This window comes from Limnohabitans sp. (genome assembly GCF_031538885.1).
GTDB lineage: Bacteria > Pseudomonadota > Gammaproteobacteria > Burkholderiales > Burkholderiaceae_C > Limnohabitans.
Genome location: NZ_JAVKLW010000060.1, coordinates 1 through 41,213, shown reverse-complemented (window position 1 = coordinate 41,213; position 41,213 = coordinate 1). Strand labels below are relative to the sequence as shown.

Sequence of the window (41,213 nt, the reverse complement as noted above, 5' to 3'; positions counted from 1 at the left end):
CTGCTTAGTACAGCTTCTTGGGCAGCTGCATGCTGCGGATGCGCTTGTAGTTACGCTTGACGGCAGCTGCTTTTTTGCGTTTACGTTCAGCGGTTGGCTTCTCGTAGAACTCGCGAGCGCGCAAGTCGGTCAACAGACCCAGTTTTTCAATGGTCCGCTTGAAGCGGCGCAGTGCGACGTCAAACGGTTCGTTTTCTTTTACACGGATGGTGGTCATTACCAAGGTTTCCAAATATTTGCAGTCAGAGGGTGCCTAGGAAGATCGGGCCTAAGCGCCTTGCCTGCGGTGTTCCCCAACATGAAATTGATCAGGCCGTTGGGGGTTTGCCAGCAAAGACAAAAATTATAGCCACTTATTCGACCGATTTCAGCCGCTCGCCCAAGGCTTTTGCGCAAGCATGGGCGCTGGACCACGCCCACTGGAAGTTGTAGCCCCCCAGCCAGCCGGTGATGTCCACCACTTCGCCAATGAAATACAGGCCCGGTTGTTTGGACTCCATGGTTTGCTGCGACAAGTCGCGCGTGTCCACGCCGCCCACCGTGACTTCGGCTTTTTTATAACCCTCGGTCCCCGTTGGCGTGAGCGGCCAAGCGCTCAAGCGTTGGGTCAGCAGATGCAAGGCTTTGTCGCTCGCCTCGATCACAGGGCGTTGCCAAGCTGAATCTTGGCCGGTCCACGTGTCGGCGAGGCGGGAGGGCACCCACGCACTCAACTCGTTAGCGATTCGTTTTTTCGAGTGTTGTTTGGCGCGCATCAGCGCCTCTTGCAGTGGCACCTCGGGGGCAAGGTTGATGCGTATGTCGGTGTCGGCCTGCCAATAACTGGAGATTTGTAGTACGCCTGGACCCGACAAGCCGCGATGGGTGAACAGCAAATCTTCGTCGAAACTTTGCCGCGTTTTCTTGGTGCCCGTTTCAATGCGAACGGGTAGCGACAAACCCGAAAGCTGGACGTAGGGTACCCAAGCTTGGCTGTCAAATGTGAGCGGCACCAAGCCCGGGCGGGTTGCGAGCACACGCAGATTGAACTGCTTAGCCAAGCGATAGCCGATGTCGGTGGCTCCGATTTTGGGGATGGACAAACCGCCCGTGGCCACCACCACCGCTGCGGCTTGCACAGTGCCTTGTGACGTGCCCACTTCGTAGCGGAGGGCCTTGGATGCCACATCTGAATAGCGAATCTCTGTGAGGCTGCATGGCTGCCAGCGTGTCACGTTGCCACCATTGGCTGAGCCGTTGCACTCGATTAAGAGCATTTGAATCAAGTCTTCCGCCGAGCGGTCGCAGAACAACTGGCCTTTGTGCTTTTCGTGAAACGCGATCTGGTGCGTTTGCATGAGCGCTACAAAGTCTTGCGGTGTGTAGCGTGACAGCGCACTGCGGCAAAACTGCGGGTTGTCGCCCAAGAAGTGTTTGTGCGGGGCGCGCACATCGAGCTCGCGGTTGGTGAAGTTGCTGCGGCCACCGCCTGAGATGCGGATTTTCTCGGCCACCTTCTCGCTGTGGTCGACGATCAGCACCTGCAACCCTTGTTGTGCCGCCACACCGGCACAAAACAAACCAGCGGCACCTGCGCCAACAATCACAACGTCAAAGCTTTTCATGCGCGGAGTTTAGTGGGGGCGCGTCAGCGCAAACAGAGAGCGCTTGCGCTTAAACCACAGAAACTTGCAGTTGAACGTCGTTTTGCAATGCCACCAAACCTTTGAACACATCGCCCACCACGATGACGGATGGGCTGACTAATTGATCGCGAACGATGGTGTCGTGCAGGTGCTGCAACTCACACAGGGCGTGGCGCTGCGTGGGCAGGCTCACCTGATGAATCACGGCCACGGGTGTGTCTGGGCGCATGTGTTGCAGCAACGCTTTTTGTAGCTGTGCGGCGCCATTCATGCCCATGTAAATCACCAAGGTAAGTTTGGCTTGCTGGGCGGTGCGCCCCAAGGCTGCCCAGTCCACGCTGTCGGCGTTGCCTTGCTTGGCATGGCCTGTGATGAACACCACGCCATGCGCGTGTTCGCGGTGGGTGAGTGGCACGCCCAGCGAGGTCACGCCCGCCAAACCGGAGGTAATGCCATTGATGACGGTGACGGCAATGCCTTGGGCTTGCAGGTGTTCGACTTCTTCACCACCACGGCCAAAAATAAAGGGATCGCCGCCTTTGAGGCGCACCACGGTTTCGCCAGCCAGTGCTTCTTGCACCATGAATTTTTCGATGAACGCCTGCGGGGTGGATGTGCAGCCGCCGCGTTTGCCAACGTAAATGATGCGCGCTGTGGGCGAGGCGTGTGCGGTGATGGCGTCGCTGACCAAGTCATCGACCAACAACACCGTAGCCGAGGCAATGGCTTTGACGGCTTTGAGGGTGAGCAGTTCTGGGTCACCCGGGCCTGCGCCGACCAAGGTGACGTGGCTGAGGTGGGGCGGTGTTGTGTGTGCCATGTCTTAGAGTTCCAAAGCTTGCAGCACGGCTTGCACTTGGGCCGCCAAGGGTGCCGGCACGGGCAGGGCACCTTGAAGGACTGCTTGGGTGTAGCGGGCGGTGCTGGCGGCGTCGATGTCGGTGGGTAGCTCGGGCAGCTTGATGAGTGAGCCAGCCTGGGCGGGAACCAAGGGGGTGCGTGTGCCGTGCACAAAGGCATCCATTTGTGGGGTGCGGCGGGCATCGGCGACCACTTCGCCTTCGGTGCCGCGCAGCAGCAGCGCCCGCGCATCTGTCAGTTCAAATGTGGCCGCCATGGAAAGTGCGTACTCGGGGTGGGTGTAGCTGCTGACCAGCAGCGCGTCTGCGGTGGTGGGGTTCATCAGTTTGACCAAGCTGTGTGCAGGGTTGCGCAGCCCCACCACACGACGCACATCCAGCAAGCGCTGCAAGCCGGGGCACAGCACCTCGGTGGGCACAAACACCACCTCACCGACGTTCACGGGCGTGGCTTGTGTCAGGGCTTGTTGGCCCATGGCGTGCAACACCGCTTGGCTGGTGATGCGGGTGGACTCGGTGGCTGTGCCGTGCATGACCACGGCCAAACCTTCGCGGGCCAGCAGATGGGCCAACAACGGTGTGAGTACCGGCAACTTGCGTGCACCGTTGTAGCTGGGCAGAACCACGACAGGGCTTTGCGTTTGGATTTTCTGTAGGCGTGTGTGTGTGGCGTCTAAGAACCCCGCCATTTCTTGCGGTGTTTCACTTTTGATGCGCATAGCGATGCAGAAAGCACCCAGCTCCAAATCGCTCACGGTGCCGTCCAGGATGTGCCCCATCAAGTCGGTGGCTTGCTCGCGGGTGAGGGCGCGGGCGCCATTGCGCCCACGTCCGATCTCTTTGATGTAGTGACTGATGCTCATACTGCGATTGTCTCGCAGGCCTGATAACTTATCGCTATAAGTTCAATTCACCAGCTGGCACAGCTGTGCAAGTTACGTCAAGTGCGTTGGTTGAGCAAAAGGCCGTTGAGTTTTTCGGGGCGATTCAATTTCACACATGCCGTAGATCCAAGTCAGCGTAACTAGCTGGCCTGAACACCATTCATGCAAACCTGAGTATTCATCGCTGGCGCATGCATCGGGCTGGCAAAAATCCGCGCCATGAACGCACACCCCAACAAAATCTGGCGCACGCCACTCGTTTTCTCTCGAATGACGCCACCGTCAAAGCCCAAGAAGGCCACCAAGGTGTGCCACTGGACATGGCCGAAACTGCCACCACGCTCTCTCGTTACCGAAGTGAAGTTATTACTTTCGCTCGACGGGGTTGGCCGTCAACAACTGAGCCGAGTAAGCGCGCATAAATTCGCGAGCTTTCTCAGGCTTGGTATGGAGCCATGCGCCATACGCACCTTCGCCCAAGATAACGGGCATGCGCTTTTCATTGCCGCTTTGTTGGTAGCGGTGCAGCAAGGCGTGGCTGTTGGCGTTGACGGTGAGTAGCGTGAAGCTGATGATTTCTGTGCCGTCTTTGGCCCAACGCTCCCAAATACCCGCCACGCCCATGGGCTTACCGTCCACACGGGTGATGCGCGTGGGCAAGGCTTTGCCACTGTGCCAGTCGTCTTCAAAAAACGCCGTCATGGGCACGATGCAGCGCTGGCCCGCCAGCCACGCATCACGAAAGTTGTTGGACGTGGTGACGGTTTCAGAGCGGGCATTCACCATCTTGGTGGCGCGCAGCTTGGCGTCGGATGCCGACTTGACCCAACGTGGCACAAAGCCAAACTGGCCCACAGCCAGTTCGCGCACGGGCGCTGTCAGCGCCTTGGCCTCAAGGCCTGCGTCAAGCTCGGCATCCAGCCCTATCGCAAGCGCGGCATCGGTTGCAGCGCCTTCAGCCGCAGACGCATTGCGCACAAACAAGCCCAGCTTGCGCGGCCACAGGTTGCGTTCAAAAGTAATTTCGGGGGCTGCCACATCAAAAGCATCGGGGTACATCGCGGCGTTTTGCACGCTTTCAAAATGGGCAGTCATGCGGCCATGGTAGCCGCGTGCGCCAAAGCCCTGCCAAGGGCTGATACGCTCTAGCCTTCGTTCGTTTCCCCTCACCCATGCTGATTCGTTTTAACAAGCCCTACGGCGTGCTGAGCCAGTTCACCCCCGAGGGGAAATGGCGCGGCCTGAAAGACTTCATTGCCCTGCCCAGCGTGTACGTGGCAGGCCGCCTAGACGCCGACAGCGAAGGCCTGCTGCTGCTCACTGACGATGGTCAGTTGCAAGCGCGCATTGCCGACCCGCGCTTCAAGATGGATAAGACCTACCTCGCGCAGGTTGAGGGTGTGGCGGATGAGGCTGCGCTGCAAGCCCTGTGCAGGGGCGTGATGCTCAACGACGGCCTGACGCTGCCCGCACGCGCACGCGCCGCAGAAGCCCCTGCCTACCTGTGGGAGCGCGACCCGCCTATACGCGTGCGGCGGACGTTGCCCACCTCGTGGATCGAGCTCACCATCCGCGAGGGCCGCAACCGCCAAGTGCGCCGCATGACCGCTGCCGTAGGCCTGCCCACGTTGCGCCTGATACGCACAGCCATTGGCCCCTACAGCGTGAGCGATTTAGCCAGTGGCACCTGGCAAGAAGAACCGATGTGAACCATCCAGATGGCGTGCAATGTGACTTACCATCCTAGGCATCTCAACCCGAGATGATCCTCAAGGAGGGCTTATGGCCAAAGGCGAACAACACAGCAACAAAATGACGAAGAAGCCTAAAAAGGACACGTCACCTCCTAAGACCGCCACCTCGGATCGTCCCAACCCTCCCACCACATTCGTCGCACCACGCGGTAAATTGAAGAACAAGTAATGTCTGCCGCCGTTGCTCTCGCCACCCTTCGTATGGCATTGGCCGATTTGCGCAACAACGCGCGGACCGACCGTGTGTTCATTCAAACGGCACGCTCACAAGAGGCGTTGTTCAAAGCTTTGCCGCCCAAGTTTGAACCGGTGTGGCTTGCGCTGGTAGACCGGTTGGAGTCGAGCGCATTATTTGTCGAAGAGAGCTGCTCGTTCAGCCAAACCGATTTGCTAGACAACCTCGCGCTGGTGCTGGACAAGGCCGAAGAGACATTGCCCGCCTCACCATGACTGCCTCCGAGAGTTTTGAAATCTTCACCGTGAAGGTGGAGCCCGCTGGCCTGCAATACGACGTGGAGGGCGACCTCACATTGCTGGAAGCGGCAGAGCTGTCACGCGTGGAGCTGCCCAGTTCTTGCCGCAACGGCACCTGCCGCACCTGCGTGTGCCGCATGCTGAGTGGCGAGGTGGCCTACACCATCGAGTGGCCTGGCCTGAGCGCCGAAGAAAAAGCCGAGGGCTATGTGCTGCCCTGCGTGGCGCGGCCCTCGACGAACGTGGTGCTGGAGCAAACACAGGCTCGCGCGACATAAAGTCACCTGCAGATGAAACCCATTTACGAAGACGAGCACCTGCTGGTGTTCGAAAAGCCCAGTGGCTTGCTCTCTGTGCCAGGCCGCGGGCCCGACAAGCAAGACTGCTTGTCCAAGCGCGTGCAAGACATTTACACCGACGCACTGGTGGTGCACCGCCTCGACCAAGACACCTCAGGCCTCATCGTGATGGCGCGTGGCATTGAAGCGCAGCGCCGCATCAGCCGTTTGTTTGAAACCCGTCAGGTCAGCAAGCGCTACGTGGCGGTGGTGGCAGGCAACCCACTGCTCACTCAAGCCCATGTGCCCACCAATGAGGAAGGTTGGCGAGCCATTGAGGGCCACATCCTGCTCGACTGGGAGCGTCGCCCCATCCACATCATTCATCCTGACGGCAAGCCCAGCCTGAGCTTGTGGCGCATGGTGCAAGCGGCTGACACTGCGAGCTTGATTGAGCTAGAGCCTTTCACAGGCCGCACCCACCAACTGCGCGTGCACATGCAAAGCTTGGGTCACCCCATGCTGGGCGATTCGCTGTATGCGCCGCCCGACATCTTGGCGCTCACGCCGCGCCTGATGCTGCACGCGCAAGACATCGGGTTTCCCCACCCTTTCAGTGAAGCGCCCATGTTTTTTACTGCGCCGGTCGCTTGGTCTGCGGCAAACCCCTGTGTTTCAGGGCCTGCGGCGTAAGACATCTGTAGCCCAAACGGCGCAAACTCATTTGGTTCTAACTTTTATAAATGGAGACAAAGATGCGTGAAGTAGTTATGGTCAGCGGTGTTCGTACCGCTATTGGTACCTACGGCGGTAGCCTGAAAGACATTCCCCCCAGCGAGTTGGCCGCCCAAGTGGTGCGCGAATCACTGGCTCGCGCCCATGTAGACGGCAAGGATGTCGGCCATGTGGTGTTTGGCCATGTGGTGAACACCGAGCCCAAAGACATGTACCTGTCGCGCTTGGCCGCCGTCAACGGCGGTTGCGCCGAAGGCACGCCCGCATTCAACGTGAACCGCTTGTGCGGCTCGGGCTTGCAAGCCATCGTGAGCGCCAGCCAGGCCATCGTGCTGGGCGACTGCGACATCGCCATTGGCGGCGGCGCTGAAAACATGAGCCGTGGTCCTTACGCATCCTTGAGCGCACGTTGGGGCGCACGCATGGGGGACACCAAGATGGTGGACATGGTGGTCGGCGCCTTGCACGACCCCTTCCACACCATCCACATGGGCGTGACCGCTGAAAACGTAGCGGCCAAATTTGGCATCACCCGCGAGATGCAAGATGCCTTGGCGGTGGAAAGCCACAACCGTGCGCAACGTGCCACTGAAGCGGGCTACTTCAAAGACCAAATCGTGCCCGTGATGCTCAAGAGTAAAAAAGGCGATGTGGCCTATACCACGGACGAGCACTTCCGCCCCAACTGCAAGCTCGAAGACATGACCAAGTTGAAGCCCGTGTTCGTCAAAGAAAACGGCACGGTCACTGCAGGCAACGCCTCAGGCATCAACGACGCGGCTGCCGCTGTGGTGTTGATGGAAGCCAAAGCAGCACAAGCGCGTGGCGCCAAGCCCTTGGCACGTTTGGTCTCTTATGCCCACACCGGCCTCGACCCGAAAATCATGGGCATGGGCCCTGTGTCGGCATCACGCCTTGCTTTGCAAAAAGCAGGCTTGACCACGAACGACATGGACGTGATTGAAGCCAACGAAGCCTTCGCTGCGCAAGCCTGTGCGGTGAGCAAAGAGTTAGGCCTAGACCCTGCCAAAGTCAACCCCAACGGTTCTGGCATTTCTTTGGGTCACCCCATTGGTGCGACCGGCGCTTTGATTACAGTCAAGGCCTTGTATGAACTGCAACGCATCAACGGCAAGTACGCTTTGGTCACCATGTGTATTGGTGGCGGCCAAGGCATCGCTGCTATTTTTGAGCGTCTTTGATCCTCTATGACGAGCCCAACCGACGACAGCTTGAACCAACGCGAAGCCAACCAGTTCGCACTGTTAAATCAACGTCGGTTTGGGCCGTTTTTCTGGACGCAGTTTTGCGGTGCAGCGAACGACAACCTGTTCAAGTTCGCCTTCACCGTGATGGTGACCTACCAGCTCAGCGTGAGTTGGTTGCCCGTGTCTTTGGCGGGTTTGGTGATTGGCGCATTGTTCATCCTTCCCTATTTGTTGTTCTCGGCTACCAGTGGACAGCTGGCCGAAAAACACGAACACACCGTGATCATGCGCTGGGTGAAGAACTGTGAAATTGGCATCATGGCACTCGCTGCCGTGGGCTTTATGACGCACGAAGTCATCATCTTGCTGATGTGCACCTTTTTGATGGGCTTGCACTCCACCGTGTTTGGCCCCGTGAAGTACTCGTACCTGCCACGCGTCTTAGGTGAGCACGAATTAACAGGTGGCAACGGCATGACGGAGATGGGTACCTTTGTGGCCATTTTGCTGGGCAATGTGGCGGGCGGTTTGTTGGTGGCCATGCCTGAGATTGGTCACGCATCGGTAGCAGTAGCTTGCGTAGGGGTCGCGGTGTTGGGCCGTTGGATGAGCGGACACATCCCGCCGCTCACAGCTACGCACCCTGAGCAAACCATGAACTGGAACCCAATTACCGAAACGCTGCACAACCTCCAGCTCGCGCGAACCAACGCCAAAGTGTTTCAAACCCTGTTGGGCATCAGTTGGATGTGGTTTTTTGGCGCGGTGTTTTTAAGTCAATTTCCCAGCTTTGCCAAAGAGGTGTTGCATGGCGATGCACAAGTCGCTTCTCTGTTATTGGTGCTGTTCTCGGTGGGCATTGGCGCGGGTTCCCTTTTGTGCGAATACCTCAGCCGCGGACGTGTGGAAATTGGCTTGGTGCCATTGGGTGCAGTCGGTATGACGCTGTTTGCGGTGGACTTGTATGTGGCCTCTGGCGACTTGGCCTTTTCTGAGTTAATGGACATCAACGCCTTCGTCGTGCAAACCAAACACTGGCGCATCATGGCCGACTTGCTGCTGTTGAGCTTGTTCACGGGCATTTACAGTGTCCCTATGTATGCCTTGATTCAAATCGAGAGCAAGGCACACGAAGTGGCACGGATCATTGCGGCCAACAACATCATCAACGCACTGTTCATGATTGCCAGCGCCCTCATGGCTGGCGCCCTGCTGAGCGCAGGCTTGTCCATCCCCGACATCTTCTTGTGGACTGGCGTGGCCAACGCGGTTGTGACGCTGGCCATCTTCTTGGCCGAGCCCAGTTATTTGCGCCGATTTGCTGCTTGGTTGCGCGGGGTTTGACCCAGCGCAAGCGCACGCCAGTTTCCTACAATTAAGCTTGCACACATAAAGCCAAAAAGTCTTGGCACTGGTCACCAGCAGCAAACCAGCACTCCGTTTTATTCGAAAGCTCTTATGCCCGACACACTCACCGCCACACGGCCCATCCGCGAAGTCACACTCGCTTGGTCTGATGCTTTGTCTCTAGAGCTGGACTTCATGGACGACACGCACCGTGAGTTTGTCGACTTGTTAGCTGCCACCGAACTGGCCGATGACGACGCCTTGGCCGAACGATTTGCTGCATTGATTGAACACACCGAAGACCACTTTGATGGCGAAGACAAGTGGATGAAAGACACCAAGTTTTCATCCAGCAACTGCCACACCATGCAGCACAACGTCATCCTCGAAGTGATGCGCGAAGGCTTGCGCCGTGGCCGCGACAAAGGCGACATGGCCGTCATGCGTCAAATGGCGCACGAACTCGGCATTTGGTTCCCCCAACACGCGCAAACCATGGATGCCGCTTTGGCCCTGCATCTGCGACGTGTGGGTTATGACGCAGAGACAGGCATCGTCTCAGCGACTGAGGCCTTGCCTGCAGACGAAGTTCACGGCAGCGGGCGCTGTGGTGACAGCGGCTGCGCTTCTAACTAGCGTCTTTTATTTCGTTGGCTGAGGTGGCCCATGCAACTTGGACGCCTTGTTACGTTCATGTCCCCCGAGAGGCGCGATGCGCCTCTCTCCTCCTTGACTTTGCTCCACAAGACACTCAAGCTGCATGAGCCTGTGGGTTTGCGCGCGAACGCTTGCGGGACAACAAAACGACCTCAGGCGTAACGCGTACGAGCCAACGCAGCCCCAGCCGCCAAAGCCTCCAGCTTCTTCACCGCCACCTCACGGCTCATCGGTGCCAAGCCACAGTTGGTACACGCAATCAGTCGGTTCTTAGGCACGTACTTCAAGGCGATGCCAATGGTGTCGGCAATTTGCTCTGGCGTTTCAATCACGTTACTGGCCACGTCAATCACGCCCACCATCACGTCTTTGCCTTCGAGCAAAGCCATCATCTCGGGGGGTACATGCGAGTGGTAGCACTCCAAGCTCACTTGCTGGATGCTGCTCTTGGCCAAGGCGGGCAGCACCTTTTCGTACTGACGCCACTCGTCGCCCAGGGTTTTCTTCCAGTTGTTGTTGGCCTCAATGCCATAGCCATAACAAATATGAACGGCGGTGGTGCAGGTCAAACCTTGTGCGGCGCGCTCTAGCGCTTTGACGCCCCAATCTGCGGCTTCTTCCAAGTAGACGTTGAACGCAGGCTCATCAAACTGGATGATGTCCACGCCATCGGCTTGCAAGGCCAAGGCTTCTTGGTTGAGTAATTCGGCAAAAGCAAACGCCATGTCGATACGACCTTGCACGGCGTCTTTGCCCTTGCCATAAAAACGGTCAGCCACCGTGTCCACGATGGTCATCGGGCCGGGCAAGGTGAACTTGAGTTTCTTGTTCGTGTGAGCGCGGGCGAGTTGCGCTTCAAACGCATGCACGCGGCCTTTGAGACGCAGGGGTGCAATGACTTGCGGCACTTGCGCGTCGTAGCGGTTGTTACGAATGCCCATGGTGACTTTGTTTTCAAAGTCGATGCCTTCCACCCGCTCTAAAAAACCATGCACAAAGTGTTGGCGCGATTGCTCGCCGTCACCAATCACATCGAGGCCTGCGTCTTCTTGGGCCTTGATCCACAACAGCGTGGCATCGGCCTTGGCTTGCAGCAGGGCATCGCCCTCGGCTTGCCACTTGGGCCAGAGTTTGTGGGTTTCGGCCAACCATTCGGGTTTGGGCAGGCTGCCAGCAATGGCGGTTGAAAACATAAGGTGCTCTCCAGTGGTGTTTGATGAAAAAAGCGAAATCAGACAGTCGATGTCAGGGCGGGCTCTTGGGGCAAGGTTTGACGAATGGCTGCGTCTTGGTTTCGGCGTTGAACTGAGCATAGGGGTATTTCAGCAGCCTGTTAGGGTTGGGTGGTCCGTTCTAGTTTTTGCACATCGAAGTGCTGTGCTTTGAGACGCTCTAGCAGGGCGTCATAGGCCTTGGCGGGGATGCGTGGTGTGCGAGACAGCACCCACAGGTATTCGCGTTGGGCGTCGCTCACGGCTGCCAGTTGGTAGTCGGCGTCAAGGTCAATCACCCAATAGTCGCCCCACACCTGGGGTAGCCAACTCAGCCATGCAGGTGCAAAGCGCACTTGCAGTTTGGCAGAGGTGGCAGGCCCGACTTGTTTAGCTAAGCCTAGTGCGTCTATGGCGTCACTCTCGGCAGTGGTGCAACTGTTGAGCACCTGCACCGAGCCATCGGTTTGTGCCAAATAGTGTGCTCGGGTGTTGGCCACACACTTGCGCTGAAAACGGTTGGGAAACTTCGCCACCTCATACCAAGTGCCCATGTACCGAGGCAAGTCCAGCGTGGCAATGGTTGTCACAGGCGGCAAAGCCGCAGGCGTGGTGACGGGGGCTTGCGCTGCCACGTTGACACCAAGACATGCCATGCACAGGGCGATCCAGTGAGTTTTGAGCGTCATCCTCATTTCTCCAACGACGCATCTAAAAAACAAATTGCGCTTGCAGGGTGTGCAGCACGATCTCTGCGATTTGAATCAACAGCAGCAGCGCGATGGGCGACAAGTCCACCCCACCCATCTGCGGCAACAAACGGCGCAGGGGGCGCAACAGCGGCTCGACCAACGGGGTTAAAAAATACCGTACATCGGTTGCCGCACTGAACCAAGACATGAGTGCATAAGCAATGATCAGCCACATCAGGCTAGTCAACATCATATGGGCCAGCTCAAACCCAGCGTGAGTCACCCAGCTCAACCAATGGGCGGTTGCGCCCGCCACCAACCACAGCAGCGAGTGTTTGGCCAACAACACCCCATAAGCCGCCACCAAGCTTGCGGCATCAAGACGACCGATGGCGGGCACAAAGCGACGCACGGGCAGCACGATCCAGTTGGTGAGGGCGAACACAAATGGCGCCATCGGGTTGCCGCCACTCACCGACAAGTTGACGCGCTGCAAATGCATGTACATGCGCAGCAAACAAGTGCCCGCCACCAAGCCCACGGCGAAGTGAAGGATCAAAGAGAAAATTTGTAACAACATGGCTTAAGTTTAGGCGGGCTCAGGCAAAATTTGCATCTTGACGAAAGATAGTTCTCCATGAAAAAAATTCCCCCTTTGCCTCGGTTCATTTTTGCCAGCCGTTGGCTGCAACTGCCTTTGTACTTGGGCCTCATTGCGGCGCAAACGGTCTATGTGTTCCATTTCTGGGTGGAGTTGGTGCATTTGATTGAAGCTGCGTTCGGCAGCCAAGCCGCCTTGGATGCCTTGGTCACCAGCATTGGCTACAAAAATGGGGTGACGGTGACGCACTTGAGTGAGTCAATCACCATGCTGGTGGTGCTGGGCTTGATTGACGTGGCGATGATCTCCAACCTGCTCATCATGGTCATCGTGGGCGGCTATGAGACGTTTGTCTCGCGCATGTACTTGGAAGACCACCCAGACCAGCCCGAGTGGTTGAACCACGTCAACGCCTCGGTGCTGAAAGTCAAACTCGGCATGGCCATCATTGGCATTTCCTCCATCCATTTGCTCAAGACCTTCATCAATGCCGCCAACTACGATGAGAAGGTGTTGATGTGGCAAACCATCATTCACATCACCTTCTTGCTCAGTGCGTTGGCCATTGCACTGACCGACAAAATTTCACATCCCAAAGAATCCTCGCACTGAGCCCCAAGCATGCAAGCACGTCACCCCATTCACCGCAACGCTCTGGTTTTATTCTCAGGCGGGCAAGACTCCACCACCTGCTTGGCCCATGCCCTTGCGCAATACGAGTGCGTCGAAACCTTGGCGTTTGACTACCGTCAACGACACTTGGTGGAGTTAGAAGCGCGCATGGAGGTGCTGTCACAAATTCGCCAGCAATTCCCACAGTGGTCGCCGAAGTTGGGCGAAGACCATTTGCTCGACCTTGGTGTGTTGGGGCAAGTCAGTGAAACCTCGCTGACCCGCGACATGGCCTTCAAGATGGAAGCCTCGGGCTTGCCCAACACCTTTGTGCCGGGCCGTAATTTGTTGTTCCTGACGCTGGCGGCGGCCTTGGCCTATCGTCGTGATTTGGATGTCATCGTCACTGGGGTGTGCGAAACCGATTTTTCGGGCTACCCCGATTGCCGTGACGACACCATGAAGGCCATGCAAATTGCCTTGTCACTGGGCATGGACCGGCGCTTGTTGATTGAGACGCCGTTGATGTGGATCGACAAAGCGCAGACGTGGCAACTCGCGCATGAGCTGGGTCAAAAGGCACAGGCCGATGGTGGGGATCAGTTGGTGGACCTCATTGTGGAGCACACCCACACCTGCTACATGGGCGACCGCACGCACCGCCACGCCTGGGGCTATGGCTGTGGCACCTGCCCCGCGTGTGATTTGCGCGCCAAGGGCTGGGCGCGCTGGAAGGCGTAAGCCGACGGTCGACTTCGCGCCATGACACAAAGCGTGTACTTCACGCACACGCTTTTTTATTCTGCGATCAACACAAACTTCGCCACACTGCCCACAGGCGCAGGCACAAACTGCCATAGCTTTTCGTGGTAGCTGGCCACACCTGGGCGGTGTGCGATGGACACCAAGCCGCCGCCTTCTTCACGCACCATGGCCAGCAGTTTTTCGTAAAGCACTTTTTCACCGGCTTCGTCCAACGCGCTGGTCGCCTCGTCGGCAAACACCCAACGTGGGCGCTTGAGCAGCACACGGGCTAAGGCCAAGCGTTGCTGTTCACCGCCGGAGAGCTGCTGCGTCCAGTGGCCTGCCGCGTCTAGCTCGGACGTCAAGTGTGGCAATAGCGCTTCGTACAGCGCGTGTTTCAAGGCCTCGTCGGTGTAATGCGTGGCGCTTTCTGGGTAGGCCAGTGCTTGGCGCAAGGTGCCTTCTGGAAAGTAAGGGCGCTGCGGCATGAACACGCTGCCTTCGGGCAACACCACAGGGCCGTAAGTGATGGGCTCGCCACGGCGGTCGTGGGCGGGGGAGGTCAAACCACCGCAGGGCCGTCCCAAGGTGGTTTGGTCCCCCTCGGGGGGCAGCGAGGACACGCCAGTGCCGAGCGTGGGGAAGGTGGCGTGCGGCCAAATGCCGGCCAGCACGCGCAGCAAGGTGGACTTGCCGCAGCCCGAGGGACCACGGATCAGCACCGTGTCGCCCGCCACCGCATTGAGTGAGGTGTCTGCCAGCAGCACCTCGCCATTGGGTAGCGATACCGTCAAAGGCGTGGTGTGCAAGGCGTTGATGCCTGTGTGCGTGACTGCTGTCGCACCCGTGAACGACAGAGGCGTCACTTCAGGCTCTGCCGCCACGGTGGTTTTGATGGCCAGCATTTGATCGTGAAAGCTCGTCAAACGCAGGGTGGTCGCTTGCCACGCGGCCAAGCGGCTGTAGTTGCTGATGAACCAACTCAGCGACTCTTGCACTTGGCCGAAGGCCGATGAAATTTGCATCAACTCACCCAGTTGAATCGCACCACTGAAATAGCGTGGGGACGCCACCAACATGGGAAACACCACCGCCGCTTGGCCATAGCCCGAGTTGAACCAGGTGTAACGTTTTTGCACACGCAACAAACTCATGAAGTTGTCCAGCACCAGCTTGAAGCGCTCTTGCAGTGACAGACGCTCTACCTTGCCGCCACGGTCTAAGGCAATGGCTTCGCTGTACTCGCGCACACGCATGAGGTGGTGACGAAAATCGGCTTCTAGGCGTTGTTGGGCAAAGTTGAGCGAGGCCATGGAGCGGCCAATCCAGTGCCCAATCAAGCTGCCAGCCAGCGCATAAGCCAAGGCCATCCACACCATGAAGCCGGGAAGGTTGTAGGTCGTGCCCGCCACCTCAAAACTAAAACCGCCGGAGAGCGACCACAAAATGCCCACAAAACTCAGCAGCGTCACAGTGGCATCGAGTAACCCCAAAGACAAACCCACAGTGTCTGCCGTGAACTGTTGCACGTCTTCTTGAATCCGTTGGTCCGGGTTGTCGGTGCCGTTTTTGCTTTGCAGCTCCAGTTGGTAAAACACATGACCCGTGAGCCAGCGTTGCAAGTAGTCACGCGTCATCCATGCACGCCAGCGCACTTCCAGCAACTGCGTGAGGTAGAAGCGGTACACCGCCACGATGATGAAGCAAGTCGCCAGCATGGCGAAGACGCCAAGTTGCTTCCAAAAAACTTCCGAATTGCGGTTTTGCAGGGCGTCATAGAACACGCGGTTCCAGTTGTTGAGCAGCACCATCATGTACACCATGCCGAGGTTCAAGCCCACGCAAGCGGCCAGCAGCATGCGGGCGCGCCATTTCTCTTCGGACTGAAAGTAGGGCAGGGACAAAGCCCAAACTCGACTGAGCTGCAAGCGGCTTTTTTGCCAGTTCGTCGCCACGTTGTTGGCGACTGTGCGAAATGCGTTCATGTTTTTCAGGTTGAAGTGTTGCGCACGCCACTGGCCACATGGCCGGCGGGGACGTGTCGGGCAGCAGATTCGATGTGACCGGTTTGGTCGTCAAAGAAAAAATCGGGTTCAAACTCGCGCAAGAACTCACCTTTTTCTAGCCCCCCTAAAAACATGGCTTCATCAACCTCAATGTTCCAGTTCATCAAGGTGCGAATCGCACGCTCGTGTGCGGGCGCACTGCGTGCGGTGACCAGCGCGGTGCGAATCCGCATGTGCGGCGTACCTGCTTGTTGCAACACCTGTAAGGCGGCCAGTAGCGGCTTGAACGGGCCTGCGGGCAAGGGCTGCGCGGCATTGGTTTTTTCGTGTTGCTGAAACGCATCCAAGCCTTGCGCTTGAAACACCCGCTCCGCCTCGTCGCTGAACAGTACCGCATCCCCGTCAAACGCAATGCGGACTTCGTGCGGGTTGGCCTCAGACGCGTGGGCTGAGTGTGGGTACACCTGTGCGGCGGGCACACCTGCATCGAGGGCCGAGCGCACATCCGACAAATGGGTGGACAAAAATAAGTTGGCATTGAGAGGACGCAAATAGCGCCACGGCGATTGCCCGCGTGTGAAGGTGCAACGGATGATGGGCAGCTTGTAATGCGCGGCTGACTTCATCACCCGCATGCCGCTGACGGGGTCGTTGCGCGAGAGGATCACCACTTCCACGCGTTGCGCATCAGTGGTGTTGAAGGCCAAGAGCTTTTGCACCAACGAAAATGCCACACCAGGTTTGGCCTGTGTCTCTAAGCGCGCAAGCTGCAAATTCATATAAGCACGGTCATCGCCTTGCTCAAAGACTTGGTTTTCTTCTTCGAAGTCGAACAGCGCCCTTGAAGAGATGGCGACGACTAACTTACCGGCGAGTGAAATGCTCATATTTACCTCACCCACTGATTGAGTTGAATGATGGGCAGCATCACGGCTAAAACGATGAGCATCACCATCGCGCCCATTGCCACGATGAGTAGTGGCTCCAGAATTGTTGCCAGTTGCAAAGCCCGGCGTTGCACCTCTTCGCTCAGTTGTGTGGCGGCGCGTTGTAGCATGGTCGGCAAGGTGCCGGTTTGCTCGCCGAGGCGCGCAAACATCACCAGTAAACGCGGGAAGCGTGGGTGTTGTGCTAAGGCCGAGGCCAGCGGTGCGCCTTCACGCACCAGCACCAGCGCATCTTGCGCGTCGCGCTTGAGGGCTGTGTTGCTGAGGGTGTCTGCCGCGGCTTGCAGGGATTTCAAAATAGGCACACCGGCCCCCGCCAGCATGGCCAGCGTGCTGGCAAAACGCGCAGCGTTGTAGCCTCGGGCCAAGCGCCCCATCAGGGGCAGCTGCAACCATGCGGCATCAAAGCGCAGGCGCATTTCAGTTTGTTTCAAGGCCGCACGCGCGCCAGCGGCAAAGGCTGCAATCAACAGCACACCCCACAGCCAGAAGTCCTGCACGAAGCTGCTCAGTGCCAACATCACGCTCGTGAGCGCGGGTAATTTTTGCTGGTTGCTGCCAAACACTTGCGCGACTTGTGGCACCACATAGGCCAGCAAAAACAAAACAATCACCAGTGCCACCAAACTCACGATGACAGGGTATAAGCCCGCAGCCAAGAGCTTGCTTTGCAGGTTTTGTTGCTCTTGTAAATCGTCGGCCAAACGTTCAAGGACCAAACCCAAATGCCCGCTTTGTTCGCCGGCACCGATGACGGCCATGTACGTGGCTGAGAACTCACGTGGGTGCTGAGCCAGTGCTTTGGCAAACGGGGCACCTGCATTCACCTCGGTCCGCAGGGTCGATACCAAATCGCGTTGGCGCGGCGTCTCGGCTTCGTCACTCAAAGCGGCGAGGGCGCGCTCCAGTGGCAAGCCCGCTGACACCAAGCCCGAGAGCTGGCGTGTCCATACCGCCAATGCGGTGCTGCTGAACACCTTGCTCTCCCAAATGACGGTGTTCAAACCACGGCTGACGCGTTGCGTCAGCTCGACTTTGAGCGGCACCAACGCTTGCGCACGCAGTTGCGTGCGTACGGTGCGAGCGGTATCGGCCTCTAGCACACCACGGCGGGTTTGGCCTTGGGGGTCGAGAGCTTCGAAGGTGTAGGTGGGCATGGGGCGGTTGGGCTGTGGCGGCGTCAATCGCGCGTCACACGCACCAGCTCTTCGCGGGTGGAGACGCCGCTACGCACCAAGCGCTCGCCGTCGTCGCGCATCAGTGTCATGCCGTGCGCCAAGGCGGCTTCACGCAACTGGGCTTCGCTGGCTTGGTTGTGGATGAGGGCGCGAATGGCGTCGTTGGTGGTGAGCAATTCAAAAATACCAGTACGGCCTTGGTAGCCGCTGTGGGCACATGCTTCACACCCTTTGCCTGAGCAGTGCGTGCAGACTTTTCGCAGCAGTCGTTGGGCCAGCACACCCAAGAGCGAGGAGCTGAGCAAGAAGGGCTCCACGCCCATGTCGGTCAAGCGCGTGATGGCGCTGGCCGCATCGTTGGTGTGCAGCGTGGCCAACACCAAGTGGCCGGTGAGCGAGGCTTGAATGGCGATTTGCGCGGTCTCGTAATCGCGAATCTCACCAATCATGATGATGTCTGGGTCTTGGCGCAGGATGGCGCGCAGGGCTTTGGCAAAGTCCAAGTCGATCTTGGGGTTCACTTGGGTTTGGCCCACGCCTGCTAGCTCATATTCAATCGGGTCTTCCACCGTCATGATGTTGTTGCGGGTGGCATCGAGCCCTTGCAGCGCTGCGTAGAGTGTGGTGGTCTTGCCCGAGCCCGTGGGGCCCGTGACCAAGATGATGCCGTGTGGTTGTTTGACCAGCGCCTCAAAGCGTTGCAGGGTCTGGCCTTCCATGCCCACGGCTTGCAGGCTGAGTTTGCTTTCGGTTTTGTCGAGCAAACGCAGCACGGCGCGTTCGCCATGCGCACTGGGCAAGGTGGACACGCGCACGTCTATGGCGCGTTGACCCAGACGCAGCGAGATGCGGCCGTCTTGCGGCAAACGTTTTTCGGCGATGTCCAGTTCTGCCATGATTTTCAAGCGTGAGATGAGGGCGGCATGTAAAGCGCGGTTGGGTTGTACCACCTCACGCAAGGTTCCGTCCACGCGGAAGCGCACGCTGCTGTGGCGCTCATACGGCTCGATGTGGATGTCGCTGGCGCCATCACGCGCAGCTTGGGTCAGCAGGGCGTTGAGCATGCGGATGATGGGCGCGTCGTCCGCGGCTTCGAGCAAGTCCTCTACGGCGGGTAGCTCTTGCATCATGCGGGTGAGGTCGGCGTCACTCTCGACCTCGCTCACCACGGCGGCGGCGTTGCTGTCGGCTTGGGCGTAGGCTTCGCTGATGCGCTTGGCCAGTGTGGCTTTGTCGGTGTACTCAAACGACTGCACCGCGTGACGCCGCGTGACCTCGCTCCAAGCGCTCCAGTCGGGCGCATCGCTGTGCCACAGCGTCAGGGTGTGACCATCATCCTCCAGCAAGAGCTGGTGGGTGCGGGCAAAGGCGTAGGGCAGTGGGCGACGCATGGGTTATTGGGCTGGCGTCACCGTGGAGGCTGAAGCGGGAGGCGCATCCACTTTCTCTGTGGGTGTTTCAACTTTCGGTTTGGGCACGGGCGGCGGTGGTAGCACGGGCGAATTGCCAGAGCCTAAGAAAGGGTTGAAGCTGGGTTGTGCAGCTTGCTGCAAGCCCATCATTTGTTGGTAGCGGTTGTTGCTGAGGGCGTCAGAGGCAGCGGCATCGCGCACGACGACAGGGCGCAAGAACACCATCAGGTTTTTCTTGCTGCGTGAGCGGCTTTCGCTTTTGAACAACCAGCCGAGTACAGGGATGTCGCCCAAGCCCGGCACCTGGTTGGCCGAGCCCGAGTACTCGTCAGACAGCAAACCACCCAGCACGATGATGGAGCCGTCGTCGACCAACACATTGGACTCGATGCTGCGCTTGTTGGTGATCAAGCCCGTGGTGGAGCCCACGGAGTTAGCCACCACGCTAGAGACCTCTTGGAAGATGGTGAGTTTGACGGTGCCGGTCTCGCTGATTTGTGGTTTGACCTTGAGCGTCAAACCCACGTCTTTGCGCTCCACCGTTTGGAACGGGTTGACCGAACCGTTGGTGTTGTTGTTGTTGGTGTATTGGCCCGTGACGAAGGGCACGTTTTGGCCCACCACAATCTTGGCCTCTTCGTTGTCGAGGGTCAGCAGCGTGGGCGTGGACAACACATTGCCTTCGCCGTTTTGTTGCAAGAAGGTAGCCAAGCTGCTCAACACATAGGTGCCGTTGATCTGTTTGGCTGAACCGATGTTGAGGCCACCGCCGAGTGCGCCAAGTGCCGTCGCGCCACCAGACGCATTGATGATGTTGCCTTGTCCGATGGTGGTGCTGATGGTGTTGTTGAAGTTGGTGCCCATGATGCCCACGGTGCTGCCGGCTTTGCCCGCAGCGGTTTGCCACTGAATGCCCATTTGCGCGGCCTTGTCTGCGTTGACCTCGGCAATCAAGCTCTCCACCATTACTTGGGCGCGGCGTTGGTCGAGCATGTCAATCACGGCACGCAGCTGGCGGTATTGCGGTTCGGGCGCTGTGATGATGAGCGAGTTGGTGGCCGTGTCGGCTTGGATTTGACCACCCGTAGCAGCCCCTGCGCTGGCGCTTGTGTTGCTGGAGCCGAGTGTGCTCCCCGTCATACCCGTGTTGGACGTGGTGTTGGACAGCCCTGGGGCGCTGCCCGCAGCGGCAGTGGCTTGGCCGCTGACGGCGGCACGCAAGGTGGTGGCCAGTTTGGTGGCATCGGCGTTTTTCAAATACACCACATGGATGTTGCCGCTGGGGTCGTTGCCACTGGGTTGGTCAAGTTTGGCCACCAGTGACTTCACCAAGGCAACGCGTGCGGGGTTGGCGGCACGCAAGATGAGTGTGTTGCTGCGTGGCTCGGCCAGCAAGGTGGTTTTGTATTCGGCACCTGTTTGACCGGGTGCTGCTGGGGCTTGTGCGATGTTGCTGCCCGACTCCACCAAGCGCAACACCAGTGGCGCCAAGTCCACCGCGATGGCGTGCTTGAGTTGAATCACTTCCACATCGCTGGCGTTGGAGACATCCAACGTGGCGATGATGCGGGCCATGCGCTGCAAGTTGTCGGCGTAGTCGGTGATGATGATGGAGTTGTTGCCGGGGTTGACGTTGATGGTGTTGTTGGGGCTGATGAGCGGGCGCAGCACGGGCAATAAATTGTTGGCTTGCTCGAAGTTGAGCTTAAAGATGTGCGTGACGATTTGGCCGTTACTGGTGTTGGCACCGATTTTTTCGATTTCCTGCACTGTGCCGCCTTGCAGCTTGGCATCGGCTTCAGGCACGATTTTGTAGAGGCCTTTGGTCTCGACCATGGCGAAGCCTTGCAAACGCAAGGCGGCTAAAAATTGGCCCCATGCTTCGTTGGGCGATACGGGCAGTTCGGTGCTGAGGTTGATGGTGCCTTTGACACGGGGGTCCACCACCAAGTTGCGGTTGGACAGCGTCGCGAGCGTGCGCGCGACGGATTCGATCTCAGCATTGACAAAGTTCAACGTGATGGGTTGCTGCGAGGCGGTTTTCTTGGCCAGTGGCGCAGCGTACGCCACGCTGAAAGCCGTGAGTGCGGGAGTGAAAGCCAAGCTGATGGCGAGCGAGGAGGCAATGGAGGGAAAAAGCTTCGTCATGGTGTTAACCCATTTTTAAAATCGATTTGGCACCTTGGCGTGAACCAAGGATGTTCAATAAGTTAGAGAGGGCTGCTTGTGCATCGGGCGTGGCGGAGGCTTCGCCATTGAACTGCACACGTCCGTTTTGTAATTGGCCGCTACCTTCTAGGCGTAGGCTGCCATCGAGGGTGTCGAGGGTGAGTGCAACGGTGTCCCCACCTTGCACACGCAGGCGATAGCTGCCCAAAGGACGCAAAGTGGACAGACGCGTAGCGAGCTGTTGCAGTTGCAGTTCGGCTTGTCCTTGCATTTGTGTTTGACCTGCTTGGTAAGTCCATTGCAGACCTTGGGTTTGTAGCTGCATCTGACCTTCAGGCTGTACAGTGTTCCAAGGTGCGCCCAAGCCCACGAGCCATGCCGCGGGCCAGTTGGAGGTGCGGTCGCTCATGGTCAATCGCACACCAAGCCACATGGGAGAGATCTCCATCTGCAAAGGTTGCGGTGTGCAGCAAGCCGAGGCGAGCGTGGCGCTAAGCGTTAGGCGCAGGTGGGCCAAGTCCACACGGGGACCCAGTTGCCATGTGACGCGTGTAGGCAGGGCCGTGGTGTTGGCCAGTTGCGCGGTGTGGGATGAGGCTGCCGTGTTGAGCGGACCTTCGTTGAGCACCCACTGTGCCGAGCCTTGCCACACCGTGCCTTGCGGGTCTTGCAGCAGCATGCGCTCGCCACTGAGATGCTCGACGGTTTGTGTCAACCAATACGCGGGGGCTTGGGTGATGAGTGCCAGTGCCAACCCTAGGCCCGCGCCTGTCCAAGCCCAGCGGTGGCGGGGCTTGTGGTGCGGTGGGGTGGCGCGTTGGCGTTGCATGTCAGACAGAGGTGCGGGTGTCGGGGTGTGGCGTTAAGGCGCGGCGCTGCGGCTGGGTAGGCGCAAGACGAGGCTGCCGTCCCACACCAACGTGGCCGAAGAGGCGGTGGACACGGCGGTGTTGGCGGGGCTGTTGCGCGTCAAGCGTGCTTCCACCGGCAAGGCTTGGGCTTGTTGGCGCGCTTGTGTCAGCCAATCCGCCAGCGTGGCGGCAGGCACCGCCTTGAGTTGCACGGCCACACGTTCACCCTGCACATTGAGTTGCATCTGCGCGTTGGGGGCGAGGCTTTGCAAGGTGCGCAGGGCTTCGTCCCGCGACAGGGGGGTGCGTGCTTGGAGCGCTTGGGCTTGGCGTTGCAAGGCCAGCATCTGGGCTTGCTGTTGGTTGATCTGGGTGCGGCGCTGCGCACTGTCGCGCAGGGTGTGGAGCGCAGGTGCCACCGCGATGGCCCAAAACAACAACACGCCGACGAGCACGCCTAGCACGGTCACCATGCGTTGTTCGCGTGGGCTCAGGGCTTGCCAGCGGGCGTTGGCGTGTGCGCGCAGTTGTTGGTGTGTGCGGCTGAATGCGTTCATGGCGCGGCCTCCGCTTGTAAGACCCAGGTGTCGTTGCCGTCTTGACGCAGTTGCAGGCCTTGGGTTTTGAGCGCGGGCGTACTGGGTGCGTTGGCGTCGAGAGTGACGCCTTGCACGCGCAAGCTGTGTGGGGTGAAGTGGATGTGTGAGGGGGTCTGGCCCGCAGGCAACACGTCTGCGAAAGCGGCCAGCAGGGGCTCGAAGTCGGTGCGCGAGGCGATGCCTGTTTTTTGTTGCAACGCATCCACTTCGCGCTGCATTTGCAGCGGCGCGTCGATGACCAAAGTGACTGCGGGGAAAGTGTTTTTCAAAATACTTTGCAGCGAGACTTGTTGTGCGTTGATCTCACTGCGCTCGCGCCAAGCCAAGGCGTTGAGCCCCACCACGTGCAGCACCAAGAGCGCGGTGAAGCCCCCGCGCACAGGCCGCCAAGCAGGTGCGTGTCGCAGCGTTTGCCAGGCGGCTTGGATTTGCCGTTGTGCGTGTTGTGCGCGGCCTTGTGCCCATTCGCCTTGTGCCAAATCCCATGCCGACTGGCTGGCTTGCACCCAGCGCTGCGCAGCGCTTTGTAGCAGGGGCTGGCGTTGCAGCGTGGCTTGCACACGCGCCACCATCGCGGGTTCGGCGTGAATTTGCAGCGTGTCGGTGGCGAGTCCGGCAAAGGCCGACCAATGGGCGGTGTTGGGGGGTAAAAGGGTGAGGCCATCGGCATGACTGAAGACGCTAGATGACTGCTCAGATTCACCCATGACATGCAGCAGCGGGGTGTCGCTGGGGGACAACTCGGGCACGAGGCGTTGCACGGTGAGCCCTGCCGCTTGCAGGGGGGCGAGGACATCACGCAGCCATTGTTTGTCGCACACCGCGACCAGTAGGGTGCCACCTGTGCGGGCCACGCGCTCGGCGTCAGGTGGGAGCGCGATGTGGAGGTGTTGCGGCTCATCCAACAAACGGTCTTCTAGCAAACCATGCAGCACATGGGGCAAGCGGGCACCATGGCTGGCGGGCGGCAGTTGCACACGCAACCACGCCAAGCGGCTATAGGGCAGCACGGCCACCACTTCACCGGCATGGGTCGACAAGGTGCTGGCCGCCCCCGTGGCACTGCGCAAGACGCTGTGCCCGCCTGAATGAACATGGGCGTAGCCTGCTGAGGTGGTGTTGGCAGAGTGGGGGAGTGCGATGAGCAGCATGAGGATAGAGATTTCAGCAGTTCACACGCGCCATAATAGCCGCCGCTTGTATGCTTTATTTACAACTTTCATTTTAAACCGATGGTCGTGTGAAAGATTTCAAGGCATAGGCGTTATGCATTGTGTGTTGTATAAATAAAAAATGGCGGATGAATATCCGCCACTTTTATCTAAAACCCTGCATGCCCGCGCGAGTCAAAACGCGGGCTCGGGTGCTACATCAAGGCCGTAGGCAATTAAATACAATCGATGAAAATCTATCGTTCCAGTACTGATCCAACACGGGCTGGCGCCGAATGGGGTCTGTAGCAGACGCGTTCCCTACGGCAGTCTCGGCGTCAGAACCAGTGTAGTTTTCGCCTGTGTAAAAAATAATCCTTCCATAACCCTTGCAACCTGCCCCTATGGAATAGGAGCTGAAAGTGTCGTTTGCGTTGGTGCCATCGGGGTAGTTGCCTACCGTTGGGTAGCTTCCATTAGTGAAGCATTTTGAACGTCCGCGGTAATTGGGATGCTCAAAAAAGCAAACAGAATAAGGATCCTGCGTCGCCAAATCTTGTGTGCACGTCACATTGACTATCCCTGTCCTGTCGTTATAGCCCTGATAAAAAAACTGAGTCGTGTTTTCAGAATAGGTAGCGGCTGGTGTGTACGCGGACTCCTTAATGCTCACCCGCGTGCAACTGGCACCCAATTTCACCGAGCTAAAAGTATTGACCGCAGAGCCGCCTTCGCTGGGGTAGTTGCCTAAGTCGGTGTAGTTGCCATTCGTAAAGCACTTGGATTTACCTTCGTAATTGGTGTGCTCATAAAAACAAACACGGTTGTCGCTCACCTCTTCTTGAACCGTGAGGGCCAGCACGCGCATACCCCAGTCCCAGCGGTCATTGTGTTGTCCGTTATCTATGTCCAAGGTTTTATGCATACCAGAAGTGGTTTTTGTTGATGTCCAAAACTCGTAGTGGTTGTCTAAATTGCCACGCCAGTTGCTGGGGCGGCCACCGTGAACGTTGCGCAAATTCCGAATTTCACCCAGTGTTGGCAAGCTCACCTTGTAGTTGCGCCCTGTGTTGGGGTCCTGCATGATGCGTGAGCGGTTGTCGTCGGTGATGTTGTTGGGACTACCTAAACCCAAAATAACCGAAGCGGCATCCATGTCTTGTAGCTTGGTATTGGAGTTTGAATAGCCAGGTTCGTTGTAGAGGTAAAAGGCTTGTCCTGCGCGATTGTTGGTTAGATGTTTCAGAACAATCTTCATGCCATCGGCACGAACGAGGGCTAGGTCATAGTATTCTTGTGCGTTTGCAAAACTTGCAGCAGCAAGAAATGCAAAAAACATTGCAATAAATTTAAACATTAAGTCTCCTTAGGTCGTTGTTTGTAAGTAACTGAGTTTACCTCAGAAAATATAAACCCGAATCCTTACTGCTGTGGCTGAGGCCTATGTTCGTTCATTGAATGCCAAAGTCGCGCCACAGCACCTTCACCGTAGCCCCTTCGCGCTGTAAAACCGAGAGGTCTTGTAGGGTGGTGTGTGGCATGCGCAAGCGTCCCAGAACTTCAAAATAAGTGCTTTTGACATCATGGGTGTTTTTGAGATCAATACCGCCACCCCAGGCCTTCTGAAACATGCCTACATCGCTCCAATGTTGATGTTCCCGTTGTTGTACCAAGCGGGTTGCATCAGACAGGCTTAAACCGGGCACGCTGGCGTACAGCACTTGTACGCTAGCCGTGTTCAGGTTCACTGTGGTGCCAGATGGGAGCGCGGTGATGTGTGGGCCAAGTGTTTGCAACGCATGGGGTGATAGGCCAAACCAACTGAGTTGGTTGATACGCTGCGGCAAGAGTGGCGAGCTGCTGTTTTGCTTTTGTACTGCGAGTAAACCTTGGGTCAGTAGCTTGAGTTGATCTGGGGGGATGCCTAGTACATCAAACAAACGTTCGAACGCGACAGCAGTTTTGCTATCCAGCTGATCGCTCTGTAGCAGGTTGATGATATTCAAGCGACCTTGCAAGTCTTTGATTTCACCGGATAAAAAAACCTGTTGAGTAAATTTTGTATCGTCAAGACGGCTCCCAGTGTCGCCGGGCATTGCGGCTAGGAAACTAGACATGCGAATTTCTTGTAGCGGCACAGCCCAAGGTTTTGCCAGGTGGGTGGTCTGGGTGTTGGTGTTGTTATCTGCAAGGTAATCTTCTCGCAAAATAACGCGCGCCCAATCAAGTGCCCCCGTCAGTAGCCAGCGTGCCTGTGAGCGCTGGCGTTCGGCACTTTCCACTTCAAGGTCTTTCCATTGCTGCCAGAGCGCACCAGCTGCAAAAGTGGCAATTAAAGCCACGGTCAGCATGGCGGCCAGTAGCGCCGCGCCGCGTTGCGTCAGGGGTGTGCGCGACTTCATGTTTTGGTGTTGCTAAAGTTAGGGCGGACCCAGTCGAGGGTGATGCTGCCACGCATGCCAGTGTTGTTGGGCAGATCAATTTTGAGTCGAATTCCGTCGGGTAGCGCACCTTGGCTACTGTCTTTGTCCAGGCTACTGCTGCTCGACAGCGGGTTGACCCATGTGTTGCTCCGAAAATAGGTCAGTTGCCATGCCTCCAGTGGCAGTAAGACGGTTTCAAGCGCGGCATCTTCGCTGCCGGGGGTTTGCCCCCATCGGTCGACCTGCGTCCATGCCTGTTGGAGGGTTGCATGGTCTCGCACAGGGGGTGATTGCCAGCGTATCCATTGCTTGTTGCGCAAGGTCCAGCCCACTACCCATAAACCAGCATCGGCGCCATCGGCTGGGTTTGTGGCGGCGCGACGCGTCATGCGAAGTGTGCGCCCATCCCACTGCACACCATCGTTGTTGAGTGGGGGGGCAGGATGCACCGCGTTGAGGTCGGCCTGCCATTGGGCCAACACGGTTTGCACGACAGCGGTTTTGTTGACTTGTGCTTGCGTGATGTCGCGGCTGCGTATCAGGCTGTCAAGCCCACGCCAACTCAAGCCCGCCAACACGGCCATAAGGGTGATGGCGATGAGCAACTCGATGAGGGTGAAGCCGCGTTGTGCTCGCATCAGTAGCGTCCTAACACGGTGGTGATGTTCAGCACAGGCGTGGCCGCGTCAAAGACTTGCGCGTCGATGCGTCGGAAGGCGGGGTTGGGTGTGGTGCGCACGGTCAGGGCCACTTCGAAGTTGCGCTCGACTTGCGGACAGGCCACGCGGTTGTCGCCCACGCTGGGCAATTGTTGCGAGAGGCGCAGTTGATTCAACGCGTTGTCGGCGCAAATTTGCGCAAGCATCACATCGGTTTGACGCTGGGCGTTGCGTGTGAGTGCCCCACTGACTTTGAGGCCACTCATCAAGGCGATCGAGACAATCGCCAATGCCACCAACACCTCGATCAGCGTGAAGCCGTGTGCGAGGTTTGGCCGCCGCGTGACTTGGCATAGAGGTGAGGCGCGGGCGCGTGTGCGTGACGAGTTCATGGCTCAACGTGGAAGGGTTGCAAACCATCCGTGCCGATGTGGAGGGTTGAGGCTGCATTGCTGCGTGTCGCTGGTAGACGAAGGCTGATGCGGGTGGGCGCAAGAATGGGCTCGGGGCCTAGCACCACAAGGTTGATTTGGCTGCTGCTGGATGCAGTGATGGTGTTGCGCAGCACCGTGGCCTGTGTGCCGACGGTCAGCCAGGCTTGATGACGGGGCGCGAAGGGGGCGCGTGTGTCGATGATGGCAGAGACGGGGACGGGGACGGCACTAAGTGGGCGGGGTGTGCGAATGACAAAGCCTTCGGGCTTGGCCTCCCACACCAAAGGGATGCCACTGGTGCGCGACTGGGCGCGGGCTGCTTCTAGCACGGCCACCAAGCGTTGTGCTTCGCGCTCCAACTGAGTTTGCTGGTTGTCACGCAAGGAAAGGCTGACCCCCAACAGACACACGCCAATGATGGCCATGACCACCAACAGCTCCAACAGGGTGAGGCCGCGCTGGCGCTGCATGGTTGGCGTGGACGTGTGGTTTATTGCCAGCTACCGAGGTCGGCGTTTTTGCCTTCGCCACCGGGTTGGCCGTCTGCGCCCAAAGACAGCACATCGACTTCACCCTTCAAGCCGGGGTTCATGTATTGGTAAGGACGGCCCCAAGGGTCGTTGGGCAGCTTGTCGACGTAGGTCTTCCAGTTCAACGGTAAGGGGCCTGCTGTGGGCTTGGCCACCAAGGCGCTGAGGCCTTGCTCGGCTGTGGGGTAGTTTTGGTTGTCCAAGCGGTAGAGCTTGAGGGCTTGCATCAGGTTGCCTAAGTCGGTCTTGGCGGCGGTCACGCGTGCGTCGTCGGCCCGGTTGAGCACATTGGGCACGACCAGTGCAGCGAGCACACCAATGATGGCGAGGACCACCATCAACTCAATCAGCGTGAAGCCGCGTTGACGTTTGATTTTTGGTTTTGTCTGGGAAGTGGGCATAACGAGTATTTCAAAAGTTCTCTTGTCAAGGTTGAATCATAATCTGTGGATGCTTATCTACCGCCCTTCATTTGCCCCTGTTTTCAACACCGCGTCACGGGTGGCGTTGCCTGCTGTTTCGCTGCTGGTGTGGGCTGCGGTGGCCTTCAGCGCGGTGACGTGGGGCTTGCGTTGGTCTGCCATGGGTGCCAGCCCCAGCACCGCCATGGTGCTGGCGCAGGGCTTGCCCGAGGTCGATGTCGCTGCCGCAGCACGCAGCTTGGGCGCGGCACCCGTGGCCGCAGCGGCTGCGCCTAGTTTGGCTAGTCGATTTCAGTTGCAAGGCGTGTTGGCGGGCGACGCGTCGCAAGGCGCGGCACTGATCGTGGTGGACGGCAAACCTGCCAAGCCCTACCGCGTGGGCACGGTGGTGGCCGATGGTCTGGTGTTGCAGTCCGCCCAAGCACGTCGCATCAGCCTCGGTGCAGCGGTAGATGGGCCGACAACTCTGGCGTTGGAGTTACCGGCGAAAAAGTAGGCTCGACGGTCGGTGTTCAGCGTTGCAAGAACAAACGATACGCAGGGTTCTTTGTTTCTTCCACATAGGGGTAGCCCAGCGCATCCAAGAAAGTGGCGAACGCTTTGTTGTCAGTCTTGGGGACTTGCAAGCCCATCAAGATGCGCCCATAGTCCGCGCCTTGGTTGCGGTAGTGAAACAAGCTGATGTTCCAGCCGGGGCGCATGGCCAGCAAAAACTTCATCAACGCACCGGGACGCTCAGGAAACTCAAAACGCAAGATGCGCTCTTCGTGTGCGAGTGATGAATGGCCGCCCACCATGTGGCGGATGTGCTCTTTGGCCAATTCGTCGTGCGTGAAATCAATCGCTTCAAAACCACTCTTGGTGAAGTGCGCCGCCATTTTGCTGCTTTCGCCCTTGGCGCCTGTGGTCAAGCCCACAAACACATGGGCTTTGGCTTGGTCACTCATGCGGTAATTGAACTCGGTCACATTGCGCGGCGATTTGCTGCCGCCAAAGCTGGGCAGCTTGCCAATCAGCTCACAAAAACGACGCAGGCTGCCCGGCTGCTCGGGGATGGTCACGGCAAACAAGGCTTCGCGTTCTTCACCCACTTCGGCACGCTCGGCCACAAAGCGCAGGCGGTCAAAGTTCATGTTCGCGCCGCACAAAATGGCAGCGTAGGTTTCGCCCTTGGTTTTGTGCTCGGCCACGTATTGCTTAATGGCCGCGACGGCCAAAGCACCGGCGGGCTCGACGATGCTGCGAGTGTCCACAAATACGTCTTTGATGGCGGCACATACCGCATCGGTGTCCACCGTGATGAAGCTGTCGACCAAGTTTTTCGACACACGGAAAGTTTCTTCGCCCACCAGCTTCACCGCAGTGCCGTCTGAGAACAAGCCCACATCGTTGAGCGTGACACGTTTGCCTTTTTGCACCGACTGCATCATGGCCGACGAGTCGTCCATTTGCACACCAATCACTTTGATGTCGGGGCGAACAGCCTTGATGTAGTTGGCCACGCCGGCAATCAGGCCGCCACCGCCGATGGCCACAAACACGGCATCTAATTTGTGAATGTTCAGGCCTTGGAGCTGGCGCAGCATTTCCATGGCAATCGTGCCTTGGCCCGCAATCACATCAGGGTCGTCAAACGGGTGCACAAAGGTCATGCCGTTTTTCTTCTCGAGCGTGAGCGCATGCTGGTGCGCGTCCGAGTAGCTGTCGCCTGCCAACACCACCTCGCCACCCAAAGCCTTGACGGCTTCAATCTTTACGCTCGGCGTGGTGGTGGGCATGACGATGATGGCTTGCGTGCCTAAGCGCTTGGCACCCAGCGCCACGCCTTGTGCGTGGTTGCCAGCAGAGGCGCAAATCACGCCCTTCTTCAACTGCTCGGGCGTGAGGTGTGCCATCTTGTTGTACGCGCCGCGCAGCTTGAAGCTGTGCACAGGCTGCTGGTCTTCCCGCTTTAGAAGCACGGTGTTGTGAATTCGGCGGCTCAGGTTTTGGGCCACCTCCAGCGCAGATTCGTTCGCCACGTCATACACACGAGCGGTTAATATTTTTTTCAGGTAATCGGCGGGCTGCAAGGCGCGCGCTTTGGGAGTGCGGGTAGACATGGCGCAATTGTCTCTTATGAAAAAACGCGAAAAAAAACCCCGAGTTTTGCAACTCGGGGTTGAATCCACTTTTGAGGGTGGAGGAGACAAGCCCCAATTGTATGCAAAATTTGTTGCACTGCAACAAATTTTCTGTTTCCCCCATCAATTTGGATACGGCTGGCGCGAGTGAACGGTGTTCAGAATCTCTATCCCGTGCAACGTGTGGCGATAAATGATGACGTAATTGGGATGGCTTACGAACTCATGTGTACCAGCGACGCGTCCTCTGCGGTAGTGCGCGGGGAAGATGCCAAGGTTATCGGCGTCTTCAATCAATTGAGCGGCTAGTTTTGTTGCTGCAGCAGGGTTAGTTTTGGCGATGAACGCTACGATGCAATCAAGGTCGTTAACGGCAGTGTCAAGCCAGGCGACGCTTTGCATTTTCAGTCTCTATCGTGGCGGCTACTTTGCGCACGACATCATCGCTGCTGAAACGTTTTGCGGCTGGTGACTCTGCGTGAGCCACGGATGCTTGCACCTTTTGGCGCAGCCAGCCGTCATAAGTTGCCGCGTCTTCTTCAGACGAGAACTCTGAAACGATGGGGTTTTCAACTGCACTCATATCTCATAGGCTAGCATATGGTTTACTCATTAGGCAATAAAAATTCAAGCGCGGCGCGCAGGAGAAACACACATGGAATGCACCGTCAGCTGGACCGGCAACTCTGGCACCCGTTCAGGCATGGGTTTTATTGCAGAAACAGGCAGCGGCCATGTGGTGGCGATGGACGGCGCACCCGATTCGGCCAAGCCTGAGAACGGTGGGCAAAACCTAGCACCTCGCCCGATGGAGCTGTTGCTGGCGGGCACTGGCGGCTGCACGGCGTATGACGTGGTGCTCATCCTCAAGCGTGGCCGCCACAAGGTGCAAGGCTGTAGCGTCAAGATCAGCAGCGAGCGTGCCACCGAAGACCCCAAGGTGTTCACCAAAATCAACATGCACTTCACCGTCACGGGCCAGGGCGTACCTGCCAACGCAGTGGAGCGCGCCATTGCTATGAGTCATGGCAAATACTGCTCGGCCAGCATCATGCTGGGCAAGACGGCGGAAATTGCCACCAGCTTCGAGTTGGTCGAGGCTTAAGTTGGCGATTTAGATGCGATGCGCCACGGTGGTCATCACCTTGGCGGCCACTTGCATCATGGCTTTGAAGGGGTCGGGCAGTTCTGCGGCGCCGGCTTGTTGTGCTTCTTTGGCGTGTTGCGCCTCATCCGCCTTCATTTGCGCCACGATGGCGCGACTGGGCCCGTCATTCGCAGGCAGTAGGCCTAGGTGGCTTTCTAAGTGAGCCTCGACTTGACGCTCGGTTTCCACCACAAACCCCAGACTCATGCGGTCACCGCCCACCTTGGCTGCTGCATAGCCAATGCCAAAAGCACCTGCGTACCACAGCGGATTGAGCAAGCTGGTGCGTCCGCCCAGTTCGTGCAGGCGCTGCTCGCACCAAGCCAAATGGTCGGTTTCTTCGTTGCATGCCGTCGTCAAGTGTTGGCGCAGGGCATTGTTTTTGGTGGCCAATGCTTGCGCGGTGTAAAGCGCTTGCGCGCACACCTCGCCCACATGGTTGACGCGCATCAGCGCTGCGGCCTCAGCTTTTTGGCTTTCAGTCAGCGCAGCGGGTGTCGGCACCTCGGCAGCCCACACGGGCGTGGGGCGGTTGGCGTGGTGGCGGGCAAATACAGTGCGCAAGGCGCTGTCGGCGGCAATGAGTAGGGCGTCCATGTACCTGAGTTTAAGGGGGTGTGAATGCGATAGGAAACAAAACAACAAAGACCTGAGATTTGCCAAAATTTTCAATTTCAAGGGTTTGCATGGGGTGTTGGTGGGTTTTGTTGCGAAGATGCAACGCAAAAGACGATTTTTTGACGCTTGTCATAGTCTGGGGGACAAGCCTCTGGTTCAATACGTGCAGCTTCCCGAAAACGGAGGTTGGCTTTGGGAAACACCAGAGCCCCTGTTCAAACCTTGGAGAACCTTGAAATGAAAAAAACCCTCGTTGCATTGGCCGCATTGGCCGCTACTTCTGCATTTGCTCAATCTTCTGTTCAGCTCGACGGTAACGTTGACGCTGGTTACCAATCTGTTAACTACAAAGGCAACTCCGTTACAGGCGTGGCTGGTAATGGTTCTAGCACTTCACAATTGAACGTGCGCGGTAATGAAGACCTCGGCGGTGGCTTGCGTGCTACTTTCCGTGTTGAAACCGACTGGAACATGGTCTCTAACTTGGCAAACACAGGTACTTCTACTGGTGTGAACATCAAGTCCCCCTCTGACAGCATCAACGGTTCTGGTGGCACATTCGGCAACGGTGAAGTCCGCCTTGGTTTGGAGTCTGCTACATACGGTCAAATCCACTTTGGCGCTGTGAACTACAACACTCTGGGCACTTTCTTGACTGGCCAACCTTTCGGTACAGCCATTGGTTCGGGCTTCCGCACCATGTACATCAACGACGCACAAGGCACTTCTCAAGTTCGCGCTGAAAATGCCGTGAAGTACGTGACTCCCACTTTCAGTGGTTTCCAAGGTACTTTGTACAAGTCGAACAAGCAAGACAAAGCTACTAAGGTTGCATTTGACGCTAAGTCTGTAAACAACTTGAACACTCAACCTAACGCATTCAGTACTGCCGTCGGCGCCTACGATCAAGTTGGTACTCAAGAACTCGGCTTGAACTATGCGAACGGTCCGTGGGCTGCTTCTTACAGTGCGCTGAAGCAAGACTTTGTTGGTATCTCTGCTGTGAACGCCAGCGCGGGTGCTGCTGGTACGGCTGTATACAAAGTGAACACATTGGCTGGTGCTTACACCATGGGCAATGCGAAGTTCATGGCCTTGAACCAAAGCAACACAACAGACACGGGTTCAGTTAAAAACAGTGCAACAACTTTGTCTGCCACTTACACCCTCGGTCAAACTGTTTTGATGGCTCAAACTGGTTCGTTGAAGTCCAGCGCTGGTGCCTCTGATGGTAAGAAGTCCACATTCACGGGCTTCGGTGCTGATTACAAACTGAGCAAGATGTCTGCTCTGTACTTCCGTGCTGAGTCTGTCAACGACGAGGCCGGTGCTATGAACGCTGCATTGACTCCTGCAGCTATCAAAGGTACAGACACCAAGTTTGCTCGTACAGCTTTGGGTCTCCGTATCGGCTTCTAATCCCCCTGCTGGCTAAAAGCCAGTCAAGGATTTAAAAGCTTCAAACCCATCACGCGCAAGCGTGGTGGGTTTTTCTTATGGCGTGAAGTCACAGATAATTCATTGCATTGACGTGACCTGCCCTGCCCAATAACTACGGGCCTCATACACCATGATTCGACTCTCAGAACTCAAACTCCCGCTGTCTGCCCTGCCTGTCGAGGCGCGTCGCGCCGCTGATGCACCTGCCGAAACCGAGGTCGACCGACTGCGCCCACCACACCCGATGGATGCACTGCGCACACTGGCCGCCGAGGCCTTAGGTATGTCGCCTGACGCCATCGCCACACTCGATGTGTTCAAGCGCAGCTTTGATGCGCGCAAGCAAAACTTGTTGGTGGTCTACATCGTGGACATCACGTTGGTAGATGCTTCTCAAGAAGCAGCGCTGCTAACCAAGTATGAAAAGAACTCACACATCCAACCCGCGCCCGACATGACGTGGCATGCGCCTGCACATGCCCCCGGCGAATGGGCTACGAACGAAGGCGAACGCCCCGTGGTGGTGGGCTTTGGGCCGTGCGGTATTTTTGCGGCGCTGGTGTTGGCGCAAATGGGTTTCAAGCCCATCGTGATTGAGCGCGGCACCACCGTGCGTCAACGCACCAAAGACACGTGGGGCTTGTGGCGCAAAAAAATATTGAATGTCGAAAGCAATGTGCAGTTCGGCGAAGGCGGTGCAGGCACGTTCTCGGACGGCAAGTTGTACAGCCAAATCAAAGACCCGCGCCACTTGGGCCGCAAGGTGATGCACGAGTTTGTGCGTTTTGGCGCACCTGAAGAAATTTTGTTCGCTGCGCACCCGCACATCGGCACGTTCAAACTGGTGAAGGTGGTGGAGGGGCTGCGCGAAGAAATCATTCGCTTGGGTGGTGAGGTGCGCTTTGAGCAACGCGTGGTGGATATCGACTACGACCACACGTCTGGTGGCGCGTCATCCCACCGTGCCATTCAAGCCCTGCGCATCCACAACCATGCCACGGGCGAGACCTACACCCTACCTGCCCACCATGTGGTGATGGCGCTGGGCCACAGCTCGCGCGATACCTTCACCATGCTGCACCGCCATGCCGTGGCGATGGAGGCCAAGCCCTTCTCTGTGGGTGTGCGCATCGAGCACCCGCAAGGCGTGATTGACCGCGCACGCTGGGGCCAGCACGCGGGCCACCCGCTGCTGGGCGCGGCCGACTACAAGCTGGTGCACCACGCCGCGAATGGCCGTGCCGTGTATAGCTTTTGCATGTGCCCCGGTGGCACCGTGGTGGCCGCCACCAGCGAAGCAGGCCGCGTGGTAACCAACGGCATGAGCCAATACTCACGCAACGAGCGCAATGCCAACGCAGGCATCGTGGCGGGCATTGACCCGAGCGACTTTCCCCAAGACCCAGCCGCGTTTGAAGCCGAGCTGGGCCAAGAGATGGGTAACGCCGTGCGCCACACCACCCACGACGCGCCCGGCGGCTATCACCCGCTGGCCGGCTTGGTGTTGCAACGCCAACTTGAAGCCCACGCCTATACCTTGGGCGGCAGCAGCTACGAAGCGCCCGCGCAACTGGTGGGCGACTTTGTGGCCGACCGTGCGTCTACTGCGCTAGGCAGTGTGGCGCCGTCGTACAAACCGGGCGTGAAGATGGTGAGCCTGAACAGCGCCTTGCCCGACTACGCCATCACCGCCATGCGCGAAGCGCTGCCGATATTTGGCCAAAAAATCAAAGGCTTTGACATGCACGATGCAGTGATGACGGGGGTCGAAACCCGCACCTCATCGCCCCTGCGGATTGCCCGCGAGGACGACAGCTTGCAAAGCCCCACCCTTGCCGGCTTGTACCCCGCAGGCGAAGGCGCGGGGTATGCAGGCGGCATTTTGTCGGCAGGGGTGGATGGCATCAAGGTGGGCGAGGCGCTGGCGCGTCAGCTCATGGCCCAGCCTCGTTAAAGTACAACGCTGAAGCAGCGCAACTGACTTTGCACACACAACTTTCAGGAGACGAGTCGTTGGCGCAATTGGCGAAACTGGTGGAGCCTGATATTGCAGGCTAGTAATCCAGCGCTTGCAAAGTTGGTCAATTTGTATATACGTGATGTGTAAAATCACACCGTTCATCAACTATTTTTAGTTTATGGAAAATTTAAAAATTAGTCCCGACATACTTTCTAAGCTGAGTATCAAGCACGCAGTAACTCGCGAAGAAGTAGAGCAGTGCTTTTCAAATAGAGCTGGACGCCTTTTGACCGATACACGTGAGAGACACAAAACAAACCCACCAACAAAGTTGGTTTCTGGCCTTTACAAACAAAGGCCGCTTACTAAAAATAGTGTATATACAAACTGAGAGCGCTATTCATTTAAAATCCGCCTTTAGCCCGAATCAAACAGAAATCGACATTTACAGCAGACACGGCTAACTGACAAAACAATACTCTAGGAAGAACATCGTGAACACATCGAAAATCGAAAGCACAGTCGGCTTGGGATGGCCGCGCACTGGGTGCAAGTGCTGAACATGTTGCAGTGGCTGACATTGCACATGACATGGCCTTGGATGAGGCATTGGGTTTGCAATCCATCTCTATCCGTTTGCCCAAGCAATTGATCGACCAATACAAGCTAATTGCTCACTTCCACGGCGTTGGCTATCAACCGCTCATGCGCGATATCTTGGCCCGCTTCGTGCCAGGTGCGTTGCAAGAAATCATGCAAACCCAAATGAAACAGGTTCATGCGACTACCGCTGCCTCTCGCGGTATCCCATCCATCAAACGAGCGACAGCAAAAGTGGCAACAGCTAAACCTGCTGCTACTCGCAAGATGCAGCGCAAGGCAGCTTAAGAAAAATCGCTTGATCCATGTGTACAGACCCACTTTGTTGGACATGCAAAAGTAGAGCGCTTACTTTGAGAACAAGCGCTCCCAATCTGCTCACTCTGCCCGCGCCTCTTTGGCCCGTTGGGCTTGCTCTTTGAGCCAGCGTTTGAGTTCTGCTTCGTTCTGGATGCGGCGTAGGTCACGCTCGAGTGCGTGAACCTCATGTTCTTTGTCGCGCAATTGAATCGCTAAAGCGCGCGTCAAGCTCTCAGCACTGATGTGGTCTAACTCGTTCACACCGAGGTAGTGGCGAATTTCAAACTCGGCTTGTGCCTCGTCTTCTTCCAGTGCCTCTACTTGCTCTTTGAGCAAGAGACTCATGGCATTGAGTTTGTCGTCCGCCATGCGGCTCAAGGCGGCGCTGTCAATCTGTGCCATGTGCAGTTGCAGCTTGAGCAGCTCCGACAAGTTCTTGCGGTCGTACGCGGCGTTGACTTCGCTCATCAACGCGGTCTTGCGCAAGCGCTCGGCCTCATCGGGTTCGCGATCGGGATGCAAGGCACTGGCGAGTTGCCGATACACGGTGCGCATCGCGGTGTTTGCATCCATTTTTTGCTGCGCATCTTTAAGCTGACGCACCGCTGGTTTCTTCTTCGCCTTTTTGGCTTGGCGTTTGTCATCTAAGCGCTGTTGCTGCTCGCGGTATTGACGCAGGCCCGCTTCAAACACCGCTTCGGCGGTGTGCAAGTCATCTGCGCCCTGCAAGGGCTTGCCAAACCAATCTTCAAATACGGCTTTCGCGTGTTCAGCACCCGCGCGGGCTTCGTCGGCCAAGGCTTGCGCGTCTTCGTCGCTGTGGTGTTGGTTGAACACCGCTTGCACTTGCACGTCATGCTTGTGTGCCAATGCATCGCACAACGCCAAGATGATCTGCGTGGCGCTGCTGCGGTGTGTGGCGGTTAGCCCGGCTTGCTGCAAACGGCCATCTAGAAACAGCAACAGGTTTTTTCGTGCACTGTCTTCTTGGTTTTTCAATGCACTCATGGCGCTCAAGTGGCTGCTGCGGTGCTGCGTGGACAAAGCCTCTAACGTGGCAATGGCATCAGACAACGCCGACACACTCGCCAACAAGGTGTTGAAACGTTTTTGTGCAGGCGTGAGTTCAGCAGCAGGCTGAATGGCAACGGTCGCCACTGCTTGACGCACAGCGACCGTCCAAGGTGGTGAGGGTTGGCTCACAGAAAAAACTTCATCTCAAACATGCCCTTTGTGTGCAGCGTTCTTGGTGCTTCAAGCATTCAGCCTTGTGCATTTTGCAAAGCTGCAATGCGCTCTTCCAAAGGAGGGTGTGAAGCAAACAACTTACCCAATTCGCCCGTGATACCCATCGCCGCGACGCCGGCAGGCAGTGGGCCGGTTTGCATGCTGCTCAAACGGGCCAAGGCGTTGATCATGGGCTGCTTGTTGCCCAAGAGTTGTGCCGAGCCCTCGTCTGCGCGGAACTCGCGGTGACGGCTGAACCACGCCACGATCATGCTGGCGACAAAGCCAAGCACGATGTCGAGCACAAAGCTGGTGATGTAGTAGCCCATGCCGGGGCCACTGGACTCTTCGTCGTTCTTGCGTAGCATGCCATCCACAAAATAGCCAATGACGCGGCTCAAGAACACCACAAAGGTGTTGAGCACGCCTTGGATGAGGGTGAGCGTCACCATGTCGCCATTAGCGACGTGGGCAATTTCGTGGCCCAACACGGCTTCGATTTCTTCGCGGGTCATGCCTTGCAACAAGCCAGTGGACACGGCCACCAAGGCCGAGTTTTTGAAAGCGCCCGTGGCGAACGCATTGGGCTCACCGTCGTAAATCGCCACTTCAGGCATGGTGATGCCAGCGCGTTCCGACAGACGCTGCACCACGCTGACCAGCCAAGCTTCGTCTGGGTTGCTCGGTTGGTGGATGACGTGCGCGCCGGTACTCCACTTGGCCATGGGCTTGCTCATCAAGAGCGAAATGATGGCGCCACCAAAACCCATGATGAGCGAGAAGCCCAGCAGGCTAGACAAGTTCAAGCCATTGGCGGTGAGGTAGCGGTTGACGCCCAGCAAACTGGCGACGACCCCCAGCACCACCATGACAGCGAGGTTGGTGAGGACGAACAGAAGAATGCGTTTCATGGTTTCCTTTTCAGCGGGTAGTACAAAAGTACGTTGTCGTGAATGGTAGGGGCGAATTCTTGTAATTCAATGCAAGTGCTTTTAAACCCCACACAAAAGCTAGGTAAAGCTGTGCACGGTTTGGCGCTTCATATCGCTGGCGCTTTGCGTACCTTGGGGTCTAATTTACGCGTGGGGCGAAACACCTTTGTGTCGTCGTAATAAGCCCGCTCGGCATTGGCTGCACACCAGCCAGGTACGCCCAGCACAGGCAGTGGCTCATAGGGTTTGGAGGCGAGTTTGGCGGGCTGTAGGTCTTGCACCAGCCACGCGTCGAGTGCGGCTTCGTCGTGTGGATTGATGCGGCTATCCACGCGGTACACATGACCCGTGATCGACTTGTAGGGCGTGACCAATTTTTCAAGCAAAGCATGGCCAAATAGCACCAGGTGAACGTGTCGCCATTGGTCGCGCAAGTCCATAAAAAGCTTGCGCCAATTACGCGCTTGCAGCGTCACCCACACCTCATCTGGCGCATGCATGAGAACGGCATTTTCATCAAACAGCGTCAGCGCATCACGTACGGACCCGCGTGTGGCGCGTATGCCTTGGGCTTCAATCTCTGCGGCTTGTAGCTGGTTCAAGTGGCGCTTGGCCCGTGGGAAACGGTGCCAGCACAGGCCGTTGAAGAAGTCATGTAGGCCGTCGCGGGTAGGGACTTGCTGTGTTTTGAAGATGAAGTCTTCGTAGGCTCGGTCTTCGGGAAGGGCTGACTGGGGGACGAACGTCACTTCTTTGGCTTGTTCGTTTGATGTGCCCACTGTTCGCTCGACTGGGTTTGCTTTGGCCTCGCCAAACGCAAGGCCAGCACTGGTCGTGTTCACGCTCGCTGCGCTCGCAATATCACCCGATCCAGCGCTGGCCTTGCGCTTGGCTGCGTATGTGTTTACGTTAAGGGCCTCGGCAACGCTTTGCCGTTGCAGCGCTTGCTGCGCAGTAGGTTCACCCAGTTCGCGCCACGGGGCGAACCACGGCTGCGACCAATCGATCTCGGCTAAGACAGCGCCTGCAAAGCCTTCGTTGTTAGAACTTAAACCACGCGCCAAGGCAAGGCCTCGCCAGAGCGCAAGGGCTTCAACTCAGCCTCGCCAAACGCAAAGCTTTCGGGTGGGGTCCAATTTTCTTTTCGCAGCGTCAGCGTGCCCGTGTTGCGTGGCAGGCCGTAGAAGTCGGCGCCGTAAAAACTGGCGAAGCCTTCGAGCTTGTCGAGCGCACCTGCATTGTCAAACGCTTCGGCATACATAGGCATGGCCGCATGTGCGGTGTAGCAACCAGCGCAGCCTGTGGCGTGTTCTTTGAGCTGTGCGGGGTGCGGCGCGCTGTCGGTGCCCAAAAAAAATTTAGGCGAACCACTGGTCGCAGCCTTGACCAAAGCTTGGCGGTGGGTCTCACGCTTCAAGACAGGCAAGCAGTAGTAATGCGGGCGAATGCCACCGGTGAAGATGGCATTGCGGTTGTAGAGCAAGTGGTGCGCGGTGATGGTGGCAGCGGTGTATTTGTCGCTGTCGGCCACGTAGTGCGCCGCTTCGGCTGTGGTGATGTGCTCGAACACAATTTTGAGTTCGGGAAAATCACGACGCAGCGGGATGAGCTGGGTGTCGATGAACACCGCTTCGCGGTCAAACAAGTCAATGTCAGCGCTGGTCACTTCCCCATGCACCAACAACAACATGCCCGCCTTTTGCATCGCTTCGAGGGTTTGGTAGGTCTTGCGCAGGTCGGTCACACCCGCATCGCTGTTGGTGGTGGCACCTGCGGGATAGAGCTTGGCAGCAACCACGCCTGCGTCTTTGGCGCGGGCGATTTCGTCAGCGGGCAAGTTGTCGGTGAGGTAGAGCGTCATCAAGGGCTCGAAGCTCACGCCTTTGGGAGCGGCAGCCAAGATGCGTTGTTTGTACTCAAGCGCTTGCACCGCTGTGGTGACGGGAGGCTTGAGGTTGGGCATGATGATGGCGCGGCCAAATTCGGCGGCGGTGTGGGGCACCACGGTATGGAGTGCAGCGCCATCGCGCACGTGCAGGTGCCAGTCGTCGGGTTTGGTGATGGTGAGTTCTTGCGTCATGCTTGGATTGTCGCTTTTTTGTTTCTGGGCTCGCGGTGGGCAGAGGGCTTGGGCTGGTTCCTCATAAGGCGTACCACAAATCGTCACCAGCCCAAGCCCTCTACCCACAGACTGCGACGTGTCGAAGTTGGATGAGGGCTGTGGGTACGCCAACTCTGCAACAGCCAAGAACGTTGATGCTCACCTAGGGAACATCTGCATAACCTTCTTGTAAACCCTGACAGCGTGAACGCCATAGACTGCGTTGAATACACATGAAACAAACCAGCCTATCGATCAGCGGCTTTGAGCTGCAAAGTAAACGCACACGTCGACGAGAGTTT

Annotated in this window: 45 protein-coding genes and 1 pseudogene; 16 read left to right on the top strand and 30 right to left on the bottom strand. The window is 57.6% G+C overall.

Annotated elements, in window-relative coordinates; genetic code table 11:
* Window positions 1-4: 4 nt before the first annotated feature.
* From rpsU to ybiB, 4 genes are all read right to left on the bottom strand, one after another.
* A complete protein-coding gene (gene rpsU / locus RMS03_RS04575) occupies window positions 5-217 on the bottom strand; it encodes a 30S ribosomal protein S21 (protein ID WP_006296472.1) in 213 nt (70 codons plus the stop codon).
* A gap of 136 nt (window positions 218-353) precedes the next feature.
* The gene (locus tag RMS03_RS04570) at window positions 354-1,604 is read right to left on the bottom strand and encodes an NAD(P)/FAD-dependent oxidoreductase (protein ID WP_310625918.1); all 1,251 of its coding nucleotides are present in this window, start codon (window positions 1,602-1,604) and stop codon (window positions 354-356) included.
* A 49-nt stretch (window positions 1,605-1,653) separates the two neighbouring features.
* Entirely contained in the window at window positions 1,654-2,445 is a 792-nt protein-coding gene (cobA, locus tag RMS03_RS04565; protein WP_310625917.1) for a uroporphyrinogen-III C-methyltransferase, read from the bottom strand.
* A gap of 3 nt (window positions 2,446-2,448) precedes the next feature.
* Window positions 2,449-3,348 carry a DNA-binding protein YbiB gene (gene ybiB / locus RMS03_RS04560; protein WP_310625916.1) on the bottom strand — a complete coding sequence of 300 codons (900 nt, stop codon included), beginning with the start codon at window positions 3,346-3,348 and terminating at the stop codon, window positions 2,449-2,451.
* 212 nt (window positions 3,349-3,560) lie between these two features.
* Here ybiB and RMS03_RS04555 point away from each other — a divergent pair, with 212 nt between their 5' ends.
* Entirely contained in the window at window positions 3,561-3,791 is a 231-nt protein-coding gene (locus RMS03_RS04555) for a hypothetical protein (protein WP_405023497.1), read from the top strand.
* On the opposite strand, the gene RMS03_RS04550 is transcribed toward RMS03_RS04555, so the two are convergent.
* Window positions 3,736-4,464, bottom strand: coding sequence for an SOS response-associated peptidase family protein (locus RMS03_RS04550; RefSeq protein WP_310625915.1), 729 nt, complete (start codon window positions 4,462-4,464; stop codon window positions 3,736-3,738). The two genes, RMS03_RS04555 and RMS03_RS04550, sit on opposite strands and share 56 nt — an antisense overlap.
* Before the next feature lie 77 nt (window positions 4,465-4,541).
* Between RMS03_RS04550 and RMS03_RS04545 the strand changes: the two genes are divergently transcribed.
* From RMS03_RS04545 to RMS03_RS04510, 8 genes and pseudogenes are all read left to right on the top strand, one after another.
* Window positions 4,542-5,078 carry a pseudouridine synthase gene (locus RMS03_RS04545; RefSeq protein WP_310625914.1) on the top strand — a complete coding sequence of 179 codons (537 nt, stop codon included), beginning with the start codon at window positions 4,542-4,544 and terminating at the stop codon, window positions 5,076-5,078.
* Window positions 5,079-5,151: 73 nt separating this feature from the next.
* Window positions 5,152-5,292: a hypothetical protein gene (locus RMS03_RS04540; RefSeq protein ID WP_310625913.1), complete on the top strand. Its 141-nt coding sequence runs from the start codon at window positions 5,152-5,154 to the stop codon at window positions 5,290-5,292.
* Window positions 5,292-5,573, top strand: a complete 282-nt coding sequence (locus tag RMS03_RS04535; protein ID WP_405023496.1) for a hypothetical protein — start codon at window positions 5,292-5,294, stop codon at window positions 5,571-5,573. Before RMS03_RS04540 ends, RMS03_RS04535 begins: the two co-directional genes overlap by 1 nt.
* The gene (locus RMS03_RS04530) at window positions 5,570-5,875 is read left to right on the top strand and encodes a 2Fe-2S iron-sulfur cluster-binding protein (RefSeq protein WP_310625912.1); all 306 of its coding nucleotides are present in this window, start codon (window positions 5,570-5,572) and stop codon (window positions 5,873-5,875) included. The genes RMS03_RS04535 and RMS03_RS04530 overlap by 4 nt, the downstream gene beginning before the upstream one ends.
* A gap of 12 nt (window positions 5,876-5,887) precedes the next feature.
* Window positions 5,888-6,568: an RluA family pseudouridine synthase gene (locus RMS03_RS04525; RefSeq protein ID WP_310625911.1), complete on the top strand. Its 681-nt coding sequence runs from the start codon at window positions 5,888-5,890 to the stop codon at window positions 6,566-6,568.
* A gap of 62 nt (window positions 6,569-6,630) precedes the next feature.
* Window positions 6,631-7,812, top strand: a complete 1,182-nt coding sequence (gene bktB, locus RMS03_RS04520; protein ID WP_310625910.1) for a beta-ketothiolase BktB — start codon at window positions 6,631-6,633, stop codon at window positions 7,810-7,812.
* 6 nt (window positions 7,813-7,818) lie between these two features.
* A pseudogene (locus RMS03_RS04515) lies at window positions 7,819-9,150 on the top strand (MFS transporter); the annotation flags it as partial.
* Window positions 9,151-9,276: 126 nt separating this feature from the next.
* Window positions 9,277-9,801, top strand: a complete 525-nt coding sequence (locus tag RMS03_RS04510; RefSeq protein ID WP_310625909.1) for a hemerythrin domain-containing protein — start codon at window positions 9,277-9,279, stop codon at window positions 9,799-9,801.
* Window positions 9,802-9,974: 173 nt separating this feature from the next.
* Here RMS03_RS04510 and RMS03_RS04505 read toward each other — a convergent pair whose 3' ends face one another.
* The 3 genes from RMS03_RS04505 to RMS03_RS04495 form a co-directional block, all read right to left on the bottom strand.
* Complete coding sequence (locus RMS03_RS04505; protein WP_310625908.1) at window positions 9,975-11,015, bottom strand: methionine synthase; 1,041 nt, start codon at window positions 11,013-11,015, stop codon at window positions 9,975-9,977.
* A 140-nt stretch (window positions 11,016-11,155) separates the two neighbouring features.
* Complete coding sequence (locus tag RMS03_RS04500) at window positions 11,156-11,722, bottom strand: lipocalin family protein (protein WP_310625907.1); 567 nt, start codon at window positions 11,720-11,722, stop codon at window positions 11,156-11,158.
* A gap of 22 nt (window positions 11,723-11,744) precedes the next feature.
* Complete coding sequence (locus tag RMS03_RS04495) at window positions 11,745-12,305, bottom strand: YggT family protein (protein ID WP_310625906.1); 561 nt, start codon at window positions 12,303-12,305, stop codon at window positions 11,745-11,747.
* A gap of 57 nt (window positions 12,306-12,362) precedes the next feature.
* Here RMS03_RS04495 and RMS03_RS04490 point away from each other — a divergent pair, with 57 nt between their 5' ends.
* Window positions 12,363-12,938: a TIGR00645 family protein gene (locus tag RMS03_RS04490; protein WP_310625905.1), complete on the top strand. Its 576-nt coding sequence runs from the start codon at window positions 12,363-12,365 to the stop codon at window positions 12,936-12,938.
* 27 nt (window positions 12,939-12,965) lie between these two features.
* Window positions 12,966-13,679 carry a 7-cyano-7-deazaguanine synthase QueC gene (queC, locus tag RMS03_RS04485; protein ID WP_310625919.1) on the top strand — a complete coding sequence of 238 codons (714 nt, stop codon included), beginning with the start codon at window positions 12,966-12,968 and terminating at the stop codon, window positions 13,677-13,679.
* 56 nt (window positions 13,680-13,735) lie between these two features.
* Here queC and RMS03_RS04480 read toward each other — a convergent pair whose 3' ends face one another.
* The 14 genes from RMS03_RS04480 to gspG form a co-directional block, all read right to left on the bottom strand.
* Window positions 13,736-15,667: an ABC transporter ATP-binding protein/permease gene (locus RMS03_RS04480; protein WP_310625904.1), complete on the bottom strand. Its 1,932-nt coding sequence runs from the start codon at window positions 15,665-15,667 to the stop codon at window positions 13,736-13,738.
* Window positions 15,668-15,672: 5 nt separating this feature from the next.
* Entirely contained in the window at window positions 15,673-16,575 is a 903-nt protein-coding gene (locus RMS03_RS04475) for a 5'-nucleotidase (RefSeq protein WP_310625903.1), read from the bottom strand.
* A 2-nt stretch (window positions 16,576-16,577) separates the two neighbouring features.
* A complete protein-coding gene (gspF, locus tag RMS03_RS04470) occupies window positions 16,578-17,792 on the bottom strand; it encodes a type II secretion system inner membrane protein GspF (RefSeq protein ID WP_310625902.1) in 1,215 nt (404 codons plus the stop codon).
* Window positions 17,793-17,815: 23 nt separating this feature from the next.
* Window positions 17,816-19,204 carry an ATPase, T2SS/T4P/T4SS family gene (locus RMS03_RS04465; protein WP_310625901.1) on the bottom strand — a complete coding sequence of 463 codons (1,389 nt, stop codon included), beginning with the start codon at window positions 19,202-19,204 and terminating at the stop codon, window positions 17,816-17,818.
* 3 nt (window positions 19,205-19,207) lie between these two features.
* Entirely contained in the window at window positions 19,208-21,373 is a 2,166-nt protein-coding gene (gspD, locus tag RMS03_RS04460) for a type II secretion system secretin GspD (RefSeq protein WP_310625900.1), read from the bottom strand.
* 4 nt (window positions 21,374-21,377) lie between these two features.
* On the bottom strand, window positions 21,378-22,223 hold the full coding sequence (gene gspN, locus RMS03_RS04455; RefSeq protein ID WP_310625899.1) for a type II secretion system protein N: 846 nt from the start codon (window positions 22,221-22,223) through the stop codon (window positions 21,378-21,380).
* A gap of 33 nt (window positions 22,224-22,256) precedes the next feature.
* Window positions 22,257-22,802 carry a type II secretion system protein GspM gene (gspM, locus tag RMS03_RS04450; RefSeq protein WP_310625898.1) on the bottom strand — a complete coding sequence of 182 codons (546 nt, stop codon included), beginning with the start codon at window positions 22,800-22,802 and terminating at the stop codon, window positions 22,257-22,259.
* Window positions 22,799-23,995: a type II secretion system protein GspL gene (gspL, locus tag RMS03_RS04445; RefSeq protein WP_310625897.1), complete on the bottom strand. Its 1,197-nt coding sequence runs from the start codon at window positions 23,993-23,995 to the stop codon at window positions 22,799-22,801. Before gspL ends, gspM begins: the two co-directional genes overlap by 4 nt.
* A gap of 220 nt (window positions 23,996-24,215) precedes the next feature.
* Entirely contained in the window at window positions 24,216-25,352 is a 1,137-nt protein-coding gene (locus RMS03_RS04440) for a hypothetical protein (protein WP_310625896.1), read from the bottom strand.
* Window positions 25,353-25,446: 94 nt separating this feature from the next.
* Entirely contained in the window at window positions 25,447-26,397 is a 951-nt protein-coding gene (gene gspK / locus RMS03_RS04435; protein ID WP_310625895.1) for a type II secretion system minor pseudopilin GspK, read from the bottom strand.
* Window positions 26,394-27,056 carry a prepilin-type N-terminal cleavage/methylation domain-containing protein gene (locus RMS03_RS04430; protein WP_310625894.1) on the bottom strand — a complete coding sequence of 221 codons (663 nt, stop codon included), beginning with the start codon at window positions 27,054-27,056 and terminating at the stop codon, window positions 26,394-26,396. The genes gspK and RMS03_RS04430 overlap by 4 nt, the downstream gene beginning before the upstream one ends.
* Window positions 27,056-27,469: a type II secretion system minor pseudopilin GspI gene (gene gspI / locus RMS03_RS04425; RefSeq protein ID WP_310625893.1), complete on the bottom strand. Its 414-nt coding sequence runs from the start codon at window positions 27,467-27,469 to the stop codon at window positions 27,056-27,058. The genes RMS03_RS04430 and gspI overlap by 1 nt, the downstream gene beginning before the upstream one ends.
* The gene (locus tag RMS03_RS04420) at window positions 27,466-27,981 is read right to left on the bottom strand and encodes a type II secretion system protein (RefSeq protein WP_310625892.1); all 516 of its coding nucleotides are present in this window, start codon (window positions 27,979-27,981) and stop codon (window positions 27,466-27,468) included. The genes gspI and RMS03_RS04420 overlap by 4 nt, the downstream gene beginning before the upstream one ends.
* Window positions 27,982-28,001: 20 nt before the next feature.
* Window positions 28,002-28,442, bottom strand: a complete 441-nt coding sequence (gene gspG, locus RMS03_RS04415; RefSeq protein ID WP_310625891.1) for a type II secretion system major pseudopilin GspG — start codon at window positions 28,440-28,442, stop codon at window positions 28,002-28,004.
* 49 nt (window positions 28,443-28,491) lie between these two features.
* Between gspG and RMS03_RS04410 the strand changes: the two genes are divergently transcribed.
* On the top strand, window positions 28,492-28,959 hold the full coding sequence (locus tag RMS03_RS04410) for a type II secretion system protein N (protein ID WP_310625890.1): 468 nt from the start codon (window positions 28,492-28,494) through the stop codon (window positions 28,957-28,959).
* A gap of 16 nt (window positions 28,960-28,975) precedes the next feature.
* On the opposite strand, the gene ilvA is transcribed toward RMS03_RS04410, so the two are convergent.
* From ilvA to RMS03_RS04395, 3 genes are all read right to left on the bottom strand, one after another.
* Window positions 28,976-30,565 carry a threonine ammonia-lyase, biosynthetic gene (gene ilvA / locus RMS03_RS04405; RefSeq protein ID WP_310625889.1) on the bottom strand — a complete coding sequence of 530 codons (1,590 nt, stop codon included), beginning with the start codon at window positions 30,563-30,565 and terminating at the stop codon, window positions 28,976-28,978.
* A gap of 144 nt (window positions 30,566-30,709) precedes the next feature.
* Window positions 30,710-30,988 (bottom strand): type II toxin-antitoxin system RelE/ParE family toxin, encoded by a 279-nt coding sequence (locus tag RMS03_RS04400; RefSeq protein WP_310625888.1) that lies wholly within the window; start codon window positions 30,986-30,988, stop codon window positions 30,710-30,712.
* Window positions 30,966-31,169 (bottom strand): stability determinant, encoded by a 204-nt coding sequence (locus tag RMS03_RS04395; protein ID WP_310625887.1) that lies wholly within the window; start codon window positions 31,167-31,169, stop codon window positions 30,966-30,968. Before RMS03_RS04395 ends, RMS03_RS04400 begins: the two co-directional genes overlap by 23 nt.
* Window positions 31,170-31,241: 72 nt before the next feature.
* Here RMS03_RS04395 and RMS03_RS04390 point away from each other — a divergent pair, with 72 nt between their 5' ends.
* Entirely contained in the window at window positions 31,242-31,691 is a 450-nt protein-coding gene (locus tag RMS03_RS04390; RefSeq protein WP_310625886.1) for an OsmC family protein, read from the top strand.
* Between the two features lie 9 nt (window positions 31,692-31,700).
* On the opposite strand, the gene coq7 is transcribed toward RMS03_RS04390, so the two are convergent.
* Window positions 31,701-32,330: a 2-polyprenyl-3-methyl-6-methoxy-1,4-benzoquinone monooxygenase gene (gene coq7, locus RMS03_RS04385; RefSeq protein WP_310625885.1), complete on the bottom strand. Its 630-nt coding sequence runs from the start codon at window positions 32,328-32,330 to the stop codon at window positions 31,701-31,703.
* A gap of 258 nt (window positions 32,331-32,588) precedes the next feature.
* On the opposite strand from coq7, the gene RMS03_RS04380 reads away from it, so the two are divergent.
* The 3 genes from RMS03_RS04380 (at window position 32,589) to RMS03_RS04370 (ending at window position 36,639) form a co-directional block, all read left to right on the top strand.
* Window positions 32,589-33,770, top strand: coding sequence for a porin (locus tag RMS03_RS04380; RefSeq protein ID WP_310625884.1), 1,182 nt, complete (start codon window positions 32,589-32,591; stop codon window positions 33,768-33,770).
* Between the two features lie 151 nt (window positions 33,771-33,921).
* Window positions 33,922-35,745 (top strand): FAD-dependent protein, encoded by a 1,824-nt coding sequence (locus RMS03_RS04375; protein ID WP_310625883.1) that lies wholly within the window; start codon window positions 33,922-33,924, stop codon window positions 35,743-35,745.
* Between the two features lie 576 nt (window positions 35,746-36,321).
* Complete coding sequence (locus RMS03_RS04370; protein ID WP_310625882.1) at window positions 36,322-36,639, top strand: hypothetical protein; 318 nt, start codon at window positions 36,322-36,324, stop codon at window positions 36,637-36,639.
* A gap of 90 nt (window positions 36,640-36,729) precedes the next feature.
* Here the strand turns inward: RMS03_RS04370 and RMS03_RS04365 are convergent, their stop codons facing one another.
* The 4 genes from RMS03_RS04365 to pyrC form a co-directional block, all read right to left on the bottom strand.
* On the bottom strand, window positions 36,730-37,854 hold the full coding sequence (locus tag RMS03_RS04365; protein WP_310625881.1) for a hypothetical protein: 1,125 nt from the start codon (window positions 37,852-37,854) through the stop codon (window positions 36,730-36,732).
* Window positions 37,855-37,913: 59 nt separating this feature from the next.
* Window positions 37,914-38,789 carry a protease HtpX gene (gene htpX / locus RMS03_RS04360; protein WP_310625880.1) on the bottom strand — a complete coding sequence of 292 codons (876 nt, stop codon included), beginning with the start codon at window positions 38,787-38,789 and terminating at the stop codon, window positions 37,914-37,916.
* 128 nt (window positions 38,790-38,917) lie between these two features.
* Complete coding sequence (locus tag RMS03_RS04355; protein WP_310625879.1) at window positions 38,918-39,874, bottom strand: DUF3025 domain-containing protein; 957 nt, start codon at window positions 39,872-39,874, stop codon at window positions 38,918-38,920.
* Window positions 39,859-40,890 (bottom strand): dihydroorotase, encoded by a 1,032-nt coding sequence (pyrC, locus tag RMS03_RS04350; protein WP_310625878.1) that lies wholly within the window; start codon window positions 40,888-40,890, stop codon window positions 39,859-39,861. The genes RMS03_RS04355 and pyrC overlap by 16 nt, the downstream gene beginning before the upstream one ends.
* Window positions 40,891-41,213: the final 323 nt, after the last annotated feature.

Bases quoted from the DNA above. Each gene is read 5' to 3' on its own strand.
- RMS03_RS04525 (WP_310625911.1), top strand. From the start codon at position 5,888: ATGAAACCCATTTACGAAGACGAGCACCTGCTGGTGTTCGAAAAGCCC.
- rpsU (WP_006296472.1), bottom strand. From the start codon at position 217: ATGACCACCATCCGTGTAAAAGAAAACGAACCGTTTGACGTCGCACTG.
- RMS03_RS04510 (WP_310625909.1), top strand. From the start codon at position 9,277: ATGCCCGACACACTCACCGCCACACGGCCCATCCGCGAAGTCACACTC.
- RMS03_RS04400 (WP_310625888.1), bottom strand. From the start codon at position 30,988: ATGCAAAGCGTCGCCTGGCTTGACACTGCCGTTAACGACCTTGATTGC.
- RMS03_RS04480 (WP_310625904.1), bottom strand. From the start codon at position 15,667: ATGAACGCATTTCGCACAGTCGCCAACAACGTGGCGACGAACTGGCAA.
- RMS03_RS04380 (WP_310625884.1), top strand. From the start codon at position 32,589: ATGAAAAAAACCCTCGTTGCATTGGCCGCATTGGCCGCTACTTCTGCA.
- RMS03_RS04390 (WP_310625886.1), top strand. From the start codon at position 31,242: ATGGAATGCACCGTCAGCTGGACCGGCAACTCTGGCACCCGTTCAGGC.
- RMS03_RS04430 (WP_310625894.1), bottom strand. From the start codon at position 27,056: ATGCGAGCACAACGCGGCTTCACCCTCATCGAGTTGCTCATCGCCATC.
- gspK (WP_310625895.1), bottom strand. From the start codon at position 26,397: ATGAAGTCGCGCACACCCCTGACGCAACGCGGCGCGGCGCTACTGGCC.
- RMS03_RS04530 (WP_310625912.1), top strand. From the start codon at position 5,570: ATGACTGCCTCCGAGAGTTTTGAAATCTTCACCGTGAAGGTGGAGCCC.
- ybiB (WP_310625916.1), bottom strand. From the start codon at position 3,348: ATGAGCATCAGTCACTACATCAAAGAGATCGGACGTGGGCGCAATGGC.
- htpX (WP_310625880.1), bottom strand. From the start codon at position 38,789: ATGAAACGCATTCTTCTGTTCGTCCTCACCAACCTCGCTGTCATGGTG.
- RMS03_RS04440 (WP_310625896.1), bottom strand. From the start codon at position 25,352: ATGTTTAAATTTATTGCAATGTTTTTTGCATTTCTTGCTGCTGCAAGT.
- RMS03_RS04465 (WP_310625901.1), bottom strand. From the start codon at position 19,204: ATGCGTCGCCCACTGCCCTACGCCTTTGCCCGCACCCACCAGCTCTTG.
- RMS03_RS04500 (WP_310625907.1), bottom strand. From the start codon at position 11,722: ATGACGCTCAAAACTCACTGGATCGCCCTGTGCATGGCATGTCTTGGT.
- gspD (WP_310625900.1), bottom strand. From the start codon at position 21,373: ATGACGAAGCTTTTTCCCTCCATTGCCTCCTCGCTCGCCATCAGCTTG.
- gspN (WP_310625899.1), bottom strand. From the start codon at position 22,223: ATGCAACGCCAACGCGCCACCCCACCGCACCACAAGCCCCGCCACCGC.
- RMS03_RS04420 (WP_310625892.1), bottom strand. From the start codon at position 27,981: ATGCAGCGCCAGCGCGGCCTCACCCTGTTGGAGCTGTTGGTGGTCATG.
- RMS03_RS04375 (WP_310625883.1), top strand. From the start codon at position 33,922: ATGATTCGACTCTCAGAACTCAAACTCCCGCTGTCTGCCCTGCCTGTC.
- RMS03_RS04475 (WP_310625903.1), bottom strand. From the start codon at position 16,575: ATGAGCATTTCACTCGCCGGTAAGTTAGTCGTCGCCATCTCTTCAAGG.
- bktB (WP_310625910.1), top strand. From the start codon at position 6,631: ATGCGTGAAGTAGTTATGGTCAGCGGTGTTCGTACCGCTATTGGTACC.
- RMS03_RS04540 (WP_310625913.1), top strand. From the start codon at position 5,152: ATGGCCAAAGGCGAACAACACAGCAACAAAATGACGAAGAAGCCTAAA.
- RMS03_RS04410 (WP_310625890.1), top strand. From the start codon at position 28,492: ATGCTTATCTACCGCCCTTCATTTGCCCCTGTTTTCAACACCGCGTCA.
- cobA (WP_310625917.1), bottom strand. From the start codon at position 2,445: ATGGCACACACAACACCGCCCCACCTCAGCCACGTCACCTTGGTCGGC.
- pyrC (WP_310625878.1), bottom strand. From the start codon at position 40,890: ATGACGCAAGAACTCACCATCACCAAACCCGACGACTGGCACCTGCAC.
- gspI (WP_310625893.1), bottom strand. From the start codon at position 27,469: ATGAACTCGTCACGCACACGCGCCCGCGCCTCACCTCTATGCCAAGTC.
- RMS03_RS04555 (WP_405023497.1), top strand. From the start codon at position 3,561: ATGCATCGGGCTGGCAAAAATCCGCGCCATGAACGCACACCCCAACAA.
- RMS03_RS04570 (WP_310625918.1), bottom strand. From the start codon at position 1,604: ATGAAAAGCTTTGACGTTGTGATTGTTGGCGCAGGTGCCGCTGGTTTG.
- RMS03_RS04395 (WP_310625887.1), bottom strand. From the start codon at position 31,169: ATGAGTGCAGTTGAAAACCCCATCGTTTCAGAGTTCTCGTCTGAAGAA.
- coq7 (WP_310625885.1), bottom strand. From the start codon at position 32,330: ATGGACGCCCTACTCATTGCCGCCGACAGCGCCTTGCGCACTGTATTT.
- RMS03_RS04490 (WP_310625905.1), top strand. From the start codon at position 12,363: ATGAAAAAAATTCCCCCTTTGCCTCGGTTCATTTTTGCCAGCCGTTGG.
- RMS03_RS04550 (WP_310625915.1), bottom strand. From the start codon at position 4,464: ATGACTGCCCATTTTGAAAGCGTGCAAAACGCCGCGATGTACCCCGAT.
- gspL (WP_310625897.1), bottom strand. From the start codon at position 23,995: ATGCTGCTCATCGCACTCCCCCACTCTGCCAACACCACCTCAGCAGGC.
- RMS03_RS04545 (WP_310625914.1), top strand. From the start codon at position 4,542: ATGCTGATTCGTTTTAACAAGCCCTACGGCGTGCTGAGCCAGTTCACC.
- ilvA (WP_310625889.1), bottom strand. From the start codon at position 30,565: ATGTCTACCCGCACTCCCAAAGCGCGCGCCTTGCAGCCCGCCGATTAC.
- gspG (WP_310625891.1), bottom strand. From the start codon at position 28,442: ATGCCCACTTCCCAGACAAAACCAAAAATCAAACGTCAACGCGGCTTC.
- gspF (WP_310625902.1), bottom strand. From the start codon at position 17,792: ATGCCCACCTACACCTTCGAAGCTCTCGACCCCCAAGGCCAAACCCGC.
- RMS03_RS04505 (WP_310625908.1), bottom strand. From the start codon at position 11,015: ATGTTTTCAACCGCCATTGCTGGCAGCCTGCCCAAACCCGAATGGTTG.
- gspM (WP_310625898.1), bottom strand. From the start codon at position 22,802: ATGAACGCATTCAGCCGCACACACCAACAACTGCGCGCACACGCCAAC.
- RMS03_RS04495 (WP_310625906.1), bottom strand. From the start codon at position 12,305: ATGTTGTTACAAATTTTCTCTTTGATCCTTCACTTCGCCGTGGGCTTG.
- RMS03_RS04535 (WP_405023496.1), top strand. From the start codon at position 5,292: ATGTCTGCCGCCGTTGCTCTCGCCACCCTTCGTATGGCATTGGCCGAT.